A 46,671-nucleotide genomic window follows, 5' to 3' on the forward strand; every position below is an offset into this window, starting at 1 on the left:
TTGTATCGCTTATTGCGAAAAAAGCCCAAGTACACTGCTATTCATGCGCATACTTCCTACTATTCGGGTTTGTGTGTTTTTATTGCTTTTTTAGCGGGTATTTCAGCGCGAATACCCCATGCACGTAATACCAGTACTGGAGTGAACAATTTATCAACGCGAGTTATGTTGTCACTTGGTCGAGCATTATGTGCTATTTTTGCCACACATCGTTTTGCGATCTCAAAGGCTGCTGGACAGTTTTTATATGGCAGCGCTTCAAATGGCACAGTAGCTAATTTTGATGTGATTCCCAATGCTTTTGATTTTCACAGTATTAGACATCAGCAAAGCATTACTCAAGAAGATAAAATAAACTATCAGCTTGATCCTCAAGTACTTAATATTGTTTGTGTTGGTCGCTTTTATGCGGTTAAAAATCATCGTTTTTTATTAGATACCGTCCGTTGTTTAGCTAACCGCAGAAGTAACTTCTGTTTGCATTTAATTGGTGATGGTGAATTACATAGCGCCTTGCAGGAGCAGGTACAGCGCTTAGGTTTAGCGGGTAAGGTGAGATTTTGGGGCAAAAGATCAGATGTTGCTCAGTTGTTGGCGCTATTTGATGTCATGGTGATGACATCGAATAGCGAAGGCTTGGGTGTTGCAGCTTTAGAAGCGCAAGCAGCTGGATTGCCATGTGTTCTGTCCACAGGTATTCCTGATGAAGCAGATATTGGTGTTGGCCTTTGCCAGTTTTTAGCGCTGAATGAAGGTCATGAAGTGTGGAGTGATGCAATAGAGCAGCAGTCCTTGGTCGACAGTGTTAATAAAGTGGATATTGACCTGCAATTTGAACAGCGTGGTTATTGCTTATCTACCACTCGCCAGCGTTATTTGGATGCTTATTTACACCATGAAAAAAATTAGAATTTTACAGGTTATTCCAGCATTGACCTTAGGTGGTATTTCATCTGTAGTGATGAACTGGTTTAGAAGCTTAGACAGAAATAAGTATCAATTTGATTTTATAAGTTTTAATGATGGACCATTACGGCAAGAAATTTTGGCCTTAGGCGGGAAAATCTATATTATTCCTACAATTAAACAGCGGCCTTTTGCGCATTTAAGAGCAATAAATAAAATACTGTCAAGCACGCCTCGTTATGATGTTGTGCATGTTCATAATAGCTTTAAAAATGGTGTGTTACTTTGGCTTGCGAAACGCAAAGGGATACCAGTACGAGTGTGTCACTCGCATACGAGTGGGGTTGAAAACAAATTTTTACTGCCTTTTATTGGTTTGCTTAAAAGTCTTGTTATTCGAGCGAGCAATGTGCATTTAGCCTGTGGTGAAAATGCGGGTAAATTTTTGTACGCTAAGCAGCCTTTTACTGTGCTCAATAATGCTATTTCTGTGCCGCGATATTTAGCAAAACTACACGATAATCGCGAAATTAGGCAGCAATTTTCTCTACCCTTAGATAAAAAAATTGTGCTGCATGTTGGGCGCTTTTCTGTGGTGAAAAATCATCAATTTCTTTTACAGCTAGCACAACAAAAGCAGCTTGATTCATCGGTACACTTTGTTTGCGTGGGTGAAGGGCCGTTAAAAGATGACTTTGCTAGAAAAATACAAGCGGCAAACCAGCAGTCACGTTTTACCTTACTGTCAGCGACACCTAATATCCCCCAATTATTACAAGGTGCAGATGGTTTTATCATGCCGTCACTATTTGAAGGTATATCAGTAGCGCTATTAGAAGCGCAAGCTTCAGCTTTACCTTGTCTAATTTCCAATACAATAGCCAAAGAGTCAGATATGGGGCTGAAGCTTGTTTCATTCCTTGATCTCGGTGATACAGCACCTTGGCTTGAGCAGTTAAATCACTTGTCAGTAGTAGATTTAACCGATGATGACATTAGTGCTGCTTTTCTTGAAAAAGGCTTTTCTACTGAGGGGGTTTTACGTCAGTTAACCGCGTTTTATCAGCCACGTGAATTTACATGTTCATAAGTAAGTTAGCACGATCACTTAATGTCGAAGTGGCGCTTTGTGCATTGCTTATTATAGCCTACGCCATCACTTTTAGTGCGCCACTGTTATTATTAGTTGTATTAGCCGGTGTTGTTTGTGCCGCACTATTACCTTTTGGTCGTAGTATTCAATTAGCTTTTTTCTTATTGCCTTGTTCAGAGATCTTTACTCAATCACCTTACATTGCGATTTCTTTATTAACGTTTATTTTTTTAGCCATGTTCGGACGTTATTTATTAACTCATGTTTTTACCACGCAATTTTCCCAACCAGGATTATTGCTGATGCTGTTGGTTTTACTGTATGAGTTGATGCATGTAATTTATAACCCTGTGATGGTGTCATCAAAAACAGTCCGTTGGGCTATATTCTTTGTTTTTACATCCTTGTTATTATTCGATAAAAACAAATACTGTTCATTCTCTCAATTACGTTTTGCCTTGTTATGCGGCGTAATAGTTTCGACACTCTATGGCTTGTTACAGCAGTACTTTGCCCCGATAAGTATTTCATCTATAAAGGTTATTAGTCGCTTTTCTGGCGGTGCTGGCGATCCCAATAATTTTGGTTTATTTTGTTTATTGCTGATATATTTTTATTTGCCAACCATACCGCGTGAGAAAATCCCTCGTACTACATATGCAATAATTTTGTTGATGTTAGCATTTGGCGCTTTAACAGTTTCTCGCAGTTTTTTTATTGTCGCTACGCTGAGCTTAATGACATATTTTATTTTTTACTATCGCACTGCGTTAGGGGATATGTTTGTTCGCTTGTTAATTTCACTCAATGGCGTGCTAATTTTAATTGCTTTGTATTGGTTTAGCGGCGCATCGTTTATTGGTGAGCTAGCAATATTTACTCGTTTCAGTGGTGATAACCTATCGGACTTAACCGGCTCGCGCAGTGACATTCTACAAGAATATGTTCGCTTGTTTTTTTCCTTACCTTATAGTTTTTTACTATTGGGCGCCGGTATTAATGGTTACTTAGGTTATTACAACTTTCATTTCTTGCAAGCAGGGTTGTTCCCTGAAGTTGTTGGTCCGCATAATACGTTGCTTGAAATTATGATCAGTTTCGGTTTAGTGGGTTTTATTTTGTTCTCGGCTTATCTTTACTTGGGCTTTAGAGCAGAACGAAACCGTACGGCTAGTCAGCATATATTTCGCTTGGCTTGGCTACCAATTATTGTCTTTACTTTATATTGCTTTAGTCTACAAAACTTAGGCAAATATGGTAGCTACTTTATTCTTATGTTAATTGTTTACAACACTTATAGAAAAGATTCTTAAATGACAAACTTAAGCCGCGAGAGGCGTAATGGTGTAATGCTAAGCTATTGCTCAATAGCCATTAGAAATATTGTCGCTTTGTTACTGATCCCATTTATTATTAACCACTTAGGGGTAAGTGATTATGGTATTTATAGCTTAGTTTCTGCTTTGGCAGGTTACTTGATTGTTCTAGAGTTTGGCTTGGCAAATACCACGATTCGTTTTTTATCTGTCTATAAAGCCAATAATGATAAAGTAAAAGAAGCCGAATTTATCAGTAGTATTATTGTTATTTATGGAGCCTTAGCCTTATTTGTTGGGGGGGTAGGGTTAGTGGTTTGGTATAAATTACCTGATATTTTTTCTTACTCGCTTTCTGCGGCTGAAATTAGCCTACTTGAATCGGCATTTTTGGTGTTGTTGGTTAATGTTGTTATTACGTTAATGAGTAATTCATTAACCGGGATTATTAGCAGCTATCAGCGCTTTCGTTTTCAAAAAACGACTGAAATTTTAGTTTTTATTACTCGTTGTATTAGTGTTGTGGTGTGCTTAGAGTGGGGCTTTGGTGTACTGGCAATTGTCATTATTGATACCATCACCAATTTACTGCATAGCGCGATACGTTTTATTTATATAAAGCGAAATATTGATATTTGTTTTCAGGCCAAACTTCCAGATAAAGCCACGTTGAAAGAAATTTTTGTTTATGCATCTTTTATCGCCTTAAACGTTATTGTTAACCAAATAAACTGGCGAGTAGATAACTTGATCATTGGTACATTAACGAACAGTAAAACCTTAGGTATTTTTAATATTGGTAGTCAGTTAGTCTTTAGCTTTATTGCCTTTGCCAGCGCTATTTCTAATATATTTACTCCCAAAATTGTGCAAATGGTCAAGCAAAATGTTAGTCATGCGGTGTTGATGGCACAGCTTTGTTCCATTGGCCGATTTCAGATGATTGTTTTGGGTTATATATTCGTTATTTTTACTGTTTTTGGTGAACTATTTATTGATTTGTTTGTTGGTGCTGAGTTTTCAGAAGTATTTTTAGTGGCGTTAATTCCTATGGTGCCGTTTATTTTTGTTTTGGCGCAAACCTCAACTAATGCAGTCTTACAAGCATTAAATAAGCATAAAGTGCGTAGTTTATTGTTGCTGGGTACGGCGTTTGCCAATGTTGTTGTCTCAATTATCTTGGTAAAAAATATCGGCATGATAGGTGCTGTATGGGGCACTGCAATAGCGTTATTTGTTGGTGAATTGCTCTTGGTAAATATATACCTCTATCGCGAAGTAGGGCTAAATATGTTGCACTTTTATCAACAACTTTTACGCTATTCTATGCCTGTGATGCTGATCAGTATGCCCCTAGCATTTGTCTTTTTTAATTATCTACCTGCAACGTGGTTCGGGTTGATTTTGGGCTGTTTCTTTACGGGATTTATATATCTTGTACTTAGTTACTTTTTGAGTTTAATGCCGCTTGAGCGTCAAGGCGTTAAGCGTTTAATTTTTAGTAGATAACCGACTGCTAGCGTGTAACAGTGTTTGATTTTTAACATGATAACCTGAGGCATATTTACTACGGTTTATCACAGTAAGGTGATGTTTTTGAGAGTAGTTATAATTGGGGCATATCCTAATTCTATTATTGGATTTCGTGGCGCTTTAATTCGTGCATTGGTCGATGCAGGCCATGATGTTACTGTGATGACGGCAGCAGCATCTGCTGATGTTGTTGCGCAGGTAACTGCGTTAGGCGCAACATTTAGGCCTTATTGTGTACAGCGAAACGGCTTAAACCCTGTTGCTGATATCAAGACATTATTGGCGATTAAACAAGCCTTAATTGATTTAGCTCCCGATCAGGTGCTGGCTTATACTATTAAGCCGATTATTTGGGGAGGAATTGCTGCTCGCCTCATTGGCTTTACAGGTTTTAATGCCATGATCACCGGCTTAGGCTATGCCTTTGAAAAAGGCTCGATCATGCGTAATTCTGTGAACTATTTAGTTAAGCATTTATATAAATTTTCACTGAAAAAAGCTAGAAAAGTTATTTTTCAAAATCAGGAAAATCGTCAGTTATTTGTTGATTTAGGCTTAGTACAAGCTGAAAAGTGTTATCGCGTTTTCGGCTCTGGAGTTGATATTGACGCATATCAACAGCAACCTTTACCTCAAGGTGATGTTACCTTTTTATTAATTGCGCGCTTACTGGGTGATAAGGGAATTCGAGAATATGCTAAGGCAGCTAAAATAGTTAAGCAACGCTATCCTAGTAGCATCTTTCAACTTTTAGGTCCTTATGATAGTTCACCTGATCAGATTAGCGCTGACGAGATAGCGCAGTGGCAGCTTGATGGCCAGATTGAGTATTTAGGTGCAACAGATAATGTTATACCTTTTATACAGGCTTGCCATATTTATACCTTACCGTCTTATCATGAAGGACTACCAAGAACCGTGCTTGAAGCTATGAGTATAGGGCGGCCAATATTAACCACTGATGCTGTTGGTTGTCGAGATACAGTGGCTAATGGTGATAATGGTTGGCTTGTACCGGTACGCGACACTGAGCAATTAGCTAGTCGTATGATTTGGTTTATCGAAAATCCGACTGCTTGGCATGGTATGGCAAATAACAGCAGAGCTATGGTAGAAGATAAATTTAATGTTAAGCAGGTTAATCAAGCAATTCGCGACATTATGGGGCTTTAATATCAATACATATAGGGAGACTAGGTGTTGTTCTATATCAATATTGCATTATAAATAATGCAAATGATATTGATTCCTATTTATTGCTATGGTTAAATGCGCGCAATTAAATTATTGTTTCTTTTATAGGCTGAGCCATGCGAATTCTTTCTTCTTTTCAACCTGCGTTGATCGCTTTATCTGTTTTTAGTGCCATTTCTAGTGCTGCAGTTGCAGATGACGATATGGAACATTTAACTATTTTTGGTAATGCACAAGCTGTTAATGATATACCTGGCAGTGCTCATATGCTTTCTCAAGCCGATTTAGAGAAGTTTGATTTTACCGATATCATGCGTACGCTAACATCTGTACCAGGTGTTTATGTTTTAGAAGAAGATGGTTACGGACTACGCCCAAATATTGGTATGCGCGGCACAGGACAAAACCGTAGCGAAAAAGTTACCATTATGGAAGATGGTGTTTTAGCTGCTCCAGCACCATATTCAGCTCCTTCCGCCTATTATTTTCCTACCGCTGGCCGTATGCAGCAAGTTGAAGTATTAAAAGGTACGTCAAGTGCTATGTATGGCCCTCGCACCACTGGCGGTGTCATTAACATGCTATCTCGCGCTATTCCTGAGCAAGCCCTAGCTGGTCAAGTTAACTTAAGTGCTGGCGAAGACGGATTTGGCAAAGCACATGCTTATGTTGGCGGTGCAGGCAAGAATGTTTCGTCTGTTTTTGAAGTGTTTCGTTATCAAGCTGATGGCTTTAAAAATGTAAATCACACCGGTGCGGATACTGGTTTTGTTAAGAATGACATCATGGCAAAAGTGTTGATTAACAGCGATACTGATGCCAAGTACTACCAAGAACTAGAATTCAAGCTGAAATATTCAGATGAAGATTCAGATGAAACTTATATGGGGTTAACTGAGGCTGATTTTAAAGCTAACCCTTATTCTCGTTATTCTGCTTCGCAGCTTGATAATATGGATACTAGTCATAAACAATTACAAGTTAATCATCATATTCAATTGTCAGAGCGTTTTACATTAGGCACCACCGCTTATTACAACGAGTTTAGCCGTAACTGGTATAAAACAAGTAGTGTTGGGGCTTGGGCGACTGATGAAAATGGTGCTTATATTTTCGATGAAAATAATGAGCATGTTGTTGAAAAGAGTAGCTTAAGTGGTGGCGGTATTGATAAAGCAGCAGCCTTTGATCAAAATGCCAATAACGAAGTACTTTATGTTGATGTAAAAGCGAACAGTCGAGATTATGAATCAAAAGGCATTCAAACAGTTCTAGATGCTGATTTTGGTGCACATCAAGTGAAATTTGGCGCCCGTTATCATGAAGATGAAATGGATCGTTTTCAGTGGGTAGATAACTATAGTATGGACAATAGCTATGAAATGACCTTAATCCAAGCGGGTATTCATGGTACTGACTCTAACCGTATTGACTCAGCTCAGGCTCTTGCGCTTTTTATTCATGATGAATATACCTTTGGTGATTTCATTATTAATGCCGGTTTACGTTATGAAGATATGACTATCTCACGTAAGGATTGGGATAAAGGTGTTATCGACCGTAATCAACCGTTAAAGAAAGATGTTAGCAATGATGTCGATGTATTGTTACCTTCACTCGCGGTAACCTATCGTGTTAATGAAGACTTAATCATTATTGGTGGTGTACAAAAAGGTTTTGCGCCGCCAGCACCAGGTAATGATAAAGCAGAAAACGAAGAAAGCATTAACTACGAGCTAGGCTTACGTTTCAGCCAGGACGCTTTACGTGCTGAAGCACTATTTTTCTATTCAGATTATGAGAATATGCATGGTAATTGTACGGCTAGCCAAGGTTGTGATGATGATAATATTGGCAACCAATATAATGCTGGTGAAGTGAAAGTTTCAGGCTTAGAAATGAAAGCTGGTTATGAGTTTGCAGCAGGGGCATTAACATTTCCTGTTGATGTAACTTACACCTTTACTGATACCGAATTTCAAAATGCGTTTGAATCAGGATTAGATACTTGGGCTAATGTTGCCTCTGGTGATGAATTACCTTACGTACCAGAAAATCAATTACAAGTGAGCGTAGGTGTTGTTGGAGAAAAATGGCGCGGTGACATGCTAGTACGTTATATGGATGAAATGCGCACTACAGCAGGTCAAGGCGCATTCGTTTCTGGACAGTCTATTGATAGCCGCACGGTTGTTGACATGGCAGCACACTATAGCATTGCTGATAACCAAGAAATCACTTTCAATGTTGATAACCTACTTGATAAAGAGTACATGTCGACACGTACACATGGTTCAATCATGGTCGGTAAGCCGCGAAGTGTAACTTTAGGTTATAAATACAGCTTTTAATGTAGAGCTGGTATTTAAAGAATAAAAAAGCAAGCGATAAGCGAAATGACCCTCAATAGTTGGACATGCCAATTACTGGGGGTTTTTTATTTGCACAAGTAAAATAATATAAAGTCATTGTGCCAAGTCCAAGGCTAAGTTTATAAGTCTTATCGGACTTTGCCTTAATGACTATCAAAAATCGATAGTTACTCAGCTAGAGCCAAATAAGCAATCGTGAAGCATCGCTTATTTTCGTATTCATTTTAAGACAATGAATTAGCGGTTTTTTGATTGCAGAAGCATGTTGATCTCTTTTTCATAGGCGATTTTTTTTTGTTGATTAAAGCCGACATGAACACTGACTATTTGCCCTGTTCGGTCAACAATAAAGCTACTTGGCATACCTTTAAGTTGATATTTTCGTGCTATCAGGCCTTTCGGATCAAAAATCACTGGAAACTCTGCCGGTATTTCAGCTAAAAATGCATCGGCTAACGTGCGGCTGTGATCTAAATTAATACTGACTATGGTTAAGCCATCAGCCTGATATTTCGCTTTTAAATTGTTCATCCATGGAAATGACTGACGACAAGGTATGCACCAAGACGCCCAAAAGTCGACATAGATGACATCTCCTTTGTTACTTGTTAACTGCTGCTCTAATAATTCGAGGGTATTTACGGTATTATTATCATTCGCCCATAGTGACTGAGAAAAAATAACTGATGCTATTACCAAGGCGCATATTTGAAGGTTTTTTATCATAGTACTGTTTGTCATTATTAGCTTATTGTCTTGGTATTTAAGCATGTTGGCAGCTATTCACAAAGCGAAGACGAAACTTTATCAGTATTATCATAAAGTCGTTTTTGTTCGTTGTGCAAGTAAGAGTGAAATTTTTGATAGAGTGAATACATTAAAAAGGTGAGAAATACATAATGATCATGCAGCAAAGTAAATTAAATAAGCGATTTTTCTCTCTATATTGGATTATGAGTGTCGCTGTCGTATTTAGCTCAGCACTTCACGCAGAGCAAAGCCAAACTTTAGATAGAGATCAGTGGTTAAAAGCGCGCTTTGGCGCACAGCATGACGCGCTTATTCCCGTTGTTGCCGTTGCAGATATGTTGTACGGCTGTCAGCAAGTCAAGCATGCAGATAAGAGTGTTAATGTTAAAAGTTTACTCACGAAGTTAGATAAAAACCATTTAGCTGAAAAGTTATTGGCCTGTCTGGCAGGTGAATCACCTAAGTCAGATGAGGCATTAAACTATGGTTTAACAGGCTGTTTTAATGAACAATTTGCACATTTACCTTTAGCAGAGAAACAGCAAAAAATGTTGTTGGTTGGTAAAGCTATTAATGGGCTTTCTAGAGCAGAAAGACAAAAAAGCTTTACGCAGTGTGTTACAGATCAAGCTATTCATTATTTGCGCTAATTTTTGCGTTTTTGTGGCTTTTTGTCACTAACAAAAGAGCTGGGTAGTATTTCTACGCCGACCATGCGGCCAACTTTTATCATAATAGGAATAGTGATAGGGGCAAAAGGTAAAATAGCAAAAACACCAATGCCAAGACCTTTTAAAATATCAACAAACTGCTGGTTAGCAATACGCATTTCTTCGGCACTGGCATCACGCTTAGTGTAACGTTTGTAAGTACTTAACATTGCCTTGGTTTCTACTTTTTCTTGAGCTAGGGCAATTTTTACCTTCAACATTTGGCGTTTGAGTCGGACAATATTGCGCCTTTTACTGATACGTAAAACACGGATAGGTACTTTGTGGAAATGGCGCCAGACTCTCATTTGTATATTCTCCCACAATAACTGGTTAATGTAAGTAGTTAACCTGAACTCTGGATAAGCACCACTTGCTCAACCCGCCTTTTTAAGCCATTATCTGCGTTAACACGTCGATAAATAGTTCGCTATTGATAAACGTTTTGCCTTGGAAATGGCATAAAATGAAGTATTGATGGTGTTTATTAGTGATGTTTAGCTTGCCATAGCATTTACTTTGCCGCTTAAGCTTTGATTCACTTGAATATCAAGCACTCATTATCCAGAGTTCAGGTTAGTTAATCAATAGCCATGCGATTATTCCTAAAAGCGCTACTTCTAGATATCTTGACTCCTCCCTATGATTAACTGTGTATCGAGCAACATAGTTGTATGAGAGTAATATTTCGCCAAACATAATTTGTAACAAATACTAGGGCACTGACCTAGAACAGTTTTTTATATTTTAGCCAATATGGCTTATAGTTAGAGTAATTTTAATATTGTGATAATGGAAGAAGTATTATGGGACATGAAACGCCGAAAGTTTTAGTCGTTGATGATGATATGCGTTTACGTGCCTTACTGGAACGATATTTAGTTGAGCAGGGTTTTGTCGTTCGTAGTGCCGCCAACTCTGAGCAAATGGATAGATTACTTGAACGAGAGAACTTTCATTTATTAGTGCTTGATTTGATGTTACCAGGCGAAGATGGCTTATCTATTTGCCGTCGTTTACGTCAAAACTCTAATGATATTCCCATTGTTATGTTAACAGCGAAAGGTGATGAAGTTGACCGTATCATTGGTTTAGAGCTGGGCGCTGATGACTATATGCCAAAACCCTTTAATCCTCGCGAATTATTAGCGCGTATAAAAGCCGTTCTACGACGCCGAGTGCAGGAAGCTCCTGGCGCACCATCACAAGAAGAGAATATTATTTGTTTTGGGGATTATCAACTTAACCTTGCCACTCGTGAAATGGTTAAAGGCGAGGTCAATATGCCATTAACCAGTGGTGAATTCGCGGTATTGAAAGCATTAATAACCCATCCGAGAGAGCCATTATCACGTGATAAGCTGATGAATTTAGCCCGTGGTCGAGATTATTCGGCATTAGAGCGCAGCATTGATGTGCAAGTATCACGCTTACGTCGTATGTTAGAGGAAGATCCAGCAAAACCTCGCTATATTCAAACCGTTTGGGGATTAGGCTATGTTTTTGTTCCCGAAGGTAAATCTGTTGAGCAATAATTGTGCTTTCAGGTATACAAAAATAATCTTAATTTAGTAGAAGTATATGAAAATATTGCCACGTAGCGCCTTTGGTCAAACGGTGTTATTAATTGGTGTTTTATTGTTAATTAATCAGGTTGTGTCGTTTATATCGATGTCGATATATATAATTCAGCCTAATGCCCAACAGGTAAACCAGTTGCTGGCAAAGCAAGTTAGGGTTGTTTTTATTGACGTTGCGGATGAAGCTTTAAGCCCTGCCATGGGCGAAGCGTTTCAACGTGAAACTGGCATTGGTGTCTATCGAGAGTCGGCGGCAATGAAACTTGGTTTGCAAGAAGCGGTTTATTACGCTTTTCGTTCAGAAGAAATGTCGAATTTACTGGGCGGGCCCGCGGAAGTAAGAATTTCTCAAGGTGATGAGTATCTTTTTTGGATTCGTCCGCCACAAGCTCCTGATTATTGGGTTAAAATTCCTATTAACGGCTTAGAAGAAGAAAACTTTTCACCACTTATTGTGGTACTAATGATCCTAGGGGTTTTAAGTGTCATGGGCGGTTGGTTGTTTGTCAGGCAGCTTAACCGGCCATTAAGTGCCCTACAAAATGCCGCACATGATGTTGGCCGTGGTGACTTTCCTGAACCATTGACTGAGCGTGGTACTACTGAAATTGTTGCTGTAACGCGAGCTTTCAATCATATGTCAAAAGGGATTAAACAGCTTGAAGATGACCGTAATCTTCTCATGGCTGGGATATCTCATGATTTACGCACGCCGTTAACGCGTATTCGTTTAGCAACAGAAATGATTTCTGAGCATGATGATTTTTTAAAAGCAGGTATTGAGGGTGATATTGATGATATGAATAACATCATAGATCAATTCATTGATTACATTCGCCATGATAGTAAAGATAAAGCTGAGCTAGGTGACATTAATGCTTTAATTGAAGAAGTTGTACAGTCAGAAAGCATTTTAGAGCGAGAAATAATTTTTACTGCTGAAGCATTGCCGAAAGTACCATTGCGCTATGTTGCAATGAAGCGAGCGCTAGCAAACTTAATTCAGAATTCATTACGTTATTCGAGCGGGAAAATTACTGTCGCGACTTCATTTGATAAGCGTAAAAGCGAAATCTGTTTTTGTGTTTGTGATGAAGGCCCAGGTATTCCAGAATTAGATATTGAGCGCTTATTTCAGCCGTTTACACAAGGAGATAAAGCACGGGGAGGCGAAGGCAGTGGTTTAGGTTTAGCGATTATCAAGCGTATTGTTGATACTCACGGTGGTCGTGTGCAATTGTCTAATCGACCTGAAGGTGGTTTAAAAGCGAAAGTTTGTTTGCCGATCAGCTAAAACTACTTTAATTAACTTGATGAAAAATAACGTTCTCAGGGAGAGCTTTCTAAGTGTAGTATTTTGGCAGTGCATACAGAATTCAGGGCAGGCTTGAAATTGCGATGCAATAATATTTTATGCGTTTTCAGACATTAAAAAACCGTCGTAACTACGACGGTTTTTTGTTTTCAGTGGCAAATAGTATGCCTAGCCAGTGGGCTATACTTTAGGACCAGCATCAACTAGTGATTGACCATTTTCAGTATCAGTAAATTTGTCAAAGTTGTTAACAAAGCGAGTAGCTAGGTCAACCGCCTTTTCATGCCATTGAGTTGATTCAGCATATGTATCACGTGGATCTAAAATCTCACTATTAACACCATCAATGCTTGTTGGAATGTCTAAATTGAATAATGGTAAAACTTGAGTTTCTGCATTATCAATTGAGCCATCTAAAATAGCATCAATAATGGCACGAGTATCTTTAATCGAAATACGTTTGCCTGTGCCGTTCCAACCAGTGTTAACTAAATAAGCTTCAGCGCCTACTGCTTGCATACGTTTGCGCAGTACTTCAGCGTATTGTGTTGGATGTAAACTTAGGAATGCTGCACCAAAACAACTTGAGAACGTTGGTGTTGGTTCAGTGATGCCTCGCTCAGTACCGGCTAGCTTGGCAGTGAAACCTGACAAAAAGTAATATTCTGTTTGTGCAGGCGTTAATTTAGCAACAGGTGGTAATACACCAAAAGCATCAGCCGTTAAGAAAATAACTTTCTTGGCGTGACCGGCACGAGACACCGGTTTTACAATGTTATCAATATGATGAATAGGGTATGAAACACGGGTGTTTTCAGTGTTTGAGTTGTCGTCAAAATCTATTTCGCCCTTTTCATTAACAACAACGTTTTCCAACAATGCATCACGGCGAATAGCGTTGTAGATGTCAGGTTCATTTTCTTTACTTAAGTTAATGGTTTTTGCGTAGCAGCCACCCTCAAAGTTAAATACACCATTTTCATCCCAACCATGCTCATCATCACCAATAAGCTGACGTTTAGGATCTGTTGATAATGTTGTTTTGCCTGTGCCTGAAAGACCAAAGAAAATTGCTGTGTCGCCATCTTGACCGACGTTAGCACTACAGTGCATAGAAGCAATACCTTTTAAAGGTAGTAGGTAGTTCATCATAGAGAACATACCTTTTTTCATTTCGCCGCCGTACCAAGTACCACCAATAAGTTGCATTCTTTCAGTTAAGTTAAATGCAACAAAGTTTTCTGAGTTTAAACCTTGCTCTTGCCAGTTAGGGTTGGTGGCTTTTGCACCATTCATAACAATAAAATCAGGTTCGTAATTTTCTAATTCTGCATCGCTTGGGCGAATAAACATGTTTTTAACAAAGTGTGCCTGCCAAGCAACTTCTGTGATAAAGCGCACTTTTAGGCGTGTAGCTTCATCGGCACCACAAAATGTATCAACAACAAATAAACGCTTACCAGATAGTTGCTCAGTTACTAGGCCTTTTAAATCAGTCCATGTTTCTTGCGTCATTGGTTTGTTGTCATTTTTACCTTGATCTGACCACCAAACGGTATCACGGCTAGTATCATCACGAACGATATATTTATCTTTTGGAGAACGGCCAGTAAAAATGCCGGTGTCTACTGAAACAGCGCCAAGTTCTGTAACTACGCCTTTATCAAAACCTGTGAGATCAGATCTTGTTTCCTCAGCAAAAAGTAACTCATAAGACGGATTGTAAACGACCTCAGCAACATTTGTGATTCCATATGAAGATAAATCGATTGAGTTTTCTAAAGCTGCCATTGCGAATTCGCTCCTAAAAGTATGACGGTTTTTTAAATGAATAGTTTGGTGTTTCTGATTATGGGCGCCAATTTTAGGCGATTGTTGAGCAAAACGAAAGTTTTTTTTCTTTCGTTGTGAAAGTTTTCACTGTAACTTTCATGTTTTTTTTGCTGAGATTTATAATATCCCTAGCGTTAAGTCAGTTTTTTATTTTGAATGAATTCGTTTTTTTTAATTATTAGTATTTAAAACATGGTGTTATGGTAATCTTAGGGTTGACCGAATGGTCAGGAAAATCACAAGTGAATGAAAGGAAAAAAGTTGAATAAAATTTAAGAAATGTTTCGAAGTGATACGAATGAAAGCATATTTTTCATTCGTATACTTATCTATCGAAACTTTTGTTGATTAATCGAATATTTCCCCTTCGTCATTTTCAACAGGGTTGCCACCATCAAGAATCTCGCTACTAATATCTTCGCTGATGTATTCCGTTGGTGCAGTGCCTAATTCAAAATATTCAAAACGACTAGATTTATCGGTTTTTTTGGTTAATTTTCCTGAGGCTTTATCTATTCGGACTGACATCAGCGCTTGTGGTTGCTCAAAGGGCTCTACAGGTAGGCCCGCTAATGCTACTTTCATAAAGTTAATCCAAGCTGGCTGTGCCGACTTTGCACCAAATTCTTTACCTGTGGTTTGTTCTTTACCTAAGTTACTGTTATAGGCTGTTTGACCTAGATTACGGCTTGGATCGTCGAAACCTATCCAAGATGTTGTTACTAGTCTACGACTATAGCCTGAAAACCAAGCATCTTTTGCTTGGTTTGTGGTTCCTGTTTTACCTGCAATATCTCTGCGCTTAAGTTTACGGGCACGGTATCCTGTACCTTGCCAATACGGCTTTATATTCCAGTCAGCACCCCAAATGGCAGAATTAAGTGCTTCTGTCATTAAAAATGCATTTTGTGCGCTTATCACTCGCTCAGCTTTATTAACAACTTTTGCTTTCAATGCCATATCTGCAGCATTTTCATTATTACTTTCTGTTGCTACGTCCGATGTTATTGGGAAACTATCTTCACAGCGATCGCAAGCAATGGCTGGATTGGCTTGAAAAATCACTTTACCGAATGAATCTTCGATGCGTTCGATTAAATACGGTTGTATTAAAAAGCCGCCATTGGCAAACGTAGCAAAACCAGTGGCAACCTCTAAAGGCGTTAAAGAAGCCGAGCCTAAAGCTAAAGATTCATTACGCGGTAAGTCATCTGGATCAAAACCGAATGAGGCCAAATAGGGGATAATTTTATCTAAGCCAACATCTCTGAGTAATCGAACCGCGATAACGTTTTTAGATTGCGCTAGTGCTAAACGTAAGCGAATTTCACCGTTGTAAACAGGCGGTGAATTTTTTGGACGCCAAACCACACCGGAACTTCTGTCCCATTGATTTATTGGTGCGTCATTAACTATTGATGCCAGGGTATAACCACTATCTAAAGCTGCAGAATAAATAAAAGGTTTAATATTGGAGCCTACTTGTCGTTTCGCTTGCGTTACGCGGTTGAATTGACTTTGAATAAAGCTAAAGCCACCCACGGCTGCTTTGATTGCACCGTCATCAGTCGCTAAAGATACCAGTGCTGAACTCACCTCAGGCAATTGGCTTAGCCGATAGCCTGTTGCTGATGGCGTGACCATAACGATATCACCCGTTTTAACGATCTCATGTGCAACCTTGGGAGCTGGACCTTGCTTATCATCGTTAAAGTAAGCTCGGGCCCACGACAACCCCTGCCACTCAATAACGATATCAGTACCGTCGGCTAATCTAACTTGGATAGAACGTTCTAATGTTTCAGTAACGACTCCAGGTACAATCGAATGGTAGCTACTTAAAGGCGCGAGAGCCTGTGCTATTTCATCATCACTTATAGGTTCAGCTAGTATATTATTGGCATCGCTAGTTTGAGCAGAACTAAGTTGTTCGTCGTTTACTGGTCGTAAGCTAGCAAGAGGGCCGCGATAACCATGACGTTGATCATAGGCAATAATATTATTAATAACTGATTGTTGGGCGGCATGTTGTAATTTTGATGTCACAGTAGTGAAAACTTTATACCCGCCGGTGTAGGCGGCTTCCTTACCAAAGCGATCAATCATTTCTTGATGTGCCATTTCTGCAATGTAAGGGGCATTTAATTCTATTTCCGCACCATGTTTTTCAGCCGTAATAGGTTGCTTGTTAGCCGTTAACATTTCTTGTTCGGTGATATAGCCGGCGTTATACATACGCTGCAATACCACCGTTCGTCTTTGCATTGCTCGATCTGGTCGGCTAATAGGGTTCATGGTTGATGGTGCTTTTGGTAACCCTGCTAGTACCGCTATTTGTGCTAAGGTTAGCTCTTTAACGTCTTTGCCATAATATACTTGTGCCGCTGCGCCAAAACCAAAAGAACGATGGCCTAGAGATATTTTATTCATATAAAGGGCAAGTATTTCATCTTTGGTCAGCAGGCTTTCAATGTGAAAGGAGATGAATATTTCTCGAATTTTTCGGACATAAGTTTGTTCACGCGTTAAAAAGAAGTTACGCGCAACTTGCATGGTGATGGTACTTGCCCCACCTTTATTTTGGCCTGTTAATTGACCTAGTATAGCTCTACCCATACCGATAGGATCAACACCAAAATGTAGGTAAAAACGGTCATCTTCAGTGGCTAAGATTGCATTGATGAGCTGCTTTGGCATTTCATCTAACGTGAGAGGGATACGCTTCTTTTCACCAAACTGAGAAATAAGTTTACCGTCGGCGCTGAATATTTGCATGGGCGTTTGCCATTGCAAATCTCGCAGAGAGTCAACACTTGGTAAGCTTGATCGCATCGATAAGTAGAGTCCAGCAAGAACCAGAATTCCAATCAATATCAATACAGAGCTTGCTTTTAACAGATTTTTTATAGAAAACACAGAGAGATGCTCAATAAATGTTATAAAAATGACGTAATAATACTAGTATATCCTGTAAAAGCATGTAATAAATGTATTTATACGAATTTTATGCCTAATATTATAATAATAAAATGTTCTAGTAGGATTCTATGTTAAGTAGTTTATGGAAAAAAAAGACCTCATTAATGGTGGGGATTGACATTGGTTCTCACTCTATTAAAGCTGTTTTATTGAGCCAAAACGATACTGGATATGTGCTAGAAACTGTCGCCGTTGAAGTTATGCCAAGAGGAGCGATTGTTGATAGGGAAATCCAGGATATTGAGGCGGTTGGTAAAGTCGTAGCAAAAATTAGAAAAAAGATATCCTCCTCAGTTATTCAAGCAGCATCTGCCGTTTCAGGCCAAACCGTTATCACGAAAATTATCTATATGGATGTTGCACTAAACGAACAAGAGCTAGCCAGTCAAATTGAAATTGAAGCTGATAGTTTGATCCCTTACCCGCTTGATGAAGTTAGTTTAGATTTTGAAGCGCTCGATATTAATGAATCTGATCCAAGTAAAATTAATGTTTTGCTCAGTGCCGCTCGCACTGAGTCTGTAGAGGCCAGAGTAGCAGCACTCGACGCTGGTGGCTTTGTAGCAAAAGTGATTGATGTGGAGTCCTATGCTATTAGTCGAGCCTTTGATTTAACGTTGCAACAATTACCAGATGATGCAAGTGGTAAAATTGTTGCCACCGTTGATTTAGGTGCCACTATGATGCTTTTTTCCGTCACTGAGGCGAGCAATCATATTTACAGCCGCGACCAACTTTTTGGTGGTGAGCAATATACCCGTGCAATTGTTTCTTATTACAATAAATCGTTCGAAGAGGCTGAGCTAGCAAAGCTTACTAATGACTTACCGCCTAGCTACACTTTTGAAGTTTTAGCGCCTTTTCATACCATACTGGTACAACAAATCCGCCGCGCTATTCAGATGTTTTTGACGACCAGTGGTAAAGAAAAAATTGATTATCTGGTTATTTCCGGCGGCAGTGCCTTAGTGGAAGGAATAGAGCAACTATTAACAGAAGAGTTAGGTATTCATACTGTTATAGCTGACCCTTTTTCAGGTATGGAAATTTCCAGTAAAATCAACCAAGAACAGTTAGCTAAAACAGCGCCTCGCTTTATGGTTGCAGCCGGTTTAGCATTAAGGAGTTTTGTTCCGTGGCATATATAAACTTATTACCATGGCGTGAAGAAGCTGAAAAAGCCAAGCAACGAGAATATTTTACGGTATTAACTGTCGTAGCATTCGTGGCTTTTGCTCTGGTGTTTTTAGTGAATCAGTTTTATCAAATGCGTATTGATGGCCAAAACACGCGAAATCAATTTTTGAAAAACGAAATTAATGTATTAGATATTCGAATTGCAAAAATAAAGTCATTAAATGAAAAGAAAAAAGAACTTAAAAAACGTACTAATGTTATAGAGCAGTTACAACGTAGCCGCAATGTAGGCACCCAAGTACTGAACGAAATAGCGCAAGTAGTGCCGAACGGTATTTATCTTACGCGCCTGGAAAAGCAAGATAATAGCTTAAGTATTGTTGGTAAAAGTGAGTCAAACAATCACTTAGCTAATATGATTCGTGAGATAGAAAATTCTGACTTATTTGAAGATGCGATACTGGAATCAATAACCTCAAATGATGCCACCAGTAAATTGTTAAGTGATTTTAAAATGCAAGTTCGCATTAAAGGCTTGATGAATTTGAATGAACTGGGAGCGCCATGATGAGCTTTAACTTATCAGAATTCACCGAACAATTTAATGGTTTAGAACTTGATAATATTGGGCAATGGCCGAAAGCTGCAAAAATAGTTTTATCAATATTCTTGGTTATTTTAGTGTTAGGTTTGGGTTATGTGCTGATGATTAGTGACCAAATTAAACAGCTCGAGCGTGTGACCGCTGAAGAAGCGACGTTAAAACAACAATACCAAGCCAAATACCATATTTCAGCGAACTTAGAGCTATTTGAACAGCAGATGATTGAAGCTGAAGCCATTTTTTCAAAGCAATTAAAAAGCTTACCCGAAAGTCATGAAACACCGGGTTTATTAGATGACATAACCTTTGTTGGCACCACAACCGGATTAGATTTTGTCAAACTGAATTGGCAGCCGGAAATAGAGCAAGAGATTTATATTGAGTTACCGATAGATATCGAAGTGTTGGGTTCGTATCATGAGTTTGGACAATTTGTCAGTCGTATTGCTGGTTTACCACGAATTGTCACTTTGCATGATTTTGATATTAATCTGCAAAAGCAGAACTCTGGAGACTTAAAGTTAACGCTGCAGGCCAAAACTTACCGTTATCGAGAGGCAGCTGAAAAATGAGAATATTTTTTATATTAAGTGCTGTGCTATTGACGGGATGTTTTGGTGATACTGACGACTTGAAATTACATATTGCTAATGTGCAATCAACTACGGCAAGCTCGATAGAGCCGATGCCAGAAGTAACCATTTTTGACCACTTTGATTATTCTGCACAGACATTACGTAGCCCATTTGATGCCCCGAAACCTGAAGCTATTCAAGAAAAAATTCAACAAATGTCTGGCTGTTTAAGCCCAGATCCACGCCGAAGAAAGCAACCTTTAGAAAAGTTTTCGTTAAGTGATTTAATTATGCGCGGCACATTAGGTGAGTTGGGGGTGACTTGGGCGTTATTAGAAGCGTCTGATAACACCTTACACCGTGTCGCTGTTGGCAGTTACGTTGGCTTATACCATGGACGAATTACCTCAGTAAGCCAAGAAAATATAAAAGTATTAGAGTTGATCCCTGATGGCGCGGGGTGCTGGGTAGAGCGTGAAACTGTTGTTACCATGACGCAGGCAAGTGCAGAGGAGCAAAGACAGTAATGTTGCTATTTAATAAAACTAAAAATGATGATCTTATGACACATTGCAAACCAATAAAGTTAATCACAGCGGCTTACCTTTGCTTATTGTCTACGTTTACGTGGGCTAATGAGCTAACAGGAATTACCTATAACACAATACAAAGCAATGAAATTGAATTAGTGTTTGAATTATCAGATAAAATCTTAGTTCAGCCAGAAGTGACAACATCAATGGCACCTGCACAAGTGAGTATAACTTTTGATGCTGACGAGTTTAATCCTAAGCTAGCCAATACTTTGGTCGAGCATGCTGGCGTTACAGATATTGTGATACAAAAAATGGCTGGTAAAGTTGTCGCCAATGTTAACTTACAGCAGTTATCTATTTTTGATGTCGTGCAAAAAGATAACACCTTTGCTCTGGTTTTGAATACTGGCCAAGCCGATAAAACAGTAAAGCAATTAATTCCAGTGGGTCATGGCTATATTAATAAAATTGATAATATTGATTTTAAGCGTAATCCGCAAAACGAAGCTCAGCTTTTAATTAAGCTTATTGATAGTAAAGTTGCTGTCGATGTGAGTGAAAAGCTAGGTAAGCTTTACATTGAGTTTCATAACACTGAAATTCTAGAAGAGTTTATTTATAAATTAGATGTCACTGATTTTGGTACGCTTGTTAGTGGCATTGAAACCTTTAAGGCCGATCGAAATGCTCGTTTAGTGGTCGATATTAATGGCGCATTTGATTATGAACACCAACAAGTTAATGATGTATTCTCATTAACAGTTAAGAGTAAGGTCCAAGACGATGGATACCTTGGAGAAGAAGAAAGCTTTAATGGCAGAGCTATATCATTAAACTTTCAAGACATTGCTGTACGCACTGTTTTACAAATTATTGCTGATTATAATGGTTTTAACTTAGTGACCAGCGACACTGTTGAAGGCAATATTACTTTGCGTTTAGATGGCGTACCTTGGGACCAAGCACTTGATATTATTCTTAAGGTTAAAGGCTTAGATAAGCGTATGGAAGGTAATATTCTGATGGTAGCGCCAAGCGATGAGTTAGCTGCTCGTGAAGCTCGTGATTTACAGGCGCAACAACAGGTTGAAGAATTAGCACCATTATTCTCTGAATACGTACAAATTAATTATGCTAAAGCGGCTGAATTTGCGACATTAATTAAGAATGAAGAAAATAGTATTTTGTCTGCTCGTGGTAGTGTTAGTGTTGATGAGAGAACCAATACACTGCTTATACGTGATACGGCTAGTAGTATTGCCGATATTAAACGTATGGTGACAGTTTTAGATATTCCCGTTCGACAAGTTATTATTGAATCTAGAATGGTGACAGTAAAAGATAATATTAATGAAGAGCTCGGCATTCGTTGGGGTGTTACCGATACCGGTAGTGATTCAGCTACTTCTGGTACTTTAACAGGGGCTAATAATGCAGGTAATGGTGTAGTACCGAATTTGACCGATAGATTAAATGTTAATTTACCTGTAACCAGCCCTGCAGGGAGCATCGCGTTTCAAGTTGCACGTTTAGCGGATGGCACTATTCTGGATCTTGAATTAAGTGCCATGGAGAAAGAAAACAAAGGTGAAATTATTGCTAGTCCTCGTATTACTACTGCGAATCAAAAGGAAGCTTATATCGAACAAGGTGTTGAAATACCTTATCAAGAAGCAGCTTCTAGCGGTGCTACTACTACGCAATTTAAAAAAGCAGTATTAAGTTTAACGGTAACACCACATATCACGCCTGATGATCGGATTATTTTAGATTTAGTGGTAACGCAAGATACCGTTTCTGATGTGTCAAATGGCAGTGCACCGGCAATAGATACCCAAAGAATAGGTACACAAGTACTGGTTAATAATGGTGAAACCATCGTGCTAGGTGGAATTTATCAGCAACAAATAATAAGTTCAGTGTCAAAAGTACCTGTTTTAGGTGATATTCCGTATTTTGGTTGGATGTTTCGCAATAGTAGTAACTTTAATGAGAAAAAAGAGCTATTAATATTCGTTACACCACGCATAGTTACAGAAAGATTTTAAGTTAATTTGCTTGTAAGGTGGTGTTTTCATCTTACAAGCTTGCAATTTGTACCCAACAATTGCGATAATTGCGCCCTTGAAATTTTCGAGGGGGGTTCCCTCTTACCTGTTCACGTAATAAATAAACGAGTATTAATTAATCTAATGGCAGAAAAACGTAACATTTTCCTTGTAGGCCCGATGGGCGCAGGCAAAAGCACCATTGGTAGAGAATTAGCAGATAAGCTACATCTTGAGTTTTTTGATTCCGATCAAGAAATCGAACGTCGTACTGGTGCAGATATCGCGTGGGTTTTCGATCTTGAAGGCGAAGAAGGTTTTCGTAAAAGAGAAGAAACCGTTATTGAAGACCTCAGTGAAAAACAAGGCATTGTTTTAGCGACAGGTGGCGGATCTGTGATCAGCAGCCAAGTTCGTAACCGCTTGTCAGCGCGTGGCATTGTAGTTTATCTCGAAACAACCATTGATAAACAAGTTGCTCGTACTCAGCGAGATCGACGTCGACCTTTACTTCAAACTGATGAAGAACCTAGAACAGTACTTGAAAACTTAGCTGTTGAACGCAATCCGTTATATGAAGAAATTGCCGATGTAATCGTGCAAACGGATGACCAAAGCGCCAAAGTGGTAGCAAGTAAAATAGTCGAACGTTTAGATTTTTAATGACGTAACTATGACCACACTTCAGGTTAAACTCGGTACTCGCAGTTACCCTATCTATATAGACAGCGGACTATTATCAAATAGTGATCTGCTGTCTAATCATATCCGCAGTAAGCGTGTTTGCATTGTTAGCAATGACATTGTAGCACCACTTTACGTTGAGCAGTTGAAGTACGCCCTTAAGGATTTTGATGTTGATGAGATTGTGTTACCTGATGGTGAAGCTGAAAAAAGTTTAGCAAATTTTGAACGCATAATGTCACATCTGCTGTCTGGTAATCATGGTAGAGATACTACGTTAATTGCTTTAGGTGGTGGGGTTATTGGTGATATTACCGGTTTTGCTGCTGCTTGTTATCAACGAGGTATTGATTTTATTCAGGTGCCGACCACCGTATTATCTCAAGTAGACTCTTCTGTTGGTGGTAAAACTGCCGTTAATCACCCTTTAGGTAAAAATATGATAGGGGCCTTCTATCAACCTAAAGCTGTTTTTATTGATCTTGCTACATTAACCACTTTACCGATACGAGAGTTTAATGCCGGCATGGCTGAAGTGATTAAATATGGCATATTGGGTGATAGTCGCTTTTTTACTTGGCTTGAAGATAATGTTGTCGCAATTAAAGCTGGCGATAACACGGTATTAATCGAGATGATAGAGCGATGCTGCCAATGCAAAGCGACTATCGTTGCTGAAGATGAAACCGAAGCCGGTGTACGAGCATTATTAAATTTAGGTCATACCTTTGGGCATGCTATTGAAGCCGATCAAGGCTATGGTAAATGGCTACATGGCGAAGCTGTAGCTACTGGTATGGTTATTGCTTCTAAGTTGTCTGTAGCAATGAATTTGCTTGAAGTGTCAGATCTTCGTCGTGTTGAAACACTACTTTCAGCGTTTGATTTACCGTTAATCGCACCTGAAAATATGGGTTTTGACGAGTTTATTTGCCATATGCGCCGTGATAAAAAGAATTTAGCAGGTAAACTGCGTTTTATCCTTCCAACCGCTATTGGTCAATCTGAAATTAACGATGATGTCAGTGAGGAAATGCTTCAACAAATTCTATAATTTATTCTGAATAGGTGAAGCATGTCGGCGTTAGTAAACAATATCGACTTATCAAACGATAATACCAGTGTCACAAAAATTAGTGCCCACGCACGTATTGACTATATTCTACGGTTTTCTAAACAAGCTATCTTAGTGATTGATGAAAGCACTGAACAAAATGCCGCGCTTTCTGGTCAATTTTTGGCAAGTTTATCTGATCAACATAATGCCGCTTATATTTCGCTCTCTTCACAGTTTAATAATATTCAAATTCGTTGCCGTATTATCGAGCAACTGTATGCGGGGGAGTTATTCGACCCTGAAATATCTTTAGCTGTTAGTGTCATTAATTTAGCAAAAAAATCACCACAGGTTATTAGCATTGTTCTTGATAATGCACAGTATTTGTCATTGCAAATATTGCATGAAGTATCACAACTGGCAGCGATTGCTAAAAAAGCTAATTTAAATGTAAATATTGTGATGTTTGGCTCTCCTCAAGCGGGCAAAACGGTTGCTGAGAATAAAAGCCTATTCGATGACAAGTTAGCCTTACTATCTGCTCAATCAGGACAATTGCTATCTACAACAGCAGCAATATTTAAAGATACCCAGCCTAAATGGTTTTTTATTAAGCAAAACAAGTGGTGGATTAGCCTATTAGTGCTTTTACTGTGCTTTGCTATGTTAGTGATTGGCTTGTTGCAGCAAGATAGTTTTAACTTTTCTAAATCGTTAGTGGTTGATAATCAGGAAAAGATACTACTAAAGAATGAGCTAGCGAAGCCACAAACTACGGTGTTAACAGCTAAAAATAACCAGATGACTCATGCTAAAGTTGCAGCTCAGTCTTTACCAGACAAACTCAAAAAGCATAGTGTCGCAATACCTGAAGATATTTATCTTTCTTTAACTAGCCCAGTATCAGATGAGGCAAAAAAAAGTGAAATACTGCCCGCGTCACCTACTGATATTATGTTAGCAATGGCTGCCCAATCTAATGATGTGGTATCGAGCAATAATACAATTGCAAGTAACAACGCAAATGAGAAAAAATTAGCAGTTAAAACAGTATCAAATGACTCTCATCAACCATTAATCATCAATAATGCATATTATGCTGATAAAAAAGGCTATGTCATTCAAATTGCAGCATTTAGTGAACTGCAGCTACCAAAAGCATTCTTAAACACTTTGGCTGATGTCGAGTTTAAAGCTTATCAACGATTATTGAATGACAAAGCTATTATGGTAATTACAAGTCACGCATATGCTGAAAGAGCTGCCGCGGAACTTGCGTTATCAAAATTACCAAAAGCACTACTAGATCGCCAACCTTGGCTGAAGTCAGTTACTGTAGTTAATAATGAAATTAACGCATTTTTGTCTTCGCAATAAGTAACAGTGAGGGGAATTCATGGCAATGGGTTAATGTCTGATAAGGCTTAATTCAACTTAACCTTCTAACATTAAATTTTTTATAAAAGACTTTGCAATAGAGTTGGGCTCATCTGAAATTAGCCTTATAGATTTATGAAGGCGTCGATGTGCTAAGTTGTAGAATTATTTAATGTGATTGCTATTAATTCACGATACAATCCCCGCTTACTTTTCAGATGCTTGCTATCTGTTGTTGAATTTTTAGGTTTGTAGGTATCATGAAGAAGAAACATCGAGCTTTTTTAAAATGGGCGGGTGGAAAATACGCACTAAGCGATGTAATAAACTCTATGCTACCCAAAGGAAATCGTTTGATTGAGCCTTTTGTTGGTGCAGGCTCAGTGTTTTTAAATAGTGATTATGATGAATACCTTCTCAGTGATATTAATCAAGACTTAGTTAATCTATATCGTATTTTACAGCGCACGCCTGATAAATTCATCGAAGATGCTCGTCGTTTTTTTGCCGCTGAAAATAATCAAGCTGATGTATATTACCAGTTACGTAAAGAGTTTAATGCTAGCGCAGATCCCTATTTTAGATCACTCGTTTTTTTATATATGAATCGCCATGGTTATAATGGCTTATGTCGATATAATAAATCAGGTGGTTATAACGTACCGTTTGGCAAGTATAAGCGTCCGTACTTTCCTGAAGCTGAGTTGTATCATTTTGCTGAAAAAGCAAAAAAAGCAATTTTTATCTGTGATGGTTATCGTCAGACCTTTGCACATGCAAAGTCGGGAGATGTCATTTATTGTGATCCGCCATATGTGCCTCTGAGTAAAACAGCAAGCTTCACCAGTTATTCAGGCAATGGTTTTGGCTTAGATGAACAAGCGGATCTGGCGAATGCCGCAGAAGAAGTGACCAACAAACGCAATATATCGGTTTTGATCAGTAACCACGATACTATTTGGACACGAAAAATATATCAGCATGCGAAAGAGCAGCGCTCGATAGAAGTGTCTCGCACTATAAGTCAAAAAGGCAGTAAACGTAATAAAGTAGCTGAGTTGCTGGTACTTTATTAATGAGCGTTAGTTAAATTTTCTTGAGAGCTTGATTCTTTATTGCGCTGTAAATAACAGCGCTACTCTACCTTCTTGATAAGGTCAGCACTAACCAGGTAAAACCAAATTTACGATCGCTATCAGTGCCGCGATAAACACCACTACAGCAATTATGCCCGCGATAATAAAGTGACTAAGTTTTCCTTGTGTAAAATCACGCTCTCTATTCTTATTACTTTGCACACCGAAAAATGCTGCCCCAACGCTTTTGAATGTTTCTTTAAAGTTACTTGAGCTCATTGTTATCCCTACATGCTGATTTATATCTATGCCATTTCCAAGGGCAAGTTGAGAGCCTGATTTTGAAATGGTGTATTTTCTATCTATAAATGATTATTCAGTATGTTCCAATGCGTATTTGTGATCAAGTGGTTAAATTTCATGCACCTTTGGCAGCGCTCAGTTAGGTCATCGTTTTTATAGCCATACTACAACGATATGCTAGGTTTTGCGGAAACTAGCAGCTTGAGGTTGCCTGTGGATAGTTATAAAATTATGGCTAATTTTTTCAATATTAAGCATTATAACGAGCAGATAGGTTAGCTTGATTAACTAATCGAGCTATTATTTAATTATTGTTTAATTAATACCGCTAAGCAACATCATTTAATGCGAATGGAATTCATGTCGAAACATTTAACGGGCGATACTAAATTTACTGCACAAGTAAAAATTTTAATTGATAAGATTTATGGTCGTAGTCCATTAAAAGACTCGGTCTTAGAAAGGGCAATTGCATTTTATGATTTAGAGCATTTTTCTCAACGTAAACTGACCAAGTTGCAACAGGATATTAAGTATTTAACTGAAACGGCTAGCACTAAAAGTAAATTTAAAATAGAAAAACTTGAGAGTGAACAGCGCGAATACTTGCAAGAATTACGTTTTGAACGTCATCATCGAGCTCAGCATTTACAGAGTATTTGCCGAGAAATTATTGAACTTTGCGAAGGTGATAATTTTACAGAAACCAATCGAAAATCAGCACAGCTCTTAGGTACCATTCAGCTATTAGCGCCGACCGAAGGTAGTAAGGTTGCAGCCGTTAATGAGCGCAGTAAGCCGTTATATAAAAGTATACTTACCTTAAGATTACTTGATGAAGTTTGCGTTAAAAAACTATTACCAAATAGATACTTAGAGCAAGAGTTAGCGGAATTATCGACATTTAACTATAAAGAATTACGTACGGAAAGCGAAGCTGCTTACCGTAAGTTTGTTGATAATATCAAGGTGCCAGTATTAATGGCGACAATCTTACAAGACATCGGTAACTATCATCCAGATGCTCAACAAATTATGTATGGTGTTGATGGTAAGCAAGATTGCTACCGCACGTTGAACGTTGAGGAGCGTAAATCTCTATTACAAATTAATTACCGGGAAACGCTAAAATATTTACTCAATGGCATTGGTGTGAGCATGTACTTGGGGAATTCGAAAACCGAGCGTGATATCTTCAATAAAGTTGAAACTAACAAGTTACGCTTTGTTAAAGAGCTATTGAAAAGCAGCGTTAACCCTAAGTTAGGCATTGGTAACCTGTTAAAAATACCACAAATTTATACCTCAATTGTTTTATCAACCAAAGCTAGCTATAACTACAAATTATTACCAAAAGTTTATCAAGCGTTATACCAAAACTCGGAGCGCGGTAGTTGTAGTCGCACTATTGTTGATGCTTTATATCAAATCACCGGAGATTTTCCGCAAGGCTTTGGTGTTATTTATATCCCGGCAGATGTTGAGCAAGAAGTTCGATATGAATATGCGATAGTGAATCAACTTTATCCAGCGAATGTTAGTGAACCTAAATGCCGGATGGCAACTAGAAGTTTAACTTTTATTGGCTATGGCCATGATTTGGTAGTGAAAAAAACGAGCAACTTGTATTTTGTAGAAACAGCAAAAGCTTTTTCAAGTATCAGTAAAGAAAGGCTGAATGAAATTTTAGAATTATTGTCTTCAAATTACCTTGAGCGTAAAAAACTGGATTTATTGCCACGCTGTTGGCAACCAGGTGAATATTTTTCAATGAAAACCAACCAAAAACTTTGGAATCGTAGCCGCTAGCCATAGCTATATCATTTAAAGTTGAATTGCTATACCTGCTGTACAACTGATGTAAATCAGTCAACGTTAAATGCGATCGGGATATATTGCCAGTACTAACGGGTAACTGTTTCATGGTAATTTTATCAGTTAGTTTTTATATTTGAACACACTAATTTATTTAACCTAGATTTGGAGTAATGGATGTGCGAAAAATTAGTATGGTGCAATGATTAATGATCACTGTAGTCAATTTTTATAAAATTTTGCACATATAGTTTATTCTTAATGTGAGTAGTTTTACGTGCATCAAGGCTGATTTGTGCAACTAATAGCGAGTTATTAGGTACACATTTAACGTTGATACACGCAGAAATCATCGCCTTGACAGGTTTAGCTTATCCCAAGCTCAAGTTATTTATTGTTTTAAACATGCTTTAATGTGAGTGTAAGCTTGTTTCCTAGCATCTTACTAAAAGCAATAGTGCTGAATAAGTTGAGTAAGCAAACGTTCGGTTTTATTAATTTCACTCTCTGCAAGGTATTCGTTTGGTTGATGTGCTTGATCAATAGAGCCCGGACCCATAACAATTGTTTGACAGCCTAATTGTTGAATAAAAGGTGCTTCAGTTGCGTAATTTACTGCACAACAGCCATGACCAGAGAATTTCTCGGCGATCACTACCAATTCGCTTTCAGACGCTTGTTGAAAACTCGGTGAACTTGGATCAAGCTCGGTTATTGTCAGTCTGCCAGGATACTTTTCAGCGATTGGTTGCAGTGCTTTTGATAACCATGAAACAAGCTCCTGATCTTTCATACCCGGTAAGGAGCGCATATCAATATCAAGTTCACAGTGACCACAAATTCTATTGGCATTGTCACCACCGTGAATAGCACCAAAATTCATTGTTGGGGTTTGCACATCAAAAGCTTCATTTTGGTAACTTAGATTTAATTTATCTCTTAACTTAAACAGTTCACTGATCACTTGATGCATGATTTCAATAGCATTAACGCCGTTGGCTGGTTTACTTGAATGCCCAGCTTGACCCTTAATACTGATTTTATGTGACATATGGCCTTTGTGCATAATTACCGGTACTAAATTGGTTGGTTCGCCGATAACAGCGACATCAGGTTTAATCATGTCGCTGTCAGCAAAAAAGCGAGCGCCAGCCATCGTCGTTTCTTCATCTGCTGTTGCGAGAACATACAATGGCTTCTTTAATGTTCTGATATCGATTTGCTGACAGGCTTGTAAAATAAACGCAAAAAAACCTTTCATATCACAAGTGCCTAGTCCAAAAAGTTTGTCATCTTTGTGGTGAACTTGTAATGGATCCGAAAGCCAACGGTTTTCATCAAAAGGTACAGTGTCACTATGTCCAGCAAGTAATAATCCACCGTTACCAGCTCCCAGTTTGGCGAGCATATTAAATTTACCTTTCACTCCAGGGACCGCTTGAATGGTAATAGCAAAGCCTAAAGTTTCGAACCAAGCGGATAGCAAATTTATCACTGCTTGGTTGCTTTGATCCCAACTTGCTTGCGAAGAACTAATACTAGGTAAAGCTATTAGCTGGCTAATAGCTTGAGTAAAGTTAGGTAAGTGCTTATTTTGTTGGTTCATGATATCGCGTAATCCAAATTATTATGGGTAGTTATGCTATTTAGTTGCATAACTAGAGCTATAGTGATACTTTAGCGTCATAATGTAAATAGCCTAATTAAATCACACTATGAAAATATTTGTAATGCTTTCAACTAAGCGACGAAGATAGCGTCAAATGTAGGTTCTAGTAAGTCATTTTTTACTAGCTAATATGACCTATTGAGTTGTAATAGCTAGATGATAATTAGTTAAAGTTGAATAGAATTGCAAAACTTATCTGTTAACAGCGTAAGTTTGTAATCGTAAATAGAATGGTAAGTAAATGAATGTCATAGTAGTTGGTGCAAGTGGGTATGTTGGTGCTGAATTAATTGGTTTATTAATGCAGCACGATAAGATTTCAATTCAACATTTGTTGGTATCTGAAAATAGTGATGCTAGCGGCAAGACTTTTGCCGAGTTGCATGCTCGTTGGCAGGGTATATGTACATTGCCGTTAGAAGCTTTTTCTTCGCAGTGGTTTGAGCAGCAAATTAATATTGATAATCATGGTATTGATGCTGTTTTTTTTGCTACGCCTCATGAATTTAGTGCTCAATGGGCGCAAGCATTTATTGATGCTAATATCAAAGTGTTTGATTTGTCTGGTGGCTTTCGTTTAAAGGATGCTCAACAGTACCCAATTCATTATGGTTTTGAGCATCAATCTTTAGCTGCATTAAAACAAGCACAATATGGTCTAGCTGAGTGGCAAGCGCAGGCAATTGCTGCGAGTGACTTAATTGCCGTACCTGGCTGTTACCCAACTGCGAGTTTGTTAGCTTTAAAGCCTATAACGATGAATGGCCTAAATACAGAAAACTCATTGATTGTGGTTAATGGTATTAGTGGTGTCAGCGGAGCAGGTAGAAAAGCCTCTTTAGCAACGAGTTTTTATGAGGTGAGTTTAACGCCTTATAATATTTTACAGCACAGACATCAGCCAGAGATCAGCCAAGAAGCAAATGCTGAAGTTATTTTTAATCCTCACTTAGCACCATACAAGCGTGGCCTGTTAGTGACGATAACGTTGCAATTAAAAGCGGGAATAAGTGCAGAGCAAGTTGATGCTGTATTTACCCAAGCCTATCAAAATCAGCCATTAGTAAGGTTAGTAAACGCATGGCCAAAAATTGATAATGTTGCTTATACCCCTTTTGCTGATCTTCATTGGCAAGTTGATGAAAGCAAGCAAGTGGTTGTAGTGAGTTGTGCAATTGATAACTTATTAAAAGGTGCAGCTTCACAAGCTATTCAATGTGCTAACCTTTGTTTAGATTTGCCGAGTTACTATAGTTTATTACCAACAGCGAGTACGTTATGAAAAAGCCGGTAGTGATCAAAATTGGTGGGGCTATTTTAGATGGTTATGACCAAGGTAATACCTTTGCATTAACAGCTTTACTTAAGGTTATTGCTAGCTTAGTTAAGCAACCTGTGGTCATTGTACATGGTGGCGGCTGTGTTGTTGATGAAATGCTAACTCAAGCGGGCTTAGTTACCGAGAAAAAAAATGGTCTGCGTGTGACACCTAAATCGCATATGCCGATTATTAGTGGTGCTTTAGCCGGCAGCGTCAATAAAGCCATTGTCGCAACCGCAGCAAGTTTACAGCTACCCGCTGTTGGTTTGTCATTAACTGATGGTCAAATGGTGCAATGCCAGTTAAGTCCTTTACAACTGGGTCAAGTGGGTGATCCAAAACCCTATAGCAGTGCATTATTAGATACCTTACTTAAAGCTAACTTTCTGCCGATTATTTCTTCCATTGGTGCACTGGATAATGGTGAGTTGGTCAATGTTAATGCCGATGATGCGGCTGTGGCAGTATGCCAATTACTGAATGCTGAATTAATATTACTGACCGATGTCAATGGTGTTAAAGGTGCTGCTGGCGAATATTTAGCATCTCTGAATTATCAACAAGCTAAGAAATTAATTGATCGTGGCGTTATTGCTGGTGGCATGACCGCTAAAGTTAATGCTGCGCTACAAGCGGCTAATAAATTACGACGAAGTATCGCGGTTGCCAGTTGGCAATCGCCAGAGCAAATTGTAGATTTTCTCAACGGTGTCAGTATTGGCACTCGTATACAGCCAGATGGCTGTTAATTTATTTCGTTAACTATTTTTCGCACAGGATAAAACATGAACTTACTACAACATTTCTTAGCTGATGATCAGCTTAGTAAAGCACAAATTCTCCACTTAATTACCTTAGCGCGAGATATTAAAAAGCAACCTGAAAGCTATAGTAAAGCCTTAGCGGGAAAGTCTGTGGCAATGATTTTCGAAAAGCCTTCTTTGAGAACCCATGTTAGCTTTGATATTGGTATAAATAAACTGGGCGGTCATGCACTCTACTTAGGTCAGCAAAATGGTAAATTAGGCGAGCGCGAACGTGTTAGTGATTATGCTAAAAACCTTTCGTGTTTTGCTGATGCAATTGTGGCACGTGTTTTTGACAACAGTTCGATAGAACAGCTCGCCGAACATAGCAGTGTACCTGTGATCAATGCGCTTTGCGACGTGTACCATCCCTGCCAAGCATTGGCTGACTTTGTTACCTTAGCGGAAAATTTCCCTAAGCTGACACAAGTTAAGTTAGCTTACATCGGTGATGCTAATAATGTCTCAAACTCTTTAATGCTAATGTCGGCAATAGTCGGCGTTGACTTCACCTTAGTTTGTCCACAAGGACATGGTCCAGATACTGAAATAGTTAACAAAGCTAAAGCATTTTGCCAAAATTCTGGGGCAAAACTCACGTTAACTAGTGATATAAAAGCCATAGGGCAGCAAGATGCTGTTTATACTGATACTTGGGTATCTATGGGTGATGAAGACTCCAGCAAGAAAGCCGCGATCCTAGAAAAATTTGCAGATTATCAGGTAAACCATGAATTAATGGCAAAAGTTGGCGCCAGTATTGTAATGCATTGCCAACCGGCACATCTTGAAGAAGAAATTACTACTGCGTTATTTGATAGCGAAATGTCAGTCGCTTTTCAGTCAGCAGAAAATCGTATGTGGGCACAAAATGCAGTGCTAGTAACCCTGCTGGCGGATTAGTACGGCTGATTATTTAGTAGATATTTGAAAATTTTTTTAAAGACAAAATTAGTTTAGCCAGTGACTCATTGTTAGCTAAACTGAAAACAACATATTGTGAAGGAATAAATCATGGCTTTAGCAGCAAAGAAAAATATTAAAAAAGTAGTATTAGCATATTCAGGTGGCTTAGATACCTCAGCCATTATCCCTTGGTTAAAAGAAAATTATGACGGTTGTGAGGTTATTGCCTTTTGTGCCGATGTAGGGCAGGGCGACGAAGAGCTTGAAGGTATTAAAGAAAAAGCCATTGCTTCAGGTGCGTCTGAATGCCATGTTGTCGATTTAAAAGAAGAATATGTAAAAGATTATATTTACCCGATTATCAAAACCGGAGCTGTTTATGAAGGTCAGTATTTATTGGGCACCTCAATGGCCCGCCCAGTTATTGCTAAAGCGCATATCGAAGTCGCATTAAAAGTCGGTGCCGATGCCGTTTGTCACGGTTGTACAGGCAAGGGTAACGACCAAGTGCGTTTTGAATCATGCTTTGCTGCCTTAGCTCCACAGCTAACGGTAATTGCGCCGTGGCGTGAATGGGATATGGTTTCACGTGAAGATTTACTTGATTACTTAGCTGAGCGTAATATTCCTTGTTCAGCTTCATTAATGAAAATTTATAGTCGTGATGCTAATGCTTGGCATATTTCTCATGAAGGGGGTGAACTGGAAGACCCTTGGTGTGAGCCATCAAAAGAAGTGTGGACCATGACCGTTGATCCGCAAGACGCGCCAGATGAAGCAGGTAAAGTCATGCTGAGCTTTGAACAAGGTGAATTGGTTGCTGTTGATGGCAAAGCAATGTCAGCTTATCAAGCTTTAATGTTATTAAATGAAAAAGCGGCTGCCCATGGTGTTGGTCGTATTGATATTGTTGAAAATCGTTTAGTCGGCATGAAATCACGTGGTTGTTATGAAACTCCTGGTGGTACTGTGTTAATGGCAGCCTATAAAGGTTTAGAGTCATTAATATTAGACAAAGAGTCGCTGAAATATCGTGAAGCTGTTGGTCATGAATTTTCTCACGTTATTTATGACGGTCGTTGGTTTACTCCGTTAGCCAAAGCACAGCTTGCCGCTGCTGCTTCTTTTGCTGAACAAGTAACAGGCGATGTTGTTGTTAAATTGTTTAAGGGAATGGCACAGGTTACACAGCGTCGCTCACCTAATAGCTTATATTCTGAAGAGTTTGCTACCTTTGGTGCTGACGATGTTTATGACCAAAAACACGCTGAAGGCTTTATTCGCCTATTCAGCTTGTCGAGTCGTATCACAGCATTAAAGCAAGCAGATTCAAGCGTTAACAATGATAAATAACGATCAATAACAGATTCAAGGAAATTTACCATGGCATTATGGGGTGGACGCTTTAAAGGGCAGCCAAGTTTACAATTTAAAAAATTTAATGATTCGTTGCCAGTTGATTACCGCATGGCAGTACAAGATATTGTTGGTTCTATCGCATGGGCTGGCGCCATTCATTCGGTCGGGATCATCAATGACTGTGAGCTCACTGAGCTTACAGAGGCATTAAATGAATTAAAGCTTTCTGTTGAAGAAGACCCACAGCAAATTCTTGGCTCTGATGCTGAAGATATTCATAGTTGGGTTGAAATAGCTTTAATAGAAAAAACTGGTGATTTAGGTAAGAAACTGCATACAGGACGAAGCCGTAATGACCAAGTCGCGACAGACTTAAAGCTATGGTGCAAGGAAACGGGTGGTGAATTATTGTTTGCCCTAGTGAATTTACAGCAAGCCATGATGAATTTAGCTGAACGTGAGAAAGATACCGTATTGCCAGGTTATACTCATTTACAGCGCGCTCAACCGATAACCTTTGGTCACTGGTGTTTGGCTTATGTTGAAATGTTTAACCGTGATATAGGTCGATTAAAGGACGCTTTATATCGTTTAGATGTATCGCCATTAGGCTCAGGTGCTCTGGCAGGAACCGCTTATCCAATCGACAGAAACAATTTAGCGCAAAAACTAGGTTTTAGAACCGCCACATTGAATAGTTTAGATGCGGTTTCAGACCGAGATCATGTGATTGAATTACTCGCTGCTGCTAGTATTTCAATGATGCACTTATCACGTTTTGCCGAAGATTTAATTTTCTATAACTCTGGCGAAGCAGGCTTCGTGGAAATGAGTGATTTAGTCAGCTCTGGCTCATCACTTATGCCACAAAAGAAAAACCCTGATGCGTGTGAATTAATTCGTGGTAAAGCGGGACGCGTTTTTGGTTCGCTGACCGGTATGTTAACAACGATGAAAGCACTGGCACTTGCCTACAACAAAGATATGCAAGAAGACAAAGAGGGACTTTTTGATGCTTTAGATACTTGGCAAGAATGTATGGAAATGGCGGTTTTAGTTGCTGACGGCTTAAAAGTTAACCGTTCACGAACATTAGCTGCCGCGCAACAAGGTTATGCTAACGCAACTGAGCTGGCCGATTATCTGGTGAGTAAAGATATTCCATTTCGTGAAGCTCATCACATTGTTGGTGAAGTGGTACTTGCTGCAATCGATAAAGGATTGCCTTTGGAAGACCTGACCTTGACACAATTGCAGGGTTTTAGTGATCGTATAGAACAAGATGTTTATCAGCATTTGTCGATTGAGTCGACGCTTGATAAGCGTGAAGCGTTAGGCGGTACATCACGTAGTCAGGTACAAAAAGCGCTGGATAATATTCAGTCGGGTGATCGAGAAATATTGAATGAACAAGTTGTTGGCGCGCCAGGTAAAGAGCAAATTAAAGTCGCCTTAAAGCAAGTTAAACAACGTTTAAATGCCCAGCGTGCTGCAGCATTATCAGTACGTAGAGCCAGAATGTCAGATGTTGATAGCATTCACCATTTAACAAGTTATTGGGCTGAAAAAGGCGAAATACTGCCACGTAGCCGTGACAATATCATTCACGATATTCAAAATTTTGTCGTGGCCGAAATTGACGGGAACGTTGTTGGCTGCGCTTCGCTTTATATTTATCAAACAGGTTTAGCCGAAATACGATCAGTAGTGGTTGACCAACAAGCGCAAGGTCAAGGCCAAGGGCAGGCGCTTGTGCAGTACTTGCTTGGGTTTGCTCATCAAATTGAGTTACAAAAAATTATTGTATTGACTTATATTCCACAATATTTCACGGAACTTGGCTTTAGCTTAATTGATAAAAGCTCTTTAGCAGACAATATCATTGAGGATAGCGAGCAAAGTCCATATAAAGATCCAGCCGATGAAGTTGCGATGGAATATATTGTTGACCGTTGTGTTGTTAGTACTGAAAGTGCTGACGAGCTAGAGAGTTAGTGACCACTTGCCATGAATAGTAATGAAGATAATGTAAAGTGGTTTAGAAATGCCGCGCCCTATATTAATGCTCATCGAGGTAAAACTTTTGTTTTAATGTTTGGCGGCGAAGCGGTGCAACATGCAAACTTCGCTAACATCATTCATGATATTGCTTTACTCAGAAGTTTAGGGGTCAAATTAGTCTTGGTGCACGGGGCTCGTGCCCAAATTGAAGAGCGAGTGATTGCGCAAGCAATACCACAAAATATTGCTGATAATGTGCGTATTACTGATGCAAAAACTTTGCTAGCAGTAAAAGATGCTACCGGCTCACTGCGCATTCATATTGAAGCATTGTTAACCATGGGTTTAGTTAACTCTCCTATGCATGGCGCTCAAATTCGCGTGAGCACAGGTAATTTTGTTATTGCTAAACCGATTGGTGTACGTGACGGTATTGATTTTAAATATACCGGCTTAGTACGCCGTATTGATGCTGAGGGTATTAATACTCAATTAAATTTTGGCTCGATAGTGTTATTGTCGCCAGTGGGATATTCATCAACCGGTGAGGTATTTAACTTGGCTTTAGAAGATGTTGCCGCTAAAACAGCGATAGCGCTAAAAGCAGATAAATTAATTACCTTAACCGAACAAACAGGCTTATTAGATAACAAAGGCGCTTTAATTCGCAGCTGTGGTGTCGCAACTGTCAGTAACTTGCTTACAGAGCAAGAAGACCATGTCCAACAATTACTGTTAAAAGCCATTATTCAGTGTGGTAAACAAGGTGTAGAGCGCTGTCATTGTGTAAGTTACACCAGTGATAGTGCTTTGCTGCAAGAGCTATTTACTCGAGATGGTGCCGGCACATTGATTGCTAAAGATCATCAGGAGCAATTATCTGCGGCCAGTATTGATGATGTAGGTGGGATTCTAGAACTTATTGCACCTTTAGAAGAAGAAGGTGTGTTAGTTAAGCGTTCACGTGAGCTACTGGAAATTGAGGTAGACCGATTTACCGTGATAAAAAAGGAAGATGTTATTATCGCCTGCGCGGCGCTTTACCCATACCCAGAAGCAAGAACAGGTGAAATTGCATGTTTAGTTATTCACCCTGATTATCGTGGAGGTAATCGAGGTCTTCGGTTAATTCAAGCGCTAGAGCAAGCGGCTAAAAGACAAAATTTAATGTCAATTTTTGTTTTAACTACCGTCAGCGCCCATTGGTTTATTGAGCAAGGGTATAGTGAACAAGCTATTGACCAACTGCCGGAAGGTAAACAAAAAATGTATAACATTCAACGAAAGTCGAAAGCTTTTACAAAAATAATATAATGATTTCGTCGTAAAAATATCAATATAAAGTTCATTGAACAACGCCAATCAGCTAATAACTGATTGGCGTTTTTTGTTGCCTAATTAAAGATTTTTGTTACATATAGATAACAAATGATTACAAAGTTTGGTTTTTTGTGCATACTAGCGACTATTGCAGCTAAGTCGTTACTTTATTGAGCTCAATATTTTTAATAAAAATAATAAGAACAGGCAAATTTGAGACATGAAACACTTTCGCTTTATCACTATTGCGGCAACATATTTTGCTTTTAGTGCTTTGGTTAATGCAGAAACAGATAATAATATTCAATTTAATTTAGCAGCAGAAGCTGGCTATATTGATAATTTTCTGTATCAAACGCGTGATGAGCAAAGTACCGCATATTATACCTTGTCATCTGACTTGGTCTTTACATCAAAAATGCAGCAATCAGCATTTGACCTTGATGCCAACGTAACAGGACATTTTTTTGATAAATTTGAAAATGACCAGCATACTAACGTCACCCTCAAGCCGAAATATCAGTATAAACTCAGTCAAAATCAACGCTTTTATATGTCTGCCCTTTGGCTCGACCGTTATGTCTATCGTGGTGAAGGCTTATCTTTAGGTGAGGCGGAAAGTTTAGCAGAGGGAGATAAAAAGAAAAATGTTGGTGCAACTGCCGGTTATGAATATGGTACGACAGCATCACAGGCGAAATTGAATTTTAATGTTGCTTACAATAAGAGTGAATTTACCACTCGTCGTGATTTGACGAATAAGCTTGATACCGAGGTGTTGCAGCTAAATTCTAGCTTTGATTACTTATTATCTGGTAAAACTTATTTAGCATTTGATATTGACTATAAAGCGATTGAGTATCCTAATGATTTGCTGATTAACCGGGATAGTATTACGGGTCTTGTTGGCATTAAATGGTCAACTACTGTCATCAGTGAGTTAAGTTTTCTATTGGGTTACCAAAAACTTAAGTTTGAAGATAGCCGATTAAGTGATGATGACGCGTTTAAATGGCAATTTGATTATACTTGGCGTCCTTCCGATTTTACACAAATGCATTTTGTTTCAGATCGTAAATTTGATGAGAGCAACCGTTTACTGAGTAGCTATCGCTTAGCTCAACGATATCAAATAGATTTGACGCATGCTATTAGCGAGCAGTTAAATGTTTTTGTTGCCGTAGGCCTTAATCAGCAGCAATTTTTTACACCAACAAGTAAGCAAAAAGAGGATTATGTATCTTCCACATTGCAGTTAAATTACCAATACAATGAGCGATTAACGCTGCAAGTTAGCTACGACTATAAATCATTAGAAGCAAACTATAGTGATATTGATTATCTCTATAACCGCCTAGGGTTGAGTATAAAGGTTGAGCTGTAATATGTTTTTATGTTGTGATTTTATTGCCAAAAGCGTCAATAACTTGTTGGCAGCAGATGATGCCAAGACTCGATAAAAGTAAGTTATGTTAGCTTTATGTAATTTTTATCAATGATAGGGAAAAGTACCATGCGATTTTTGATATTTTCTTTGTTGTTATTTTGGGGGCAAGCAGCAGCCAGTAATTATCAATTAGGGGCTGGTGATCAAATTCAAATAACGGTGTATGGGGAGTCAGACCTTAGCAGCCAAATTAAAATTGATAAATCAGGAATTATTTCCTTTCCGTTTTTACCTGATATTGCCGTGGTAGGTTTAACGGTAAAAAATTTAGAAAATACGATAGCAAATGGTTTACGTGGTGATTATTTAATTGACCCACAAGTGACTGTTTCTATTGTTATGTACAGGCCTTTTTTTATTCATGGACAAGTAAAACGCCCCGGCGGTTACCCCTTTCAGGAAGATTTAACATTAGACAAAGCCATTGCCATCGCTGGCGGGTTAGCTGCACGCGCATCAAAGTCATCATGGAATATTACGCGGTTAGTTAACGGAAAAAAAATGGTTTTTGAAGCTAATGTCGCAAGTGCAATCTTGCCGGACGACATTATAGAAATTGAGCAAAGTTTTTTTTGAAGACACAAGAAAGTGAAAACTTAATATCAACAAATGAAGAGGTTGAGTTAAAAGAAATTTTAACGCCGCTTTGGACTGGTCGTTGGAAAATTTTATTTTTTACGCTAATGATCACATTTTTTGTTGCCTTCTATCTTTCTCTACTCAAACCTTCATACCGAGCGACAGCCATTCTTCAAATTGGCAGCAATAAACCGGCTAATACTTTATCTATTAATGACGCGTTTAATGAGTCCAACGCAAGTAAAGAACAAATTCAAACCCAGTACGAATTATTACGTTCGCGTAAGTTTGCCGAGCGCGTGATAAGACAGCTTAACTTGGTTCAACATAAAGAGTTCAATAGCGGTAAATACAACAGCAAATTTGCCATGTTAGAAAGTATGGGTGGTCGTGACTCCGTGCCATCAGTCAGTGATATTGTTGGTCAATTTCAAAAGCAATTATCTATTGTGCCAATTGCAGGTACAGAGTTGGTGAAGATATCTTATGCATCGTTTTCTGCTGAGTTATCGCAGCAAGTCGCTAACCAAGTGGGTGTTACTTACCTTCAATATCAAGATGAAATTCATAGCGCGTCAAAAGAAACAACATCGCAATGGCTGGTTGATCAACTTGAAGAGCTCGGCAAGAAGTTACAAGTTTCTGAGTTATCGCTACAAACTTATCGAGAGGCTGAAGGTATAGTTGATATAGATGGGGTTGTAGGGCTGGTTGGCGCAGAGTTGACGGAGTTAACTTCTGAAACACTTAGAGCAGAAAAACTAGCCGATGATCTCGCTATCTCCTATCAGAGCCTTAAAAAATATGATGGTGATATTGCAAAGTTAAGCGAACTGTATGAAATCAGTAATCATGCAACTTTACTGCAATTACGAAGCGCCGAAGAAAAAGTTGCACGTAAATTCTTTGAACTCTCACAGCGGTATGGTCCTAAGCACCCGAAAAGAATAGCTGTTAACGCTGAATTAATGTCGTTAAAAAATCGTATTACACAGCAGGTGTACGATATTGTAACTTCAATTGAAAAAGAATACTTTAGTGCTATAGAAAGAGCCAATGGTACCAAGCAAAGGCTGGCTATTGCCAAAAAAGACTACTTACGTTTAAGCCGGTTGCAAAATAAGTTTTCTCAACTGACCCGCGAAGTTGATACCAATAAAGAGCTTTATAATAACTACTTAGTACGCTTAAAAGAGGCTGATGCTATGGGCAACTATAAAGCCAATTTTTATGTGCGTTTTATTGATAAGGCGATTATACCTAAAAGCCAATTTGCGCCGAATAAAGCTTTGGTGATCGTGCTTACATTTATATTGTCTATCGCATTTATCTCCATCATTATTATTATGCGTGAACTGTTGGTGGATACACTCAATTCTCGTCGTAAACTCGATAACTTTAATGAGGCAGCTATTCTCGCTGTTTTACCTAGAATTAAAGCGAGTACAACAGAGCGCAAAGAGGATGCCTACAGCACTGATAATCGCTTTACTGAAGCGGTACGTACGTTACGCACCGCATTATTATTTAATAGTGAAAAAATACCACCAAAAGTTATCGCGATAACATCATCAGTACCCAATGAAGGAAAGTCGACTGTTGCGCTGCATTTAGCCCGTTCTTTTAGTGAAATGGAAAAAGTCTTGTTGATTGAAGCGGATATGCGTCATCCAACGATTGCTAAAAATATGAATTTGAACCAACATCGACCTGGCCTTTCAAATTTATTAGCTAAAACCCATCAAATTAATGAATGTATTATTCGCGATAAAAGTGTCAAATTAGATATTTTAACTTCAGGAATTTCTCCGGCTAATCCGTTAGCTTTTCTGTCTATGAAGCGCTTTAATATGTTAATCAAAGTGTTTGGTAATTTTTATGATCGTATTATTATTGAAACACCACCAGTGCATGCGGTTAGTGATGCGGTTATTATCTCTAAACTCGTTGATAGCGTACTTTATATTGTCCATGGCAATAAAACCAAGCGAGAACAAATATCTTCTGGCTTGAGGATGTTAAAGCAGGTTAATGCACCGATAGAAGGGGTGGTAATTAATCATAGTGAAAACATTGATACTGATAAATACCAAAATAAATATTATACCGAACGGAGTAATATTATTAAGCTTGCGGCAAGAAAGCGTGGTTAAGGGAGCTTAACATTGTTTATGCCGTGGCTATTTTTGCGTACAATAGGCAAAATTCTTGATAGTCTCTGTTATGAAAATACGCACTAACTTTTCTTTACAAACATTAAACAGCTTAAATGTTCCTGCAAACACCCCGGAAATATTCTTTCCGACTAACCTAGAAGAGTTGTCAGAACTTCCACAGAGCAAGACGGCTAAGTGCTATATTTTAGGTGAGGGGACAAATACTTTATTTTGTGAGAAAAGTGCCCCTGTCATTATCAAGCCTAGCTTAGTTGGTATTGAGGTCTTTGAGAATGAAGCGTTTTTTCTGATCAGTGCTGCTTGTGCAGAAAACTGGCATGACTTTGTGCTGTTTTGCGTTAATAACGGTATGTACGGTTTAGAAAATTTAGCTTTAATTCCGGGCAGTGTTGGCGCGGCACCGGTGCAGAATATTGGTGCTTATGGTGTCGAAGTTGGCGATTTTATTGAGCGTATTACTTGGTTTGATTTTGCTTCACAAAAGCTATCTGATTTTAGTAAAACAGATTGCCAATTTGCTTATCGCAACAGTTTATTCAAACAAGCTTTAAGTGGTAGAGGTATCATAACTCATGTTCATTTTGCTTTGCCAAAAGCTTGGCAAGCGGTCGATAGCTATCAAGGGCTTAATGAAATTGATTCACCAATAACCCCTCAAGCTATCATGGCGAAAGTAATGCAATTGCGTCAAGCCAAATTACCTGAGCCGAAGCAGCTACCTAATGCCGGTAGTTTCTTTAAAAACCCAGTGGTCACGGCTGATTTCTTTAACAAGTTACAAAAAAAATACCCAAGTATGCCTTTCTATAAGCAAGCTAATGGCGCTGTTAAATTAGCAGCCGGTTGGTTAATCGAACAAGCTGGACTAAAAGGCTTTCGTGAAGGCGGGGTTGGTGTTCATGAGAAACAAGCGTTAGTACTGATTAATTATGAAGGAAGACTTGGTCAGGAAGTGGTTGACTTTGCTTGCTTTATTCAGGACAAAGTACGTTCTAAATTTAATATTAATTTAGATCCTGAAGTTAGGTTTATTGGTAGTGATGGGCTAACAGATATTACTCGCTTAGGGGTTAAAAAATGAAAGCTATTCGTGAGCAGTTAATACAAAAATTAGTTAAAGGCGAATTTTTGTCAGGGCAAATGCTAGGTGAAGAGTTAGGGGTTAGTCGTGCAGCAATCTCAAAGCATATTGGTGTTTTACAAGAAATGGGCTTTGATATATTCAGCGTTACAGGTAAAGGTTATCGATTAGCTCAACCTATTGAGTTGCTCGACGAAAGCCAAATTATTGGCCACTTGCAAGTGCTAGACGCTAATACAAAAGTGGAAGTGCATAATTTAATCGACTCAACAAATAGTTATTTAATGCGACGTTTACCTAATCAAAATACTGTTGGGCAAGTATGTATTGCCGAGTATCAAAGCGCAGGCAGAGGCAGAAGAGGGCGACAATGGATTTCTCCTTTTGGTTCTCATATTTATTTGTCGATGTATTGGTATTTGGAACAAGGCATGTCTGCTGCTATGGGGTTAAGTGTTGTAGCAGCGCTTGCGGTGAGTGATGCCATTAACGCACTGTATCAAGTTGAAGTTGAATTGAAATGGCCAAATGATATCTACTTTAATGGTGTTAAACTCGCGGGTATTTTGATTGATCTTGAAGGGCAAGCCATGGAGCCTTGCCATTGTGTTATTGGTATTGGCTTAAATATTAACATGTCAGAAAAGAGCGCAGAGTTAGTTGACCAGCCATGGACTGATTTATCGCGTGCTATTGGCGTTGATATTGATCGCAATATACTTGCGGCACATATCATTTCGGCCTTGCTTAAACGATTGAAAGTTCATCGAGAGACCGGTATCAATACCATGGTGAAAGAGTGGCAATCACAAGATTTTTACATCAATAAGCCTGTAGCCCTGATCACAGGTGAAAAAATCACTCGGGGAATATCTCGTGGTATAAATACCCAAGGTGCTCTGATGCTGGAAGTTAATGGTCAAGTTGGGCCTGTTTATGGTGGTGAAGTGAGCCTAAGGCCCAGCATATGAGATTGTTAATAGATGTTGGTAACACACAAGTTAAATATGTATTTCAAGCGAATGAACTCGTACTTTCAGAGGTCGTATATCTTGATTATCAGAGTTTTCTAGCCGCAATGGCGCAGGGTAAATTTTCACACGTCAAACAAGTTGTGCTAGCTAATGTTCATAGTGATGAGATTAGCGATGCCATTAATCGTTGGGCAGTAGCTAACCAAATTGGTTTTATACAAGCACATAGTCAAGCGGCCGATTTTGGTGTGATATCGTCATATCAGCAGCCTGAACGCTTGGGCGTAGATCGATGGTTAGCGATGATAGGTGCTAGGCTACTTTATCCGAACAAAAATTTACTTATTATCGACGCTGGCACTGCCACAACAGTGGATGTACTTGCTCAAAGTGGCCACCACTGCGGTGGCTGGATTATGCCCGGTGTACAGACTATGTTTGATAGCTTGTTAACTCGCACTCAAAAGATTATTGCAACGCCAAGTGAACATGCTAATTTGGCCTTTGGTACCGATAGCTCGGCTTGTTTAAATCATGGTAGTTGGGCAATGACGGTTGGGGCAATTAAGGAAGCTATTATTCAAGCTAACAGCATTCAGCCCATTGATAATATATTACTTACTGGCGGTAATGGCGAGGAGCTTACTAAGCTCATTGCTGATGTTGTTGTATTAGAGCCTAAGCTAATTTTTTATGGTTTAAGTTGTTTTAAACCACTTTAATAGTAACTAATAGTGTTAAATCATCACTATTGTGGGTAAAAAACCATCAAACACATAAAAAGGTGTTTTTTTTTGCATTTTCCTGTTGCAAGCTAGAAAACATTACTCTAGAATTCGCACCACTTAATGTAGTGCCGACTTAGCTCAGTTGGTAGAGCAACTGACTTGTAATCAGTAGGTCGCCAGTTCGATTCCGGCAGTCGGCACCATTAATACATCACAATGTGATGTGATGATAAAATTTGGAGGGGTTCCCGAGTGGCCAAAGGGATCAGACTGTAAATCTGACGGCTCAGCCTTCGGTGGTTCGAATCCACCTCCCTCCACCATTTTAACAGAGATAATCTGATAGAATTTAGCGGGTGTCGTATACTGGCTATTACCTCAGCCTTCCAAGCTGATGAAGCGGGTTCGATTCCCGCCACCCGCTCCAGTCTTTATAGAAAATGCTGATATGGCTCAGTTGGTAGAGCGCACCCTTGGTAAGGGTGAGGTCGGCAGTTCGAATCTGCCTATCAGCACCACTTCTTTAGACCTTCTACAGATTAATCAATGTTTTAACTATATAAAATTAATTTATTTAATCTACCCAGAGGTATTTTAAGATGGCTAAAGAAAAATTTGAACGTTCGAAACCACATGTTAACGTAGGTACAATCGGACACGTTGACCACGGTAAAACAACTTTAACAGCTGCTATCTCTGCGGTATTAACTAAAGTTCACGGTGGTGAAGTTAAAGATTTCGCACAAATCGATAATGCTCCAGAAGAGCGTGAGCGTGGTATTACTATTAATACTTCTCACATCGAGTACGATACAGAAACACGTCACTACGCACACGTAGATTGCCCTGGCCATGCTGATTACATCAAAAACATGATCACAGGTGCAGCACAAATGGATGGTGCTATCTTAGTAGTTGCTGCTACAGATGGTCCAATGCCACAAACACGTGAGCACATCTTGTTATCACGCCAAGTTGGTGTACCTTTCATCATCGTATTCATGAACAAATGTGACATGGTAGATGACGAAGAATTACTAGAATTAGTAGAAATGGAAGTTCGTGAACTTCTTAGCGAATACGAATTCCCAGGTGATGACTTACCAGTAATTCAAGGTTCAGCTTTAGGCGCACTTCAAGGTGAAGAGAAGTGGGAAGCTAAAGTAATCGAACTTGCAGAAGCACTTGATACTTACATTCCAGAGCCAGAGCGTGCAATCGACGGTGCATTCATCATGCCTATCGAAGATGTATTCTCAATTTCAGGTCGTGGTACAGTTGTAACAGGTCGTGTTGAACGCGGTATTGTTAAAGTTGGTGATGAAGTAGAAGTTGTTGGTATCCGTGATACACAAAAATCAACTTGTACAGGTGTTGAAATGTTCCGTAAGCTTCTTGATGAAGGTCGTGCTGGCGAGAACTGTGGTGTTCTTCTACGTGGTCTTAAGCGTGAAGACGTAGAACGTGGTCAAGTACTATGTCAACCAGGTTCAATTTCTCCTCACACTAA

Annotated in this window: 38 protein-coding genes and 4 tRNA genes (1 of these 42 cut by a window edge); 36 read left to right on the forward strand and 6 right to left on the reverse strand. The window is 38.9% G+C overall.

The window, feature by feature from the left end:
* The 6 genes from B0169_RS15960 to B0169_RS15985 form a co-directional block, all read left to right on the forward strand.
* Positions 1-909: the 3' portion of a glycosyltransferase gene (locus B0169_RS15960; RefSeq protein WP_077287630.1), read on the forward strand. 237 nt of this gene lie to the left of the window's left edge; 909 of the gene's 1,146 nt are visible here — the last part of the coding sequence; its start codon lies beyond the left edge, outside the window; it ends in the stop codon at positions 907-909.
* Positions 896-1,996 (forward strand): glycosyltransferase, encoded by a 1,101-nt coding sequence (locus B0169_RS15965; protein ID WP_158077112.1) that lies wholly within the window; start codon positions 896-898, stop codon positions 1,994-1,996. The genes B0169_RS15960 and B0169_RS15965 overlap by 14 nt, the downstream gene beginning before the upstream one ends.
* Entirely contained in the window at positions 1,987-3,312 is a 1,326-nt protein-coding gene (locus B0169_RS15970; RefSeq protein WP_077287634.1) for an O-antigen ligase family protein, read from the forward strand. Before B0169_RS15965 ends, B0169_RS15970 begins: the two co-directional genes overlap by 10 nt.
* Positions 3,313-4,824, forward strand: a complete 1,512-nt coding sequence (locus tag B0169_RS15975; protein ID WP_077287636.1) for an oligosaccharide flippase family protein — start codon at positions 3,313-3,315, stop codon at positions 4,822-4,824.
* Between the two features lie 87 nt (positions 4,825-4,911).
* On the forward strand, positions 4,912-6,021 hold the full coding sequence (locus tag B0169_RS15980) for a glycosyltransferase family 4 protein (RefSeq protein WP_235838605.1): 1,110 nt from the start codon (positions 4,912-4,914) through the stop codon (positions 6,019-6,021).
* A gap of 137 nt (positions 6,022-6,158) precedes the next feature.
* Positions 6,159-8,393 (forward strand): TonB-dependent receptor family protein, encoded by a 2,235-nt coding sequence (locus B0169_RS15985; protein WP_077287640.1) that lies wholly within the window; start codon positions 6,159-6,161, stop codon positions 8,391-8,393.
* A gap of 258 nt (positions 8,394-8,651) precedes the next feature.
* Here the strand turns inward: B0169_RS15985 and B0169_RS15990 are convergent, their stop codons facing one another.
* A complete protein-coding gene (locus tag B0169_RS15990; RefSeq protein ID WP_077287714.1) occupies positions 8,652-9,155 on the reverse strand; it encodes a TlpA disulfide reductase family protein in 504 nt (167 codons plus the stop codon).
* Between the two features lie 158 nt (positions 9,156-9,313).
* Between B0169_RS15990 and B0169_RS15995 the strand changes: the two genes are divergently transcribed.
* The gene (locus tag B0169_RS15995; RefSeq protein ID WP_077287642.1) at positions 9,314-9,814 is read left to right on the forward strand and encodes a hypothetical protein; all 501 of its coding nucleotides are present in this window, start codon (positions 9,314-9,316) and stop codon (positions 9,812-9,814) included.
* Here the strand turns inward: B0169_RS15995 and B0169_RS16000 are convergent.
* Positions 9,811-10,182: a hypothetical protein gene (locus B0169_RS16000; RefSeq protein ID WP_077287644.1), complete on the reverse strand. Its 372-nt coding sequence runs from the start codon at positions 10,180-10,182 to the stop codon at positions 9,811-9,813. The two genes, B0169_RS15995 and B0169_RS16000, sit on opposite strands and share 4 nt — an antisense overlap.
* Before the next feature lie 498 nt (positions 10,183-10,680).
* Here B0169_RS16000 and ompR point away from each other — a divergent pair, with 498 nt between their 5' ends.
* Complete coding sequence (gene ompR / locus B0169_RS16005; RefSeq protein WP_077287646.1) at positions 10,681-11,409, forward strand: osmolarity response regulator transcription factor OmpR; 729 nt, start codon at positions 10,681-10,683, stop codon at positions 11,407-11,409.
* Between the two features lie 46 nt (positions 11,410-11,455).
* Positions 11,456-12,748 carry a two-component system sensor histidine kinase EnvZ gene (envZ, locus tag B0169_RS16010; RefSeq protein WP_077287648.1) on the forward strand — a complete coding sequence of 431 codons (1,293 nt, stop codon included), beginning with the start codon at positions 11,456-11,458 and terminating at the stop codon, positions 12,746-12,748.
* A gap of 201 nt (positions 12,749-12,949) precedes the next feature.
* Here envZ and pckA read toward each other — a convergent pair whose 3' ends face one another.
* Together pckA and B0169_RS16020 are read right to left on the reverse strand one after the other, a co-directional pair.
* Complete coding sequence (pckA, locus tag B0169_RS16015; protein WP_077287650.1) at positions 12,950-14,560, reverse strand: phosphoenolpyruvate carboxykinase (ATP); 1,611 nt, start codon at positions 14,558-14,560, stop codon at positions 12,950-12,952.
* A 390-nt stretch (positions 14,561-14,950) separates the two neighbouring features.
* Positions 14,951-17,518, reverse strand: coding sequence for a penicillin-binding protein 1A (locus tag B0169_RS16020; protein ID WP_412842144.1), 2,568 nt, complete (start codon positions 17,516-17,518; stop codon positions 14,951-14,953).
* Between the two features lie 131 nt (positions 17,519-17,649).
* On the opposite strand from B0169_RS16020, the gene B0169_RS16025 reads away from it, so the two are divergent.
* From B0169_RS16025 to B0169_RS16065, 9 genes are all read left to right on the forward strand, one after another.
* A complete protein-coding gene (locus B0169_RS16025) occupies positions 17,650-18,729 on the forward strand; it encodes a pilus assembly protein PilM (RefSeq protein ID WP_077287654.1) in 1,080 nt (359 codons plus the stop codon).
* A complete protein-coding gene (locus B0169_RS16030) occupies positions 18,717-19,286 on the forward strand; it encodes a PilN domain-containing protein (RefSeq protein ID WP_077287656.1) in 570 nt (189 codons plus the stop codon). The genes B0169_RS16025 and B0169_RS16030 overlap by 13 nt, the downstream gene beginning before the upstream one ends.
* Complete coding sequence (locus tag B0169_RS16035; protein ID WP_328589029.1) at positions 19,283-19,894, forward strand: type IV pilus inner membrane component PilO; 612 nt, start codon at positions 19,283-19,285, stop codon at positions 19,892-19,894. The genes B0169_RS16030 and B0169_RS16035 overlap by 4 nt, the downstream gene beginning before the upstream one ends.
* Complete coding sequence (locus B0169_RS16040; protein WP_077287658.1) at positions 19,891-20,424, forward strand: pilus assembly protein PilP; 534 nt, start codon at positions 19,891-19,893, stop codon at positions 20,422-20,424. The genes B0169_RS16035 and B0169_RS16040 overlap by 4 nt, the downstream gene beginning before the upstream one ends.
* Positions 20,424-22,481 carry a type IV pilus secretin PilQ gene (locus B0169_RS16045; protein WP_077287660.1) on the forward strand — a complete coding sequence of 686 codons (2,058 nt, stop codon included), beginning with the start codon at positions 20,424-20,426 and terminating at the stop codon, positions 22,479-22,481. Before B0169_RS16040 ends, B0169_RS16045 begins: the two co-directional genes overlap by 1 nt.
* A gap of 144 nt (positions 22,482-22,625) precedes the next feature.
* Positions 22,626-23,144, forward strand: a complete 519-nt coding sequence (gene aroK / locus B0169_RS16050) for a shikimate kinase AroK (protein WP_077287662.1) — start codon at positions 22,626-22,628, stop codon at positions 23,142-23,144.
* 10 nt (positions 23,145-23,154) lie between these two features.
* Entirely contained in the window at positions 23,155-24,219 is a 1,065-nt protein-coding gene (gene aroB / locus B0169_RS16055; RefSeq protein WP_077287664.1) for a 3-dehydroquinate synthase, read from the forward strand.
* Positions 24,220-24,240: 21 nt separating this feature from the next.
* Positions 24,241-25,599 (forward strand): SPOR domain-containing protein, encoded by a 1,359-nt coding sequence (locus B0169_RS16060; RefSeq protein ID WP_077287666.1) that lies wholly within the window; start codon positions 24,241-24,243, stop codon positions 25,597-25,599.
* 260 nt (positions 25,600-25,859) lie between these two features.
* Positions 25,860-26,675, forward strand: a complete 816-nt coding sequence (locus B0169_RS16065; RefSeq protein ID WP_077287668.1) for a Dam family site-specific DNA-(adenine-N6)-methyltransferase — start codon at positions 25,860-25,862, stop codon at positions 26,673-26,675.
* 87 nt (positions 26,676-26,762) lie between these two features.
* Here the strand turns inward: B0169_RS16065 and B0169_RS16070 are convergent, their stop codons facing one another.
* Complete coding sequence (locus tag B0169_RS16070; protein WP_077287670.1) at positions 26,763-26,954, reverse strand: DUF2970 domain-containing protein; 192 nt, start codon at positions 26,952-26,954, stop codon at positions 26,763-26,765.
* 384 nt (positions 26,955-27,338) lie between these two features.
* On the opposite strand from B0169_RS16070, the gene B0169_RS16075 reads away from it, so the two are divergent.
* A complete protein-coding gene (locus B0169_RS16075; protein ID WP_077287672.1) occupies positions 27,339-28,787 on the forward strand; it encodes a hypothetical protein in 1,449 nt (482 codons plus the stop codon).
* A gap of 451 nt (positions 28,788-29,238) precedes the next feature.
* Here B0169_RS16075 and argE read toward each other — a convergent pair whose 3' ends face one another.
* A complete protein-coding gene (gene argE / locus B0169_RS16080; protein WP_077287674.1) occupies positions 29,239-30,399 on the reverse strand; it encodes an acetylornithine deacetylase in 1,161 nt (386 codons plus the stop codon).
* A gap of 304 nt (positions 30,400-30,703) precedes the next feature.
* Here argE and argC point away from each other — a divergent pair, with 304 nt between their 5' ends.
* The 17 genes from argC to tuf form a co-directional block, all read left to right on the forward strand.
* Positions 30,704-31,744 carry an N-acetyl-gamma-glutamyl-phosphate reductase gene (gene argC, locus B0169_RS16085; protein WP_077287676.1) on the forward strand — a complete coding sequence of 347 codons (1,041 nt, stop codon included), beginning with the start codon at positions 30,704-30,706 and terminating at the stop codon, positions 31,742-31,744.
* Positions 31,741-32,532, forward strand: coding sequence for an acetylglutamate kinase (argB, locus tag B0169_RS16090; protein WP_077287677.1), 792 nt, complete (start codon positions 31,741-31,743; stop codon positions 32,530-32,532). Before argC ends, argB begins: the two co-directional genes overlap by 4 nt.
* Before the next feature lie 36 nt (positions 32,533-32,568).
* The gene (locus B0169_RS16095; protein WP_077287679.1) at positions 32,569-33,492 is read left to right on the forward strand and encodes an ornithine carbamoyltransferase; all 924 of its coding nucleotides are present in this window, start codon (positions 32,569-32,571) and stop codon (positions 33,490-33,492) included.
* A 111-nt stretch (positions 33,493-33,603) separates the two neighbouring features.
* Positions 33,604-34,848 (forward strand): argininosuccinate synthase, encoded by a 1,245-nt coding sequence (locus B0169_RS16100; RefSeq protein ID WP_077287681.1) that lies wholly within the window; start codon positions 33,604-33,606, stop codon positions 34,846-34,848.
* A 30-nt stretch (positions 34,849-34,878) separates the two neighbouring features.
* Positions 34,879-36,849: an argininosuccinate lyase gene (gene argH / locus B0169_RS16105; protein WP_077287683.1), complete on the forward strand. Its 1,971-nt coding sequence runs from the start codon at positions 34,879-34,881 to the stop codon at positions 36,847-36,849.
* Between the two features lie 12 nt (positions 36,850-36,861).
* A complete protein-coding gene (argA, locus tag B0169_RS16110) occupies positions 36,862-38,169 on the forward strand; it encodes an amino-acid N-acetyltransferase (RefSeq protein ID WP_077287685.1) in 1,308 nt (435 codons plus the stop codon).
* 226 nt (positions 38,170-38,395) lie between these two features.
* Positions 38,396-39,559: an outer membrane beta-barrel protein gene (locus tag B0169_RS16115; RefSeq protein ID WP_077287687.1), complete on the forward strand. Its 1,164-nt coding sequence runs from the start codon at positions 38,396-38,398 to the stop codon at positions 39,557-39,559.
* A 129-nt stretch (positions 39,560-39,688) separates the two neighbouring features.
* Entirely contained in the window at positions 39,689-40,198 is a 510-nt protein-coding gene (locus B0169_RS16120) for a polysaccharide biosynthesis/export family protein (RefSeq protein WP_077287689.1), read from the forward strand.
* The gene (locus tag B0169_RS16125; protein ID WP_077287691.1) at positions 40,195-42,354 is read left to right on the forward strand and encodes a GumC family protein; all 2,160 of its coding nucleotides are present in this window, start codon (positions 40,195-40,197) and stop codon (positions 42,352-42,354) included. Before B0169_RS16120 ends, B0169_RS16125 begins: the two co-directional genes overlap by 4 nt.
* 55 nt (positions 42,355-42,409) lie before the next feature.
* Positions 42,410-43,459 carry a UDP-N-acetylmuramate dehydrogenase gene (gene murB, locus B0169_RS16130; protein ID WP_143323574.1) on the forward strand — a complete coding sequence of 350 codons (1,050 nt, stop codon included), beginning with the start codon at positions 42,410-42,412 and terminating at the stop codon, positions 43,457-43,459.
* On the forward strand, positions 43,456-44,430 hold the full coding sequence (gene birA / locus B0169_RS16135; protein WP_077287695.1) for a bifunctional biotin--[acetyl-CoA-carboxylase] ligase/biotin operon repressor BirA: 975 nt from the start codon (positions 43,456-43,458) through the stop codon (positions 44,428-44,430). The genes murB and birA overlap by 4 nt, the downstream gene beginning before the upstream one ends.
* Positions 44,427-45,155: a type III pantothenate kinase gene (locus B0169_RS16140; RefSeq protein WP_077287697.1), complete on the forward strand. Its 729-nt coding sequence runs from the start codon at positions 44,427-44,429 to the stop codon at positions 45,153-45,155. The genes birA and B0169_RS16140 overlap by 4 nt, the downstream gene beginning before the upstream one ends.
* A gap of 133 nt (positions 45,156-45,288) precedes the next feature.
* Positions 45,289-45,364 (forward strand) — tRNA-Thr (locus B0169_RS16145).
* A 35-nt stretch (positions 45,365-45,399) separates the two neighbouring features.
* Positions 45,400-45,484: transfer RNA gene (locus B0169_RS16150), tRNA-Tyr, on the forward strand.
* A gap of 29 nt (positions 45,485-45,513) precedes the next feature.
* Positions 45,514-45,588 (forward strand) — tRNA-Gly (locus B0169_RS16155).
* Between the two features lie 15 nt (positions 45,589-45,603).
* Positions 45,604-45,679, forward strand: a tRNA-Thr gene (locus B0169_RS16160).
* Between the two features lie 81 nt (positions 45,680-45,760).
* The coding region (gene tuf, locus B0169_RS16165; protein WP_077287699.1) for an elongation factor Tu at positions 45,761-46,671 on the forward strand (911 nt) is incomplete at its 3' end.

This window comes from Cognaticolwellia aestuarii, from assembly GCF_002000025.1.
Lineage (GTDB): Bacteria > Pseudomonadota > Gammaproteobacteria > Enterobacterales > Alteromonadaceae > Cognaticolwellia > Cognaticolwellia aestuarii.

What these genes read in the sequence shown, in the direction of transcription:
- B0169_RS15965 (WP_158077112.1), top strand. Translation starts at nt 896, where the DNA reads ATGAAAAAAATTAGAATTTTACAGGTTATTCCAGCATTGACCTTAGGT.
- B0169_RS15970 (WP_077287634.1), top strand. Translation starts at nt 1,987, where the DNA reads ATGTTCATAAGTAAGTTAGCACGATCACTTAATGTCGAAGTGGCGCTT.
- B0169_RS15975 (WP_077287636.1), top strand. Translation starts at nt 3,313, where the DNA reads ATGACAAACTTAAGCCGCGAGAGGCGTAATGGTGTAATGCTAAGCTAT.
- B0169_RS15985 (WP_077287640.1), top strand. Translation starts at nt 6,159, where the DNA reads ATGCGAATTCTTTCTTCTTTTCAACCTGCGTTGATCGCTTTATCTGTT.
- B0169_RS15990 (WP_077287714.1), bottom strand. Translation starts at nt 9,155, where the DNA reads ATGACAAACAGTACTATGATAAAAAACCTTCAAATATGCGCCTTGGTA.
- B0169_RS15995 (WP_077287642.1), top strand. Translation starts at nt 9,314, where the DNA reads ATGATCATGCAGCAAAGTAAATTAAATAAGCGATTTTTCTCTCTATAT.
- B0169_RS16000 (WP_077287644.1), bottom strand. Translation starts at nt 10,182, where the DNA reads ATGAGAGTCTGGCGCCATTTCCACAAAGTACCTATCCGTGTTTTACGT.
- ompR (WP_077287646.1), top strand. Translation starts at nt 10,681, where the DNA reads ATGGGACATGAAACGCCGAAAGTTTTAGTCGTTGATGATGATATGCGT.
- envZ (WP_077287648.1), top strand. Translation starts at nt 11,456, where the DNA reads ATGAAAATATTGCCACGTAGCGCCTTTGGTCAAACGGTGTTATTAATT.
- pckA (WP_077287650.1), bottom strand. Translation starts at nt 14,560, where the DNA reads ATGGCAGCTTTAGAAAACTCAATCGATTTATCTTCATATGGAATCACA.
- B0169_RS16025 (WP_077287654.1), top strand. Translation starts at nt 17,650, where the DNA reads ATGTTAAGTAGTTTATGGAAAAAAAAGACCTCATTAATGGTGGGGATT.
- B0169_RS16035 (WP_328589029.1), top strand. Translation starts at nt 19,283, where the DNA reads ATGATGAGCTTTAACTTATCAGAATTCACCGAACAATTTAATGGTTTA.
- B0169_RS16040 (WP_077287658.1), top strand. Translation starts at nt 19,891, where the DNA reads ATGAGAATATTTTTTATATTAAGTGCTGTGCTATTGACGGGATGTTTT.
- B0169_RS16045 (WP_077287660.1), top strand. Translation starts at nt 20,424, where the DNA reads ATGTTGCTATTTAATAAAACTAAAAATGATGATCTTATGACACATTGC.
- aroK (WP_077287662.1), top strand. Translation starts at nt 22,626, where the DNA reads ATGGCAGAAAAACGTAACATTTTCCTTGTAGGCCCGATGGGCGCAGGC.
- aroB (WP_077287664.1), top strand. Translation starts at nt 23,155, where the DNA reads ATGACCACACTTCAGGTTAAACTCGGTACTCGCAGTTACCCTATCTAT.
- B0169_RS16060 (WP_077287666.1), top strand. Translation starts at nt 24,241, where the DNA reads ATGTCGGCGTTAGTAAACAATATCGACTTATCAAACGATAATACCAGT.
- B0169_RS16065 (WP_077287668.1), top strand. Translation starts at nt 25,860, where the DNA reads ATGAAGAAGAAACATCGAGCTTTTTTAAAATGGGCGGGTGGAAAATAC.
- B0169_RS16070 (WP_077287670.1), bottom strand. Translation starts at nt 26,954, where the DNA reads ATGAGCTCAAGTAACTTTAAAGAAACATTCAAAAGCGTTGGGGCAGCA.
- B0169_RS16075 (WP_077287672.1), top strand. Translation starts at nt 27,339, where the DNA reads ATGTCGAAACATTTAACGGGCGATACTAAATTTACTGCACAAGTAAAA.
- argE (WP_077287674.1), bottom strand. Translation starts at nt 30,399, where the DNA reads ATGAACCAACAAAATAAGCACTTACCTAACTTTACTCAAGCTATTAGC.
- argC (WP_077287676.1), top strand. Translation starts at nt 30,704, where the DNA reads ATGAATGTCATAGTAGTTGGTGCAAGTGGGTATGTTGGTGCTGAATTA.
- argB (WP_077287677.1), top strand. Translation starts at nt 31,741, where the DNA reads ATGAAAAAGCCGGTAGTGATCAAAATTGGTGGGGCTATTTTAGATGGT.
- B0169_RS16095 (WP_077287679.1), top strand. Translation starts at nt 32,569, where the DNA reads ATGAACTTACTACAACATTTCTTAGCTGATGATCAGCTTAGTAAAGCA.
- B0169_RS16100 (WP_077287681.1), top strand. Translation starts at nt 33,604, where the DNA reads ATGGCTTTAGCAGCAAAGAAAAATATTAAAAAAGTAGTATTAGCATAT.
- argH (WP_077287683.1), top strand. Translation starts at nt 34,879, where the DNA reads ATGGCATTATGGGGTGGACGCTTTAAAGGGCAGCCAAGTTTACAATTT.
- argA (WP_077287685.1), top strand. Translation starts at nt 36,862, where the DNA reads ATGAATAGTAATGAAGATAATGTAAAGTGGTTTAGAAATGCCGCGCCC.
- B0169_RS16115 (WP_077287687.1), top strand. Translation starts at nt 38,396, where the DNA reads ATGAAACACTTTCGCTTTATCACTATTGCGGCAACATATTTTGCTTTT.
- B0169_RS16120 (WP_077287689.1), top strand. Translation starts at nt 39,689, where the DNA reads ATGCGATTTTTGATATTTTCTTTGTTGTTATTTTGGGGGCAAGCAGCA.
- birA (WP_077287695.1), top strand. Translation starts at nt 43,456, where the DNA reads ATGAAAGCTATTCGTGAGCAGTTAATACAAAAATTAGTTAAAGGCGAA.
- B0169_RS16140 (WP_077287697.1), top strand. Translation starts at nt 44,427, where the DNA reads ATGAGATTGTTAATAGATGTTGGTAACACACAAGTTAAATATGTATTT.